General features: G+C 38.9%; 52 protein-coding genes and 1 pseudogene (1 of these 53 running past the window's edge). 45 read left to right on the plus strand and 8 right to left on the minus strand.

Annotation, left to right across the window (positions count from 1 at the left end):
* Nucleotides 1-95: 95 nt before the first annotated feature.
* The gene (strH, locus tag HMPREF1116_RS05870) at nucleotides 96-3,926 is read right to left on the minus strand and encodes an LPXTG-anchored beta-N-acetylhexosaminidase StrH (protein ID WP_000801864.1); all 3,831 of its coding nucleotides are present in this window, start codon (nucleotides 3,924-3,926) and stop codon (nucleotides 96-98) included.
* A 269-nt stretch (nucleotides 3,927-4,195) separates the two neighbouring features.
* Nucleotides 4,196-4,912 carry a GntR family transcriptional regulator gene (locus HMPREF1116_RS05875; protein WP_001007178.1) on the minus strand — a complete coding sequence of 239 codons (717 nt, stop codon included), beginning with the start codon at nucleotides 4,910-4,912 and terminating at the stop codon, nucleotides 4,196-4,198.
* Between the two features lie 325 nt (nucleotides 4,913-5,237).
* On the opposite strand from HMPREF1116_RS05875, the gene HMPREF1116_RS05880 reads away from it, so the two are divergent.
* From HMPREF1116_RS05880 to HMPREF1116_RS12435, 15 genes and pseudogenes are all read left to right on the plus strand, one after another.
* Nucleotides 5,238-7,025: a glycoside hydrolase family 35 protein gene (locus tag HMPREF1116_RS05880; protein ID WP_000196615.1), complete on the plus strand. Its 1,788-nt coding sequence runs from the start codon at nucleotides 5,238-5,240 to the stop codon at nucleotides 7,023-7,025.
* On the plus strand, nucleotides 7,022-7,498 hold the full coding sequence (locus HMPREF1116_RS05885; RefSeq protein WP_000156977.1) for a PTS system mannose/fructose/N-acetylgalactosamine-transporter subunit IIB: 477 nt from the start codon (nucleotides 7,022-7,024) through the stop codon (nucleotides 7,496-7,498). Before HMPREF1116_RS05880 ends, HMPREF1116_RS05885 begins: the two co-directional genes overlap by 4 nt.
* Nucleotides 7,499-7,524: 26 nt before the next feature.
* Complete coding sequence (locus HMPREF1116_RS05890) at nucleotides 7,525-8,430, plus strand: PTS mannose/fructose/sorbose/N-acetylgalactosamine transporter subunit IIC (protein WP_000616985.1); 906 nt, start codon at nucleotides 7,525-7,527, stop codon at nucleotides 8,428-8,430.
* Nucleotides 8,417-9,238, plus strand: coding sequence for a PTS system mannose/fructose/sorbose family transporter subunit IID (locus HMPREF1116_RS05895; RefSeq protein ID WP_000185292.1), 822 nt, complete (start codon nucleotides 8,417-8,419; stop codon nucleotides 9,236-9,238). The genes HMPREF1116_RS05890 and HMPREF1116_RS05895 overlap by 14 nt, the downstream gene beginning before the upstream one ends.
* Before the next feature lie 3 nt (nucleotides 9,239-9,241).
* Nucleotides 9,242-9,649: a PTS sugar transporter subunit IIA gene (locus HMPREF1116_RS05900; RefSeq protein ID WP_000045704.1), complete on the plus strand. Its 408-nt coding sequence runs from the start codon at nucleotides 9,242-9,244 to the stop codon at nucleotides 9,647-9,649.
* 118 nt (nucleotides 9,650-9,767) lie between these two features.
* The gene (locus HMPREF1116_RS05905) at nucleotides 9,768-10,934 is read left to right on the plus strand and encodes an SIS domain-containing protein (protein ID WP_000888261.1); all 1,167 of its coding nucleotides are present in this window, start codon (nucleotides 9,768-9,770) and stop codon (nucleotides 10,932-10,934) included.
* Between the two features lie 10 nt (nucleotides 10,935-10,944).
* Nucleotides 10,945-11,934, plus strand: a complete 990-nt coding sequence (gene lacD, locus HMPREF1116_RS05910) for a tagatose-bisphosphate aldolase (RefSeq protein WP_000041108.1) — start codon at nucleotides 10,945-10,947, stop codon at nucleotides 11,932-11,934.
* A 242-nt stretch (nucleotides 11,935-12,176) separates the two neighbouring features.
* A complete protein-coding gene (locus HMPREF1116_RS05915) occupies nucleotides 12,177-13,013 on the plus strand; it encodes a PRD domain-containing protein (protein ID WP_007555138.1) in 837 nt (278 codons plus the stop codon).
* 35 nt (nucleotides 13,014-13,048) lie between these two features.
* On the plus strand, nucleotides 13,049-13,366 hold the full coding sequence (locus HMPREF1116_RS05920) for a PTS lactose/cellobiose transporter subunit IIA (RefSeq protein WP_001078321.1): 318 nt from the start codon (nucleotides 13,049-13,051) through the stop codon (nucleotides 13,364-13,366).
* Nucleotides 13,366-15,057 carry a lactose-specific PTS transporter subunit EIIC gene (locus HMPREF1116_RS05925; RefSeq protein WP_001037361.1) on the plus strand — a complete coding sequence of 564 codons (1,692 nt, stop codon included), beginning with the start codon at nucleotides 13,366-13,368 and terminating at the stop codon, nucleotides 15,055-15,057. The genes HMPREF1116_RS05920 and HMPREF1116_RS05925 overlap by 1 nt, the downstream gene beginning before the upstream one ends.
* Nucleotides 15,058-15,586: 529 nt before the next feature.
* Nucleotides 15,587-16,993: a 6-phospho-beta-galactosidase gene (gene lacG, locus HMPREF1116_RS05930; RefSeq protein ID WP_025171259.1), complete on the plus strand. Its 1,407-nt coding sequence runs from the start codon at nucleotides 15,587-15,589 to the stop codon at nucleotides 16,991-16,993.
* 42 nt (nucleotides 16,994-17,035) lie between these two features.
* Nucleotides 17,036-17,290, plus strand: coding sequence for a DUF3884 family protein (locus HMPREF1116_RS05935; protein ID WP_000910132.1), 255 nt, complete (start codon nucleotides 17,036-17,038; stop codon nucleotides 17,288-17,290).
* Between the two features lie 306 nt (nucleotides 17,291-17,596).
* Entirely contained in the window at nucleotides 17,597-20,665 is a 3,069-nt protein-coding gene (locus HMPREF1116_RS05940; protein ID WP_000700521.1) for a pneumococcal-type histidine triad protein, read from the plus strand.
* Between the two features lie 284 nt (nucleotides 20,666-20,949).
* Complete coding sequence (locus tag HMPREF1116_RS05945) at nucleotides 20,950-21,897, plus strand: metal ABC transporter solute-binding protein, Zn/Mn family (protein ID WP_000747442.1); 948 nt, start codon at nucleotides 20,950-20,952, stop codon at nucleotides 21,895-21,897.
* Nucleotides 21,887-25,086 (plus strand): annotated as a pseudogene (locus HMPREF1116_RS12435) (pneumococcal-type histidine triad protein). Before HMPREF1116_RS05945 ends, HMPREF1116_RS12435 begins: the two are co-directional and overlap by 11 nt.
* 87 nt (nucleotides 25,087-25,173) lie before the next feature.
* Here the strand turns inward: HMPREF1116_RS12435 and pepT are convergent.
* On the minus strand, nucleotides 25,174-26,397 hold the full coding sequence (pepT, locus tag HMPREF1116_RS05960; protein ID WP_000877020.1) for a peptidase T: 1,224 nt from the start codon (nucleotides 26,395-26,397) through the stop codon (nucleotides 25,174-25,176).
* 154 nt (nucleotides 26,398-26,551) lie between these two features.
* Here pepT and hemH point away from each other — a divergent pair, with 154 nt between their 5' ends.
* Entirely contained in the window at nucleotides 26,552-27,646 is a 1,095-nt protein-coding gene (hemH, locus tag HMPREF1116_RS05965) for a ferrochelatase (RefSeq protein ID WP_000709241.1), read from the plus strand.
* Nucleotides 27,647-27,930: 284 nt separating this feature from the next.
* Here hemH and mnmE read toward each other — a convergent pair whose 3' ends face one another.
* On the minus strand, nucleotides 27,931-29,304 hold the full coding sequence (gene mnmE, locus HMPREF1116_RS05970) for a tRNA uridine-5-carboxymethylaminomethyl(34) synthesis GTPase MnmE (protein ID WP_000632761.1): 1,374 nt from the start codon (nucleotides 29,302-29,304) through the stop codon (nucleotides 27,931-27,933).
* A gap of 114 nt (nucleotides 29,305-29,418) precedes the next feature.
* The gene (locus tag HMPREF1116_RS05975; RefSeq protein WP_001117401.1) at nucleotides 29,419-29,601 is read right to left on the minus strand and encodes a 4-oxalocrotonate tautomerase; all 183 of its coding nucleotides are present in this window, start codon (nucleotides 29,599-29,601) and stop codon (nucleotides 29,419-29,421) included.
* 123 nt (nucleotides 29,602-29,724) lie between these two features.
* Between HMPREF1116_RS05975 and HMPREF1116_RS05980 the strand changes: the two genes are divergently transcribed.
* From HMPREF1116_RS05980 to HMPREF1116_RS06035, 12 genes are all read left to right on the plus strand, one after another.
* Nucleotides 29,725-30,324 (plus strand): thymidine kinase, encoded by a 600-nt coding sequence (locus HMPREF1116_RS05980; protein ID WP_000068114.1) that lies wholly within the window; start codon nucleotides 29,725-29,727, stop codon nucleotides 30,322-30,324.
* Nucleotides 30,314-30,793: a GNAT family N-acetyltransferase gene (locus HMPREF1116_RS05985; RefSeq protein WP_000151344.1), complete on the plus strand. Its 480-nt coding sequence runs from the start codon at nucleotides 30,314-30,316 to the stop codon at nucleotides 30,791-30,793. Before HMPREF1116_RS05980 ends, HMPREF1116_RS05985 begins: the two co-directional genes overlap by 11 nt.
* A gap of 9 nt (nucleotides 30,794-30,802) precedes the next feature.
* Nucleotides 30,803-31,882, plus strand: coding sequence for a peptide chain release factor 1 (gene prfA, locus HMPREF1116_RS05990; protein WP_001028809.1), 1,080 nt, complete (start codon nucleotides 30,803-30,805; stop codon nucleotides 31,880-31,882).
* A complete protein-coding gene (gene prmC / locus HMPREF1116_RS05995) occupies nucleotides 31,882-32,724 on the plus strand; it encodes a peptide chain release factor N(5)-glutamine methyltransferase (RefSeq protein WP_000761853.1) in 843 nt (280 codons plus the stop codon). Before prfA ends, prmC begins: the two co-directional genes overlap by 1 nt.
* The gene (locus HMPREF1116_RS06000) at nucleotides 32,708-33,310 is read left to right on the plus strand and encodes an L-threonylcarbamoyladenylate synthase (protein WP_000970241.1); all 603 of its coding nucleotides are present in this window, start codon (nucleotides 32,708-32,710) and stop codon (nucleotides 33,308-33,310) included. The genes prmC and HMPREF1116_RS06000 overlap by 17 nt, the downstream gene beginning before the upstream one ends.
* Before the next feature lies 1 nt (nucleotide 33,311).
* The gene (locus HMPREF1116_RS06005; RefSeq protein ID WP_000942925.1) at nucleotides 33,312-33,758 is read left to right on the plus strand and encodes a GNAT family N-acetyltransferase; all 447 of its coding nucleotides are present in this window, start codon (nucleotides 33,312-33,314) and stop codon (nucleotides 33,756-33,758) included.
* Entirely contained in the window at nucleotides 33,755-35,011 is a 1,257-nt protein-coding gene (gene glyA, locus HMPREF1116_RS06010) for a serine hydroxymethyltransferase (RefSeq protein ID WP_000575478.1), read from the plus strand. Before HMPREF1116_RS06005 ends, glyA begins: the two co-directional genes overlap by 4 nt.
* A gap of 7 nt (nucleotides 35,012-35,018) precedes the next feature.
* Nucleotides 35,019-35,993 (plus strand): nucleoid-associated protein, encoded by a 975-nt coding sequence (locus tag HMPREF1116_RS06015; protein ID WP_000356097.1) that lies wholly within the window; start codon nucleotides 35,019-35,021, stop codon nucleotides 35,991-35,993.
* Nucleotides 35,993-36,595: a lysozyme family protein gene (locus HMPREF1116_RS06020; protein ID WP_025171262.1), complete on the plus strand. Its 603-nt coding sequence runs from the start codon at nucleotides 35,993-35,995 to the stop codon at nucleotides 36,593-36,595. Before HMPREF1116_RS06015 ends, HMPREF1116_RS06020 begins: the two co-directional genes overlap by 1 nt.
* Nucleotides 36,596-36,677: 82 nt before the next feature.
* Entirely contained in the window at nucleotides 36,678-37,652 is a 975-nt protein-coding gene (locus HMPREF1116_RS06025; protein ID WP_001227374.1) for a DUF1002 domain-containing protein, read from the plus strand.
* A 74-nt stretch (nucleotides 37,653-37,726) separates the two neighbouring features.
* Nucleotides 37,727-39,082: a 23S rRNA (uracil(1939)-C(5))-methyltransferase RlmD gene (gene rlmD / locus HMPREF1116_RS06030; protein ID WP_000914602.1), complete on the plus strand. Its 1,356-nt coding sequence runs from the start codon at nucleotides 37,727-37,729 to the stop codon at nucleotides 39,080-39,082.
* A 145-nt stretch (nucleotides 39,083-39,227) separates the two neighbouring features.
* Nucleotides 39,228-39,977 (plus strand): CPBP family intramembrane glutamic endopeptidase, encoded by a 750-nt coding sequence (locus tag HMPREF1116_RS06035; protein ID WP_000134979.1) that lies wholly within the window; start codon nucleotides 39,228-39,230, stop codon nucleotides 39,975-39,977.
* A 410-nt stretch (nucleotides 39,978-40,387) separates the two neighbouring features.
* On the opposite strand, the gene HMPREF1116_RS06040 is transcribed toward HMPREF1116_RS06035, so the two are convergent.
* Nucleotides 40,388-41,179: a CPBP family intramembrane glutamic endopeptidase gene (locus HMPREF1116_RS06040; protein ID WP_001102348.1), complete on the minus strand. Its 792-nt coding sequence runs from the start codon at nucleotides 41,177-41,179 to the stop codon at nucleotides 40,388-40,390.
* A 4-nt stretch (nucleotides 41,180-41,183) separates the two neighbouring features.
* Nucleotides 41,184-42,071: a helix-turn-helix domain-containing protein gene (locus tag HMPREF1116_RS06045; protein WP_000141631.1), complete on the minus strand. Its 888-nt coding sequence runs from the start codon at nucleotides 42,069-42,071 to the stop codon at nucleotides 41,184-41,186.
* 289 nt (nucleotides 42,072-42,360) lie between these two features.
* Here HMPREF1116_RS06045 and HMPREF1116_RS06050 point away from each other — a divergent pair, with 289 nt between their 5' ends.
* The 10 genes from HMPREF1116_RS06050 to HMPREF1116_RS06095 all read left to right on the plus strand — a co-directional run bounded on the left by HMPREF1116_RS06050 (nucleotide 42,361) and on the right by HMPREF1116_RS06095 (nucleotide 48,868).
* A complete protein-coding gene (locus tag HMPREF1116_RS06050) occupies nucleotides 42,361-43,146 on the plus strand; it encodes an alpha/beta fold hydrolase (protein ID WP_000668472.1) in 786 nt (261 codons plus the stop codon).
* Nucleotides 43,147-43,167: 21 nt separating this feature from the next.
* Nucleotides 43,168-44,001 carry an ADP-ribosylglycohydrolase family protein gene (locus HMPREF1116_RS06055; RefSeq protein ID WP_000900065.1) on the plus strand — a complete coding sequence of 278 codons (834 nt, stop codon included), beginning with the start codon at nucleotides 43,168-43,170 and terminating at the stop codon, nucleotides 43,999-44,001.
* A 59-nt stretch (nucleotides 44,002-44,060) separates the two neighbouring features.
* Nucleotides 44,061-44,297: a hypothetical protein gene (locus HMPREF1116_RS06060; protein ID WP_000402376.1), complete on the plus strand. Its 237-nt coding sequence runs from the start codon at nucleotides 44,061-44,063 to the stop codon at nucleotides 44,295-44,297.
* 265 nt (nucleotides 44,298-44,562) lie between these two features.
* Entirely contained in the window at nucleotides 44,563-44,949 is a 387-nt protein-coding gene (locus HMPREF1116_RS06065; RefSeq protein ID WP_000814174.1) for a hypothetical protein, read from the plus strand.
* Nucleotides 44,950-44,994: 45 nt separating this feature from the next.
* Nucleotides 44,995-45,876, plus strand: coding sequence for a diacylglycerol/lipid kinase family protein (locus HMPREF1116_RS06070; RefSeq protein WP_001033741.1), 882 nt, complete (start codon nucleotides 44,995-44,997; stop codon nucleotides 45,874-45,876).
* 41 nt (nucleotides 45,877-45,917) lie between these two features.
* Entirely contained in the window at nucleotides 45,918-46,439 is a 522-nt protein-coding gene (locus tag HMPREF1116_RS06075) for an RDD family protein (RefSeq protein WP_000161461.1), read from the plus strand.
* A gap of 176 nt (nucleotides 46,440-46,615) precedes the next feature.
* Nucleotides 46,616-47,500, plus strand: coding sequence for a DUF4300 family protein (locus tag HMPREF1116_RS06080; protein WP_000868693.1), 885 nt, complete (start codon nucleotides 46,616-46,618; stop codon nucleotides 47,498-47,500).
* Nucleotides 47,501-47,514: 14 nt separating this feature from the next.
* A complete protein-coding gene (locus HMPREF1116_RS06085; protein ID WP_000454373.1) occupies nucleotides 47,515-47,697 on the plus strand; it encodes a hypothetical protein in 183 nt (60 codons plus the stop codon).
* A gap of 4 nt (nucleotides 47,698-47,701) precedes the next feature.
* Entirely contained in the window at nucleotides 47,702-48,013 is a 312-nt protein-coding gene (locus tag HMPREF1116_RS06090; RefSeq protein WP_000422664.1) for a hypothetical protein, read from the plus strand.
* A gap of 48 nt (nucleotides 48,014-48,061) precedes the next feature.
* Nucleotides 48,062-48,868: a hypothetical protein gene (locus tag HMPREF1116_RS06095; protein ID WP_000963200.1), complete on the plus strand. Its 807-nt coding sequence runs from the start codon at nucleotides 48,062-48,064 to the stop codon at nucleotides 48,866-48,868.
* A gap of 30 nt (nucleotides 48,869-48,898) precedes the next feature.
* Here the strand turns inward: HMPREF1116_RS06095 and HMPREF1116_RS06100 are convergent, their stop codons facing one another.
* On the minus strand, nucleotides 48,899-49,918 hold the full coding sequence (locus HMPREF1116_RS06100; protein WP_000495162.1) for a hypothetical protein: 1,020 nt from the start codon (nucleotides 49,916-49,918) through the stop codon (nucleotides 48,899-48,901).
* A 247-nt stretch (nucleotides 49,919-50,165) separates the two neighbouring features.
* Between HMPREF1116_RS06100 and HMPREF1116_RS06105 the strand changes: the two genes are divergently transcribed.
* The 7 genes from HMPREF1116_RS06105 to aguB form a co-directional block, all read left to right on the plus strand.
* Nucleotides 50,166-51,182 carry a hypothetical protein gene (locus HMPREF1116_RS06105; RefSeq protein WP_000124508.1) on the plus strand — a complete coding sequence of 339 codons (1,017 nt, stop codon included), beginning with the start codon at nucleotides 50,166-50,168 and terminating at the stop codon, nucleotides 51,180-51,182.
* 599 nt (nucleotides 51,183-51,781) lie between these two features.
* Nucleotides 51,782-53,236, plus strand: a complete 1,455-nt coding sequence (locus HMPREF1116_RS06110) for an aminotransferase class I/II-fold pyridoxal phosphate-dependent enzyme (protein ID WP_000934352.1) — start codon at nucleotides 51,782-51,784, stop codon at nucleotides 53,234-53,236.
* Nucleotides 53,237-54,097, plus strand: a complete 861-nt coding sequence (gene speE / locus HMPREF1116_RS06115; RefSeq protein WP_000366716.1) for a polyamine aminopropyltransferase — start codon at nucleotides 53,237-53,239, stop codon at nucleotides 54,095-54,097. It abuts the gene before it with no gap.
* Entirely contained in the window at nucleotides 54,094-55,353 is a 1,260-nt protein-coding gene (locus tag HMPREF1116_RS06120) for a saccharopine dehydrogenase family protein (protein WP_000088788.1), read from the plus strand. Before speE ends, HMPREF1116_RS06120 begins: the two co-directional genes overlap by 4 nt.
* On the plus strand, nucleotides 55,353-56,480 hold the full coding sequence (nspC, locus tag HMPREF1116_RS06125) for a carboxynorspermidine decarboxylase (RefSeq protein WP_000764393.1): 1,128 nt from the start codon (nucleotides 55,353-55,355) through the stop codon (nucleotides 56,478-56,480). The genes HMPREF1116_RS06120 and nspC overlap by 1 nt, the downstream gene beginning before the upstream one ends.
* Nucleotides 56,477-57,562: an agmatine deiminase gene (aguA, locus tag HMPREF1116_RS06130; protein ID WP_000969477.1), complete on the plus strand. Its 1,086-nt coding sequence runs from the start codon at nucleotides 56,477-56,479 to the stop codon at nucleotides 57,560-57,562. Before nspC ends, aguA begins: the two co-directional genes overlap by 4 nt.
* A gap of 9 nt (nucleotides 57,563-57,571) precedes the next feature.
* Nucleotides 57,572-57,671, plus strand: partial view of an N-carbamoylputrescine amidase gene (gene aguB, locus HMPREF1116_RS06135; protein ID WP_001246771.1) — the 5' end (the start) only. It continues 776 nt past the right edge of the window; only the first 100 of its 876 coding nucleotides appear in the window; the start codon lies at nucleotides 57,572-57,574; its stop codon lies off the right edge, out of view.

The following is a 57,671-nucleotide window of genomic DNA, read 5'->3' on the forward strand; positions in this document are numbered from 1 at the left end:
TAAGTCAATTTCATAATAAAAACACCCCAAAAGTTAGATTTTTTCTGTCTAACTTTTGGGATGCAGTTCACTTTTGTCCCGCTTTTTATTTGTGCTTAATCTTTTTTCTTGCTAAGTCCATAAGCTGTGAGAGCAGTCATAAGACCAGTAGCAATCAACCATTCTGAACCTTGGCTTCCTGTTTCAGGAAGTTTATTATCTTTTGCTACAGGAGCTGGGCCTTGAGGAAGAGCTTTGTTTTCCTCAACAGGAACAGTTGCTGGAGCTGGTTCATTTGGAATATCTAATTTTGGTTTTTCTTCAGCGATAGCTGCTTGACCATGTTCATCACCGACATGAGTGACAGGGTTGCCAACTTCGATCACTTGAGCGACTGGTTCTTGAGCTACAACGCTAGTAACCAATGTTTTAACTTCAGATCCATCAGCAGCAGTAGTCACAGAGTAGAAATGGCTACGACGACCGTTGACACCTGCAGTTACTAGACGAGTTTGTCCCTTAGGTAGCGAAGGAGTCTCGCGAGTGATCGTTGTAAATGGAATTTCTTCGTCCTCGATCACAACACGTGGTTTTGCATCTGCAACAGGAGCTTGACCTTTTTCGTCTCCTACATGTGTTGTTAATGTTCCAACTTCGACAACTTGATTGACAGCTTCTTTCGTTACTTGATTTTCAAGAACTGTTTCTGTCTGCTTGCCATTTTCAGTCACAACTGAAAGATACTTAGTACGTTCTCCTTTGACACCAGCAGTGATGACTTTCTCTTGTCCTGCTGGAAGGTTAGGATTTTCTTTCTTAACGATCTCAAACGGAATTTCTTCTGTCTTAACAAGAAGCTCTGGTCGATTTTCAACTGTAGCAGCAGTTTCACTCTCATCGAGGCTTCCTGAGTGAGTGGCAGCTGGTTTAAGACCAAGTCTAGCAGCTTTGAGATTAGCTACAAGTGTATCTAACTCAGCTTGTTTATTACGATTGAGGTTGTAGTTAAGAGCGTCTTTAGCAACCTTGAGAGCGTCGAGACTTTCTGTGCTATATCCTTCTAAGTTTTCAGGGATTTGAGCAAGTTCTTCGCGTAGCGCTTTGTAGTTAGCACGGAAATAGTCCTTGTTGTGGTCTGCAAAAGCAGTCATGAGTTCAAAGATTTCTTCTTCCTTGTATTCTGCGCTTGGTCGATCAGCCCAGATAGCTAACATACTACCAACAGTAGGTAGGTCAACTTCAGGATATTTAGTTGATGCTAGTTGGTTAAATGGAGTTTTTTCAGTATTTTCAATAGCTTTCTTGAGGAAGCCACCACCATCTTCTGGTTTTTGACCGAGAATGTAGTACCAATCTCCATTCGTGTTAAGGAATTTATAGCCTTTGCTTGCTAGGTATTGAGGAGACGCAAGGTTGTAACCCCACCAGCCTTTAGACCAGTAAGAGATGATAACGTCTTTATCAAACTCAACATCATCCTTGTCTTCGTAGTAGAAGCCATCGTTAAAGGCCATTGGTTGAAGACCTTTTTCTTTAGCCATGGCAGCTAGGCTATTAGAGTATTCAGCAAATTTGCCGTAGAGACCATACCACTTGAGGTAGTACCAACCTTGAGCATTGGTAGCGTCATTAGCATACTCATCTGTACCATAGTTAAAGATCTTAGTCTTGCCTGCAAAGAAGTCCATGTACTTACCGATAAGGGCTTTTGTAAAGTTCATTGCTTCTTCGTTTTCAAGGTCCATAGTTGTTTTTGAAACCTTGTCAAAGTTAGCTTGAGGGTTTGCGATGCCTAATTTTTCCATAGCGACAAGCATAGCATCCATGTGACCTGGGCTATTGATAGCTGGGATTAGTCCAATACCTTTGTCCTTAGCATACTGGATAAGCTCAGTGATTTCAGCTTGGTTCAAAGTAGTTCCGTTAGGATCATCGTAGTAAGATTTTGTTCCTTCGATGATGGCCTTTTTCACATCGTCGCTTGCATAAGTCTTGCCGTTTGCTGAGATACTCATATCATCAAGTAGGAAGCGAAGTCCATCGTTTCCAAGGAGCAAGTGAAGGTCAGAGTAACCGAGTTCGCTGGCTTTATCTACGATACGTTTAAGTTGGTCGAGCGTGAAGTATTTACGTCCAGCATCGATAGAGATAACCTTGTTCTTAGCTAGTTTTTCAACTTCACGTTTAGCATCTTCTTCTTTTTGAGCTTCTGGAGTGAAGGTCAAGTTGCTAACAGCTTCTTGGAGTTTTGCGATCGCTTGATCAATAGTATCTTGTTGAGCACGGCTGAGGTTGCTATCGAGAGAACGGATGGCTTTTTCAGCTTCTTTAACGGCTGCAATACTTTCTTCTGTGTAGCGAGTAAGGTCTGTTGGAACTTCTTTCAGAGCTTGTTCAGCAGACTCGTAATCAGCAGCGAAGTATTCAGCATTTGAGTTTGCGAATTGACGCATGAGTTTGAAGAGACGAGATGGAGAGTAGCGAGCAGATGGAGTATCAGCCCAAGCCGCTACCATACCACCGATAATAGGAACGTCAGCTCCTTCAGTTTTTGGAACAGAAGTAATCGGTGTACTCTTAATACCGTTCAATCCTTGATCAAGGTTGTACCAACCTTGCCCGTCAGCATTACGGCCGAGAACGTAGTACCAAGCATCGTTAGTATTGAGGATTTCGTGTCCTTTTTCAGCTAGTAATTTAGAAGAAGCGACATCGTAACCGCCCCAGCCACCAGTCCACATAGAGACGATGATGTCCTTGTCAAAGGTACCAAAACTTGTATCGCTATTATAGTAGATACCGTCATTGAAGGCCATAGGTTTTAGACCGTGAGATTTGACGATACGAGCTAGGTCATTAGCATAGGCGATGAATTTGTCATAGCCCTTGTCTGGGAATCCATCTTCTGGATACCATTTATAGGCTTGAAGAACGCTCCATCCTTTAGCATCCGTAGCATCGTTAGCGTACTCATCCAAACCGATGTTGAAGATTTCAGATTTACCAGCAAAGTAGCCTGCATACTTATCAATCAAAGCTTTTGTGAAGGCAACTGCTTTTTCATTGTCAAGGTCGACAGTACGTGCTGATTCTTTACCAAAATAGTTAAAGTTAGGCTTTTCAATACCCAGTTCTTTCATGGCATTGAGGATAGCATCCATGTGACCAGGACTGTTAACAGATGGGATAAGGCCGATACCTTTATCCTTAGCATAGTTAATCAAGTCGGTCATTTGACTTTCAGTTAGATGATTGCCGTTTGGATCGTTGTAGTAGGCGTTTGTTCCATTTTCAACAGCGCGTTTGACATCGTCGCTCGCATAAGTCTTGTCTCCTACAGTTAGGGACATATCATCTAGCATAAAGCGCAAGCCGTCATTTCCGACTAGGAGATGAAGATCAGTATAGCCATAGTGTTTGGCTTTGTCGATGATTTCTTTCAGTTGTTCAGGAGAGAAATATTTACGCCCTGCATCGATTGAAACGATTTTCTTTTTAGCTAGTTTTTCATTGACTTGAGCTGCTTTCTCTGTAGCGACTACAGGAGCTTCAACTTTAGCAACTTCTTTGTTTTCTGCCTTTTCTGGTTCTGGCTGCTTAGCTTCTTCAGTTACTTCTGGTTTTGCTGGAGTTTCTTCGGTTGTAACAGTTTTTTCTACAATAGGTGCAGGAGTAGCTTCAACTTTTGGTGCTTCAGTGTTTGTTACAGGTGTCACTGGAGCTGCAGGAGCTACGGCTTCTGGTGTAGGACTAGTTTCAAGTTTTTCTTCGCTGGCCTGTGGAGACGACTCTTCTGCGGCTTGGATAGTAGGTTGATTCTCTGTTGCAGTAGGTACGACTCCATCAGCGGCAACAGCTTGTGCATGAAAGGCAAAGCCGATCAAGACAGAAGCTGCTCCGATTGCGTATTTACGAATAGAGAAACGCTGTTTATTTTCTGGTTTCATTAAATAACCTCCTAATTTATTGTTTTGGTAGCGTTTTCACAAACTAATTCCATTGTATTATCTGAATCTAGTAAAGTCAAGTATTTTAATAAAATACCTATAAAAAATATAAGAAGTTATTTAATTTGAACTGCTTTTCAATTTTTGCTCTGTTTTTAGTAAAATTTCTCCAAATTATAGTTTAAAGTCATTTGATATTTCCTACTAAAAGCTGGCGTGCTATAATGAAAAACAGAAAAGCCTGAAACAATTGTCTCAGACTTTTAAGTTTAGTGATCGCGATCACATGAGATAAATTTAATCTTATAGAAATCAGAACGTTTGTAAGTTTCAATGTATTCCAACACTTGGCCGGTTGACTCAAGTTTAGTTGTCTTGGTTTGGAGAACAGTTGGGAATTGAGCGTCGATTCCTAGGATAGAAGCAGCATGTTCTGGAGTTGGAAATATAATTTCATTGATTTCTTCAAAATGCTCGTCATTCATGTGAATGTGGTAGTCCAATTTGAAACGATTATAGATAGAACTATAGTATTCAAGATTTGGATAGTTTGCATTGATGTATTGTTCAGGGATATAAGATGTGTGGTAGATATAAGTAACACCGTTAGATTCACGGATACGTTCGATTTTGTAATAAAATTGATCGCCACGCAATCCCAATTTTTCTAAGTAGTTAAGATCGTTACCGCGTTCAATGGAAAGAACAGTGACTTTATCGTCCTTGGTTTCAAAAATTTCTACATCAGAAAATTCTACGAGTTTGTGCTTGCGAGCGCGAGCCACAAAGGTTCCCTTTCCTTGTTGGCGGACAATATAACCGTCTTTAGCAAGGTCGTTTAAGGCGCGAACAACAGTGATCGAACTTACGTCATACATTGCAATCAATTCTGCTTCAGTGTAGAACTTGTCGCCACTTGCAAATTGACCTGAAATGATTTTGTTTTTCAATTCATCTTTGATATATTGATACTTTGGAATTGCCATATTTTTACCTCATTTTTTCCTTCTCCATCTTCGATTTTACCATAAATAGTTTGAAAATGATAGTAAATAATGTAAAAAAATAAAATAATATTCTAAGTGATTGACTTACATATTATTTACGGTTATAAACTCATACATTTATGCTATCTAGATCGAAAATATTTAAGAAAAAAATTTTTTTACAAGAATTTTAGAAAACAATTCAGTAAAAAAAAGAAAAATTTTAAATAATTTTCGAAAAATCTATTGACAAGATGGATTCATTAGTTTATCATTTAATATAACAACAAATGAAAGCGCAAACGGAAAAGTATGGGGTGGTAAAATGACAAGGTTTAAAATTGAGGATGATTTTTACCTAGATGGGGAACCATTCAAAATTTTATCTGGTGCCATTCATTATTTTAGAATTCCTGAAGAAGACTGGTATCATTCATTGTACAATCTCAAGGCTTTAGGTTTTAACACTGTTGAAACATATGTCGCTTGGAATTTACATGAACCAACTGAGGGAAACTTCAATTTTGAAGGCAATCTTGATATTGAAAAATTTCTTCAGACAGCTCAGGACTTAGGCTTGTATGCTATTGTTCGGCCATCTCCCTTTATCTGTGCAGAGTGGGAATTCGGTGGTTTACCAGCATGGCTTTTAAATAAAGACATGCGAATCCGTTCCTCTGATCCAGCCTTTATAGAAATGGTAGGACGCTACTATGATCATTTACTTCCACGTTTTGTTCCAAGATTGTTGGATAATGGTGGTAACATCCTCATGATGCAGGTTGAAAATGAGTACGGTTCATACGGTGAGGACAAAACCTACTTGCGTGAGATTCGTCGATTGATGGAAGAACGTTCAGTGACTTGTCCGCTCTTTACATCTGATGGTCCGTGGCGAGCAACTCTGAAAGCTGGTACCTTGATTGAAGATGATCTCTTTGTGACAGGGAACTTTGGTTCAAAAGCTAACTTTAACTTCTCGCAAATGCAAGAGTTCTTTGATGAGTATGGCAAGAAATGGCCACTCATGTGTATGGAATTCTGGGATGGATGGTTTAACCGATGGAAAGAACCAGTCATTACGCGTGAGCCAGAGGAGTTAGCAGAAGCCGTACATGAGGTACTGGAGCAAGGCTCTATCAACCTTTACATGTTCCACGGTGGAACCAACTTTGGTTTTATGAATGGTTGTTCAGCTCGAGGAACTATTGATTTACCACAAGTAACATCTTATGATTATGACGCTCTCCTTAATGAAGCTGGGAATCCAACTGCTAAATACATGGCAGTTAAGAAAATGATGGAGACTTACTATCCTGAGTATCCACAATTAGAACCGCTTTACAAAGAGAGCATGGAAGTTGAAAACATTCCACTGGTCGAGAAAGTTTCTCTATTTGAAACCTTGGATAGCCTAACAAGTCCAACTAAAAGTCTCTATCCTAAGAAAATGGAAGAGTTGGGACAAAGCTACGGTTATCTACTCTATCGTACAGAAGCTAGTTGGGATGCAGAAGAAGAACGTATCCGTATCATTGACGGTCGAGACAGAGCTCAGCTATTTGTAGATGGTAAATGGGTCGCAACTCAATACCAGACAGAAATTGGTGAGGACATCTTCTATCAAGGAGAAAAGAAAGCGCTCTCTCGATTTGATGTCTTGGTAGAAAATATGGGGCGTGTCAATTACGGGCATAAGTTCCTAGCAGATACACAACGAAAAGGGATTCGTACAGGTGTCTGCAAAGACCTACACTTCATGCTGAACTGGGAACACTATTCGCTTCCACTAGATAATCCTGAAAAGATTGATTTCTCAAAAGGATGGACAGAAGGACAACCTGCTTTTTACGCCTATGACTTTGAAGTTGAGGCTCCGAAGGACACCTACTTAGAACTATCTGAGTTTGGTAAAGGGATTGCCTATGTCAATGGTCATCATCTCGGACGTTTCTGGAATGTCGGTCCAACCTTATCGCTTTATATTCCGCACAGCTATCTCAAGGAAGGTGCTAACCGCATCATTATCTTTGAAACTGAAGGGGAATATAGAGATCACATATACTTAACTCGTAAACCTACACTAAAACATATAAAGGGGGAAAATTTATGACAATTGTAGGATGCCGTATTGATGGACGTTTGATCCACGGACAAGTAGCAAACCTTTGGTCTGCTAAACTGAATGTTTCACGTATCATGGTCGTTGACAATGAAGTTGTTAACAACGATGTTGAAAAGAGCGGATTGAAACTTGCAACACCACCAGGTGTAAAACTTAGTATTTTGCCAGTTGAAAAAGCTGCAGCCAATATCCTTGCTGGAAAATATGATAGCCAACGTTTGTTTATCGTTGCTCGTAAACCAGACCGCTTCCTTGGATTAGTGGAAGCAGGGGTACCGCTTGAAGCAGTCAATGTTGGTAATATGTCTCAAACACCAGAAACACGTTCTATCACACGTTCAATCAACGTTGTAGATAAAGACGTAGAAGATTTCCACAAATTGGCGGAAAAAGGTGTTAAACTTACTGCTCAAATGGTTCCAAATGATCCAGTTTCAGACTTTTTGAGCTTATTAAAATAGGAAAAAATTTTTAGGAGGTCATTGTTATGATACAATGGTGGCAAATTTTACTTCTCACTTTGTACTCAGCTTATCAAATCTGTGATGAGTTGACTATCGTTTCTTCTGCAGGTTCCCCTGTATTCGCTGGTTTCATTACTGGTTTGATCATGGGAGATTTGACAACTGGTTTGTTTATCGGTGGTAGCTTGCAGTTGTTCGTACTTGGGGTAGGTACCTTTGGTGGTGCTTCTCGTATCGACGCAACTTCTGGTGCGGTTCTTGCGACTGCTTTCTCAGTTTCACAAGGTATCGAAACTGACCTTGCGATCACTACAATCGCTGTACCAGTAGCGGCACTTTTGACTTACTTCGACGTACTTGGTCGTATGACTACTACATTCTTCGCACACCGTATTGATGCTGCGATCGAACGCTTTGACTATAAAGCTATCGAACGTAACTACCTTCTTGGTGCGCTTCCATGGGCTGCTTCTCGTGCCCTTCCAGTATTCTTCGCGCTTGCTTTCGGTGGAGAATTCGTACAAGGTGTTGTAAACCTTGTTAAAGAATACCAATGGGTTGCAGACGGTTTGACTCTTGCAGGTCGTATGCTTCCAGGTCTTGGATTCGCTATCTTGCTTCGTTACCTTCCAGTTAAACGTAACCTTCACTACCTTGCTATGGGATTCGGTTTGACAGCTATGTTGACTGTACTTTACTCATATGTAACAGGTCTTGGTGGAGCAGTTGCTGGTATCATTGGCACTCTTCCTGCTGACGTTGCTGAAAAAATTGGCTTTGCAAACAACTTCAAAGGATTGTCTATGATCGGTATCTCTATCGTGGGTATCTTCCTTGCAGTTGTTCACTTCAAGAACAGCCAAAAAGTTGCTGTAGCAGCACCTTCTACACCATCAGAAAGTGGGGAAATTGAAGATGACGAATTCTAATTACAAATTAACAAAAGAAGATTTTAATCAAATTAACAAACGTAGCTTGTTCACTTTCCAATTGGGATGGAACTACGAGCGTATGCAAGCATCAGGTTACCTTTACATGATCTTGCCACAATTGCGTAAAATGTATGGAGATGGAACTCCTGAGTTGAAAGAAATGATGAAAGTTCATACTCAATTCTTCAACACTTCACCATTCTTCCACACAATCATCGCTGGTTTTGACCTTGCTATGGAAGAAAAAGATGGCGTTGGCTCAAAAGATGCGGTTAACGGTATCAAGACAGGTTTGATGGGACCATTCGCTCCTCTTGGAGATACTATCTTTGGTTCACTGGTACCTGCTATCATGGGATCTATCGCTGCAACAATGGCTATCGCTGGTCAACCTTGGGGTATCTTCCTTTGGATCGCAGTTGCAGTAGCGTATGACATCTTCCGTTGGAAACAATTGGAATTTGCCTACAAAGAAGGGGTTAACCTTATCAACAACATGCAAAGCACTTTGACAGCTTTGATTGAAGCTGCATCTGTTCTTGGTGTATTCATGATGGGTGCTCTTGTAGCAACAATGATCAACTTTGAAATTTCATACAAATTGCCAATCGGTGAGAAAATGATTGACTTCCAAGATATCTTGAACTCAATCTTCCCACGCTTGCTTCCAGCAATCTTCACAGCATTCATCTTCTGGTTGCTTGGTAAGAAAGGTATGAACTCAACTAAAGCAATCGGTATTATCATTGCTCTTGCTGTTGGACTTTCATTCATCGGTAAATTCTTACTTGGAATGGGCGCATAATTTATGAGTAAATCATTGATTTTAGTGAGCCATGGACGTTTCTGTGAAGAACTTAAAGGTAGCACAGAAATGATTATGGGTCCACAAGAAAATATTCATGCAGTTGCTCTTCTTCCAGAAGATGGACCAGAAGATTTCACTGCAAAATTTGAAGTTGCTGTCGAAGGTTTGGATGATTTCCTAGTCTTTGCTGACCTCCTTGGTGGAACACCATGTAATGTGGTGAGCCGTCTGATTATGGAAGGTCGTGACATTGAACTTTATGCAGGAATGAATCTTCCAATGGTTATCGAGTTTATCAATGCGAGCCTAACCGGTGCTGATGCAGATTATAAGAGTCGTGCTTCAGAAAGCATTGTCAAAGTTAATGATTTATTGGCTGGCTTTGACGATGACGATGAAGATGAATAAGGTGTAATAACAGAAATACTGTTAGAACATATTTCATAGAATATAAATGGGAATGGGGCTTACTCCCATTCCCATATTTTAAATAAAAAACAATATAATAATAGATTAGAGGAACTCAATGCTAGATTACACAAAAGAAGAATTGCTTGAGTTGGGGGCAGAAATCACAACTCGCGAAATTTACCAACAACCAGACGTTTGGAAAGAAGCTTTTGAAGCTTATCAAGCACGACGAGATGAAATTGCAGCCTTTTTACAAGGAATTGCTGACAAACATGACTACATCAAGGTTATCCTGACTGGTGCTGGAACTTCTGCTTATGTAGGTGATACTCTCGTTCCTTACTTCAAGGAAGTTTATGATGAACGTAAATGGAATTTTAATGCTATTGCGACAACTGATATCGTAGCAAACCCACAAACTTATTTGAAAAAAGATGTGGCGACTGTTTTGGTATCATTCGCGCGTAGCGGGAACTCACCTGAGAGTGTGGCAACAGTTGACTTGGCCAAGTCATTGGTTGATGAACTTTATCAAGTGACTATTACTTGTGCTGCTGAAGGAAAATTGGCTCTCCAAGCGCATGGTGATGACCACAACCTCTTGTTGCTACAACCAGCTGCTTCTAACGATGCTGGCTTTGCTATGACTTCAAGCTTCACTTCAATGATGTTGACAGCACTTTTGGTATTTGATCCAACAGAATTTGCAGTTAAAGCTGAACGTTTTGAAGTGCTTTCTAGTCTTGCTCGTAAAGTTCTTGACAATGTGGCAGATGTGAAAGAGTTGGTTGACCTAGACTTTAACCGAGTGATTTACTTAGGTGCAGGTCCATTCTTCGGACTTGCTCATGAGGCACAACTGAAAATTTTGGAATTGACTGCAGGTCAGGTTGCCACAATGTATGAAAGTCCAGTCGGCTTCCGTCACGGCCCAAAATCTCTTATCAATGAAGATACTATAGTTTTAGTTTTTGGTACTACAACGGACTATACTCGTAAGTATGACTTAGACTTGGTTCGTGAAGTTGCAGGGGACCAAATCGCTCGTCGCGTTGTTCTCTTGAGTGACCAAGCCTTTGGCCTTGAAAATGTTAAGGAAGTAGCGCTTGGCTGCGGTGGCGTTTTGAATGATGTTTACCGTGTCTTCCCTTATATCGTTTACGGTCAGTTATTTGCTCTCTTGACTTCGCTTAAGGTTGGAAATAGACCAGATACACCATCACCTACAGGTACAGTAAACCGCGTCGTTCAAGGTGTCATTATTCACGAGTTTGAAAAATAAGGAAGAATCTATGAGTAAATTAACATTAAGCCCAAATAAACGTGCATGTTTGGAAAAACTCTCTGATGAGAATGGTATCATCTCAGCTCTTGCCTTTGACCAACGTGGTGCTTTGAAACGCCTTATGGCTCAATACCAAACAGAAGAGCCAACAGTAGCTCAAATGGAAGAACTTAAAGTCTTGGTAGCAGATGAATTGACAAAATACGCTTCATCTATGCTTCTTGACCCTGAATACGGACTTCCTGCAACAAAAGCTCTTGATCCAAATGCAGGTCTTCTCCTTGCTTATGAAAAAACAGGATACGATACAACAAGTACAAAACGCTTGCCTGACTGCTTGGATGTTTGGTCTGCAAAACGTATCAAGGAACAAGGTGCAGATGCTGTGAAGTTCTTGCTTTACTATGACGTAGATAGCTCTGACGAACTCAACCAACAAAAACAAGCCTACATTGAACGTATCGGTTCTGAGTGTGTGGCAGAAGATATTCCATTCTTCCTTGAAATCCTTGCTTACGATGAAAAAATTGCTGATGCAGGTTCTGCTGAATACGCTAAAGTAAAACCACATAAAGTTATCGGTGCTATGAAAGTCTTCTCAGACCCATGTTTCAACATCGATGTCTTGAAAGTAGAAGTTCCAGTTAACGTGAAATACGTTGAAGGCTTTGGTGATGGAGAAATCGTTCATACACGTGAAGAAGCAGCTGCTTTCTTCAAAGCTCAAGACGAAGCTACTAATCTTCCATACATCTACTTGAGTGCAGGTGTATCCGCTAAACTCTTCCAAGAAACTCTTGTCTTTGCCCACGAATCAGGCGCAAACTTCAATGGAGTTCTTTGTGGACGTGCTACATGGGCAGGATCAGTTGAAGCTTATATCAAAGATGGTGAAGCAGCAGCTCGCGAATGGCTTCGTACAACAGGATTTGAAAACATCGATGAACTTAACAAGGTTCTTAAAACAACAGCTACTTCATGGACTGAACGTGTGTAAACTTCCCCCTTTATGTCCAAAAACCTAGTAAAAAAACTTTAAAACATTTTAAAAAAAAGTTGTATGTAAAGGTTTACAAAAAATCATTCTTGTGATATACTAAAGTCACAAGTTAATACAAAGTGAGTGTTACTAAGTAATATTAGGCATGATCACAGATGACTCAGAGGTATATTTTCTGAGTTCATTTGTGGTCATTTTTTATGCTCACAAAACTTAAATAATAGGGCAAGGAGGTTGCCATGTATCGGATATTAAATCCAATGAATAACAATGTTTCTCTCGTGCGTAATAGTAAGGGAGAGGAGTTGATCGTAATTGGTAAGGGTATTTCGTTCGGTAAGAAGAAGGGAGATTTGATTTCTGAGGATCAGGTTGAAAAAGTTTTCCGGATGAAAACAGAAGAGTCGCGAGAAAATTTTATAGCTCTTCTCAAGGATGTACCGCTTGATTTTATTACGGTCACTTATGAGATAATTGATAATCTTTCTAAAAAATATCAATATCCTGTCCAAGAGTATCTCTACGTCACTCTGACAGACCATATCTATTGTTCTTATCAGGCTATTAGTCAAGGACGCTATAAGGATAGTAACTTGCCTGATATTTCTGCCAAGTATCCCATCGCTTTTCAAATTGCACAAGAAGCTTTTGAAATTTATCGTCAAAAACTGACAGAAAATTTTCCTGAAGACGAGATCATTCGTATCGCTTATCACTTCATCAATGCAGAAGGTGAAAATGAAGTCGAAGTAGTTGAGTCGATTGATAAGAGAAAAGAAATTTTAAAAAGTGTTGAAAATGTTCTAAGAAGCTATGGTATTCAGAGAACACCAGATAATAATAATTTCTATGACCGCTTTATGATTCATCTCAATTATTTCTTGGATTATCTGGATCGTAGTCGCGATGATAATCAATCCTTGCTCGATATGGAAGAACATATAAAGAATACCTATCCAGAAGCATTCGAGATTGGTAGCAAAATTTATGAAGTCATTGCTCAGGAAACTGGTCTTGACCTTTACAAGAGTGAACGAGTTTATCTTGTTCTACACATCCAACGTTTATTATCATAACGCTTTACTAAAAAATATATAAGGAGAATTCTATCATGAATAGAGAAGAAGTAACATTGTTAGGTTTTGAAATCGTTGCCTATGCAGGTGATGCTCGTTCAAAATTATTGGAAGCTTTGAAGGCCGCTGAAGCTGGTGATTTTGCGAAAGCGGATAGCTTAGTTGAGGAAGCCGGTAGCTGTATCGCTGAAGCACACCACGCGCAAACGAGTCTTTTAACCAAGGAAGCTGCAGGTGATGATTTGGCTTATAGCGTGACCATGATGCATGGCCAAGATCATTTGATGACAACTATTTTGCTAAAAGATTTGATGCACCATTTAATCGAACTTTATAAAAGAGGAACTAAATAATGAATAAGTTAATTGCCTATATCGAGAAAGGGAAGCCTTTCTTTGAAAAACTATCTCGAAATATCTATCTTCGTGCTATTCGGGATGGATTTATCGCAGGAATGCCAGTCATTCTCTTCTCAAGTATTTTTATCTTGATTGCTTTTGTTCCAAACTCTTGGGGCTTTAAATGGTCTGATGAAGTAGTAGCACTTTTGATGAAACCTTACAGCTACTCTATGGGGATTCTAGCACTTTTGGTAGCTGGAACCACTGCTAAATCTTTAACAGACTCAGTTAACCGTAGTATGGAGAAAACCAATCAAATCAACTATATGTCAACGCTCTTAGCAGCTATTGTTGGTTTGCTGATGTTAGCAGCTGATCCAATCGAGGGTGGCTTTGCAACTGGTTTTCTTGGAACAAAAGGTTTGCTTTCTGCCTTTCTTGCAGCATTTGTAACTGTAGCTATCTATAAGGTTTGTGTCAAGAACAACGTTACTATTCGCATGCCTGACGAAGTTCCACCCAATATCTCACAAGTCTTTAAAGACGTTATTCCGTTTACGCTTTCAGTAGTTTCGCTTTATGCTCTTGACTTGCTCGCTCGTCACTTTGTTGGTGCAAGTGTAGCAGAATCAATCGGTAAATTCTTTGCACCATTATTCTCTGCAGCTGATGGCTATCTTGGTATTACAATTATCTTTGGTGCATTTGCCTTCTTCTGGTTTGTCGGTATTCACGGCCCATCTATCGTTGAACCTGCGATTGCAGCGATTACTTATGCAAATGCCGAAGTCAACTTGAACCTTCTTCAACAAGGTATGCACGCTGATAAAATCCTTACATCTGGTACACAAATGTTTATCGTCACTATGGGTGGTACAGGAGCAACTCTTGTAGTTCCATTCATGTTTATGTGGTTGTGTAAGTCTAAGCGTAATCGTGCCATCGGACGTGCTTCAGTAGTTCCAACCTTCTTCGGCGTAAATGAACCAATCTTGTTCGGTGCACCACTTGTTTTGAACCCAATCTTCTTTATTCCATTTATCTTCGCACCTATTGCAAACGTATGGATCTTTAAGTTCTTTATCGAAACTCTAGGCATGAACTCATTTACTGCCAACCTTCCATGGACTACGCCTGGGCCTCTAGGTATTGTTCTTGGTACAAACTTCCAGTTCTTGTCATTTGCTCTTGCAGCATTGTTAATCGTAGTGGATATTGCAATCTACTATCCATTCCTTAAAGTTTATGACGAACAAATTCTTGAAGAAGAACGTTCTGGTAAAGCCAACGATGAATTAAAAGAAAAAGTAGCAGCAAACTTTAATACTGCTAAAGCTGATGCTATCCTTGAAAAAGCTGGAGTAGAATCAGCACAAAATACAATTACAGAAGAAACCAACGTACTCGTTCTCTGTGCAGGTGGTGGAACAAGTGGACTTCTTGCAAATGCTTTGAATAAAGCTGCTGAAGAATACAATGTTCCTGTGAAGGCCGCTGCTGGTGGTTACGGTGCTCACCGTGAAATGTTGCCAGAATTTGACCTTGTTATCCTTGCTCCTCAAGTAGCATCAAACTATGAGGACATGAAGGCTGAAACAGATAAACTTGGAATCAAATTGGCTAAGACTGAAGGAGCTCAATACATCAAGTTGACTCGTGATGGTAAAAGTGCTCTTGCATTTGTTCAAGCGCAATTCGATTGACGATAGGGACTGTAAAACAGTCTCCTATCATCACGGAAATCGCTATGGCGAATTTCCTAATCGCTTTGTTAATTCGTCGGTAAAAAAATATCGTTTTTACCTCCTCATGTCACAATTCGACTAACCTTAGGGACTGTAAAACAGTCTCCTAACATCACGGAAATCGCTATGGCGAATTTCCTAATCGCCTTGTTAATTCGTCGGTAAAAAAATATCGTTTTTACCTCCTCATGTCACAATTCGACCAACCTTAGGGACTGTGAAACAGTCTCCTATCATCATGGAAATCGCTATGGCGAATTTCCTAATCGCCTTGTTAATTCTTCGGTAAAAAATATCGTTTTTACCTCCTCATGTCACAATTCGACTGACCTTGAGGACTGTAAAAGAGTCTCCGGATTATATATTAGTTTTCCCCCTTTATGTCACTATTTGGTGACTTTGTACAAGAAGTGAGACGGAGATGGATAGCTCACTAGCTCCTCTCCGCTCGCTTTTCATTTTATCCAATCAAGAAATAGGTGAAAAAATGACAAAAACACTTCCTAAAGATTTTATTTTCGGTGGCGCAACAGCAGCTTATCAAGCAGAAGGAGCTACGCATACAGATGGTAAAGGTCCTGTTGCCTGGGACAAATACCTAGCAGATAACTATTGGTACACAGCTGAACCAGCGAGTGATTTCTACCATAAATATCCAGTAGACTTAAAGTTGGCTGAGGAATATGGGGTAAACGGTATCCGTATTTCTATTGCTTGGTCACGTATTTTTCCAACTGGTTATGGTGAAGTCAATCCAAAAGGGGTAGAATTCTATCATAAGTTATTTGCTGAATGTCATAAACGTCATGTAGAACCATTCGTAACTCTTCACCACTTTGATACTCCTGAAGCTCTTCACTCAAATGGAGACTTCTTGAATCGTGAAAATATCGAACACTTTGTAGACTATGCTGCCTTCTGTTTTGAAGAATTCCCAGAAGTAAACTACTGGACAACATTTAATGAAATTGGTCCAATCGGTGACGGTCAATACTTGGTCGGCAAGTTTCCTCCAGGTATTCAGTATGACCTTGCCAAAGTCTTCCAATCCCACCACAATATGATGGTGTCTCATGCTCGTGCTGTGAAATTGTACAAAGACAAAGGCTACAAAGGTGAAATCGGGGTTGTTCACGCCCTTCCAACTAAGTATCCATTGGATCCTAAAAATCCTGCAGACGTTCGTGCTGCTGAGTTGGAAGATATCATCCATAACAAATTTATCTTGGATGCTACATACCTTGGACACTATTCAGATGCAACAATGGAAGGTGTAAACCACATCTTATCAGTAAATGGTGGTAGCTTGGATCTTCGTGACGAAGACTTTGCAGCACTTGAAGCAGCTAAAGATTTGAACGACTTCCTTGGAATTAACTACTACATGAGTGACTGGATGGAAGCCTTTGATGGTGAAACTGAGATCATCCACAATGGTAAGGGGGAAAAAGGAAGCTCTAAATACCAAATCAAAGGTGTTGGTCGTCGTGTAGCTCCTGATTATGTACCTCGCACTGACTGGGACTGGATCATTTATCCTCAAGGGCTATATGATCAGATCATGCGTGTGAAGGAGGATTATCCAAACTATAAGAAAATCTACATCACTGAAAACGGACTTGGATACAAAGATGAATTTGTGGACAACACTGTTTACGATGATGGCCGTATCGATTATGTGAAACAACATTTGGAAGTATTGTCTGATGCGATTGCCGATGGTGCAAACGTCAAAGGATACTTCATCTGGTCATTGATGGACGTCTTCTCATGGTCTAATGGTTATGAAAAACGTTACGGACTCTTCTATGTGGACTTTGAAACACAAGAACGCTATCCAAAGAAATCAGCTCACTGGTACAAAAAACTAGCTGAGAGCCAAGTGATTGAATAGTACAACTAGTTATTAGGTATAGAATTTAAGCGAGGAAAGTTTATGCTCAAAGATTTTATCAAATCAATCTATGAAAAAGTTTATATTATTAACTTTGATCATTGCTCTCATGTACCATCTTTGACCAAGGAGCAACTTGCAAGTCTTGGAAAATGGTATGTCTCGACAGGTAAGGAGTGGATTTGTCATTCAGACTATGAATTTGAAGAATTTCAAAAGCTATTTTTAAATTTTGTCAACGCAGAAGATAAGGATAACATTTCCTTTGTTTCGGATTTTATGCCATTTCAACACTAAAATATTATAAAGAGGAATCTATCTCATACTAGGGGATATTCCTCTTTTTTATCTAGATTTTACCTGAAAGTCAAAAAAATTCTTGACAGATTTATGTGATAGGAGTAAACTATTAACTAGTTAAATAACTGGTTAATTATATAGAGAACTAACTCACTCGCTCAAATCTTGTTTGAAATATAGAAAATAGGAGAGTTTTAAAAGTGATTTCGTTTTTCAGTTATATGCTTAACCAGTTAACGAAGTTCTTTAGGAAAAAGTGTAGTTCTTTATTTAACGAATAAATGAAATAGGAAGTGTGTTTAGATGAAAATCAATAAAAAATATGTTTTTGGTTCGGTAGCTCTTTTAGCATTAAGCCTTTCAAGTTATGAACTGGGGCGTTTCCAAGCGGTACAGACTAGCAAAGAGCCTAATCGTGTGGCTTATATAGAAGGGAATCAGGCTAGTACTAAGTCTGAAAATCTGACGCCAGATGAAGTTAGTCGGCGAGAGGGGATCAATGCTGAACAAATTGTTGTTAAAATTACTGATCAAGGTTATGTGACCTCTCATGGAGATCATTATCATTACTATAATGGCAAGGTTCCTTATGACGCTATCATCAGTGAAGAACTGCTGATGAAAGATCCGAATTATCAGTTGAAGGATTCAGACATTGTCAATGAAATCAAGGGTGGCTATGTGATTAAGGTAGACGGGAAATACTATGTTTACCTTAAGGATGCGGCTCATGCGGACAATATTCGTACAAAAGAAGAGATTAAACGTCAGAAGCAGGAACATAGTAGTAATCATGGGGGTGGTTCTAACGATCAAGCAGTAGTTGCAGCCAGAGCTCAAGGACGCTATACAACAGATGATGGGTATATCTTTAATGCCTCTGATATCATAGAAGATACAGGTGATGCTTATATTGTTCCTCATGGCGATCACTTCCACTATATTCCGAAGAGTGATTTGTCTGCCAGTGAATTAGCTGCTGCTCAAGCCTTCTTATCTGGTAAAGGTAGTCAATTAAGTACCGTTGAATATCGTTCAAGCAGAGGAGAAACAAGATCTAGTGTGAGAACTAGTCCATCTGAAACTCCTCAAAATCCTGCAACAGCTCCGGAGAGTCAAAATGAGGATTTAGCTAGTCTCCTTCAAGAATTGTACGCTTTGCCACTTAGCCAACGTCATGTGGAGTCTGATGGATTAGTATTTGACCCAGCACAGATTACAAAACGTACTGCAAATGGTGTGGCAGTTCCTCACGGGGATCATTTCCATTTCATTCCGTATTCGCAAATGTCTGCTTTGGAAGAAAAATTGGCTCGAAATCTGCCAATTGGAGGTCAGCCAATTCAAAGTCATGCTAATAATTCGAAACCAAGCAGTTCTGAGAAACCAAGTTCAACCATTAAACCAAACTTTAATCTCAATACGCCGGCACCGAATCGAGGAACTGGAGGAGCCTATACAACGGATGATGGGTATGTCTTTAGTCCGACAGATGTGATTGAAGATACAGGAGACGCTTTTGTTGTACCGCACGGCAATCATTTCCACTATATCCCTAAGAGTGATTTGTCAGCAGGAGAATTGGCTGCTGCCCAAGCTTATTGGAATGGTAAACAAGGCGCACATTCCTCTACAAGTTCAAGTAAACCAAGTAGTGATAATTCTAAGCCAGCTCAACCAAGTTTGACAGAGACTCCAAATCTGACTGTCACACCAACTTATCATCAAAATCAAGTGGAAGACATTCCGACACTCTTACGTGAATTGTATTCCAAACCTTTATCAGAACGACATGTAGAATCGGATGGTCTAGTCTTTGATCCGGCACAAATCATCAAACGTACAGCTAACGGTGTCGCAGTGCCTCACGGAGACCATTATCACTTTATCCCTTATTCACAAATGTCTGATTTAGAGCAGAAGATTGCAAGAATGATTCCGTTAAAAGGGCAAAATGCATTAAACGAAATTGTTACAGATATTAAACCTTTAGCATCAAAAGAAGTAGTTCATAAGTTCTTAGGACAACCAATCAAAGCTTATGGAAAAGGTTTAGATGGTAAACCTTATGATACGAGTGATGGATACATATTTACCAAAGAATCCATCGATTCTGTTGATAAATCAGGTGTTATTGCCAAACACGGAGATCATTTCCATTATATGGGATATGGTGAATTAGAACAATTCGAATTGGATGAAGTTGCTAAATGGATTCAAGAAACTGGTAAAAATCCAGATGACATCGTTTCTTTAGTTCACTCAGATGAGAAGGAAAGACCAAAGTTTGATTATAAAAAAGTAACTAATAAAATTTCTAGAAATAGTAAAGTTGGTTATATAATTAATGAAGGTGGTAAAGATTATTTTTATTCACGTGAAGAACTCGATCTTACTCAAATAGCTTTTTCTGAGCAAGAACTAATGCTTAAAGATAAAGATAATTATCGTTATGATATTGTAGAAACAGAAATTAAACCAAGATTAGCTGTTGATGTATCTAGCTTGCCTATGCATGCAGCCAATACTACGTATGATACTGGAACTTCTTTCATTATTCCGCATATCGATCACATTCACGTCGTACCTTATTCTTGGTTAAATAGTGAGCAAATAGCAACTATAAAATATGTAATGCAACATCCTGATGTGCGTCCTGAAGTTTGGTCAAAACCAGGTCATGATGATGCTGGATCTGTTATTGCTAATGTAACGCCTCTTGAAAATCGTGCCGGAATGCAGAATTGGCAAATTATCCATTCTGCTGAAGAAGTTCAGAAAGCTCTTGCAGAAGGTCGATTTGCAACTCCAGATGGTTATATTTTTGATCCGAAAGATGTATTGGCAAAAGAAACTTTTGTATGGGAAGACAATTCATTTAGTATTCCAAGAGCGGGAGGTGGTTCATTGAGAAGTATCACTAAATCCGACTTGTCAGAAGTAGAATGGAAAGAAGCACAAGACTTAATAGCAAAAAGAATAAAAGATAAAGAATCCAAAACTGAAACGTCTACACATCCTAATAAAGAATTAAAACCTGATTCAAACAATACTGAAAGTAGTGATAAGAATAATACTGCTGTAGATAAAAATGAGGAGCAACCGAAGAAAAATACAGGGGAGAATGAGACTGGTACAACCAACGAAATTCCTTCAGAAAATAAAGAGAATGCCAAAGAAGAAAATGACGATGATTTACCAGACTATGGGTTAGATAAAGTAACTTTAAATGAACATATAGAAAAGTTAGCGAAAATTGCCCAAATTGATCCTAAGTTTCTAATCTTTCAACCAAATGGGGTTCAGTTTTACAATAAAAACGGTGAATTAGTGATGTATGACATTAAGACACTAAAACAAATAAAACCTTAAAAGATTTTTATTAGTTATAATCTATTCGAAAGGATATTATTCGATTTTTGATTGAATAATGTCCTTTTCTTTGTTAAACACTGAAATTAGCTGTCTTAAAAAATGAATCAAGGAGTTCTAAAACAATTAAAAGTCAAATAATAAAATGACCAGTGAGAACTGATAATGAAATCTAGTTCTCACTTTTTTCATGAAAATCTATAAAAAATATTGACATTTTAAATTTTTAGGAGTAAAATGTTTACTAGTTAATTAAATGGTTAAATACTAGTTAAGGAGTTGTTATGAAAAAAAGAACTATCCTATGGCTCATGCTGGCCTTCTTTGCTCTCGTTTTAGGAGCTTGTGGACAAAAATCTAGTCAAGATAATAGCAGTGAAGCTAAGGGAATGAAGATTGTGACTAGCTTTTATCCTGTCTATGCTATGGTCAAAGAAGTTTCAGGTAATCTAAATGATGTTCGGATGATTCAGTCTAGTTCTGGTATCCATTCCTTTGAACCTTCTGCAAATGATATTGCAGCCATCTATGATGCCGATGTTTTTGTTTATCATTCTCATACATTAGAGTCATGGGCGGGAAGTTTGGATCCGAGCCTACAAAAGTCCAAGGTAAAGGTGTTGGAAGCATCAGAAGGTATGACCTTGGAGCGCGTGCCTGGGTTAGAAGATATGCAGGCTGGAGATGGCATTGATGAGAAGACCTTGTACGATCCTCACACGTGGTTAGATCCTGAAAAGGTTGCAGAAGAAGCACAGATAATTGCTGATAAGTTATCTGAATTAGACAGTGTCAACAAGGATACCTATCAGAAAAATGCACAGAACCTTAGTGCCAAGGCTCATGACTTAACTAAGAAATACCAACCCATCTTTGAAAAAGCTAATCAAAAGACATTTGTGACTCAACACACAGCCTTTTCATATTTGGCAAAACGATTTGGACTCAATCAGCTTGGGATTGCAGGAATATCTCCTGATCAAGAACCAAGCCCAAGACAATTGACTGAAATCCAGGAATTTGTAAAGACTTATAAGGTCAAAACCATCTTTACAGAGAGTAACGCTTCATCAAAGGTAGCTGATACACTTGTCAAATCAACAGGTGTGAGTCTGAAAACCCTCAATCCTTTAGAGGCAGACCCACAAAATGACAAGTCCTACTTAGAAAACCTAGAAGAAAATATGGCTATCTTAGCTGAAGAATTGAAACGAGGAGATTATGAAGATTAATAAAAAATATTTAGCAGGATCTGCAGTGGTCCTTGCTTTAAGTGTCTGCGTTTATGCTTTAAATCAACATCAAGCACCTGAGAAAAAAGATGACAATCGTGTTTCCTATGTTGACGGTAAAGGATCTGAAGCTAAGAAGAATGAATCTCTGACACCAGACCAAGTTAGCAAGAAGGAAGGAATAGAAGCTGAACAGATTGTTACCAAGATCACTGATCAAGGTTATGTGACGTCCCACGGCGACCATTTCCATTACTATAATGGTAAGGTGCCTTATGATGCTATCTTTAGCGAAGAACTGGTCATGAAAGATCCGAACTATCAGTTGCGTGATCAAGATATTGTCAATGAGATTAAAGGTGGCTATATCATCAAAGTGGACGGCAAATACTATGTCTATCTAAAGGATGCTAGCCATGCTGATAATGTCCGTACCAAAGAACAAATCGAGCAGCAAAAACAAGAACACACATCAGATAGTGGTAGTGCAAGTGAGGAAGTTCTTGCTGCCAGAGCACAAGGTCGATATACAACGGATGATGGTTATGTCTTTAATGCTGCAGATATTATTGAAGATACAGGGGATGCTTATATCGTTCCTCACGGTGGGCATTATCACTACGTTCCAAAGAGTGCCCTATCTTCAAGTGAATTAGCAGCAGCTCAAGCCTATCTAGCTGGAAGAGGAAGTCAACCAAGCCTAACGGATTATAAACCAAATCCAAGTGTTACACCAAGTTCTCAAGCCGATAGCCCAGCAACAAGCATCCCAGTAGATCAAGAGGATAGCCTCCAAAGTCTTCTTGCTCAGTTATATGCTTTACCAGTTAGTCAACGCTATCAAGAATCTGATGGTTTGGTATTTGACCCAGCTAAAATTACCAGTCGAACACCATCAGGAGTTGCGATTCCACACGGCAATCACTACCATTTCATTCCTTATAGTAGTATGTCTGCTTTGGAGCAAAAAATTGCTCGTTTGATACCACTTGGAGGTGCCCTAACACTAACAAAGCCGTTAGAAAATCAAAATAAACCAACAGTTCAGCGTGACCATGAAAATGTAACTCATAAGAACCATCATGAGGATGAACATGATCATGGCTTTGCAGCTGAGCGTGTGATTAGAGAAGATGAGCAAGGTTTTGTAGTTTCACATGGGGACCATGCCCACTATTTCTTAAAAAAGATTTGTCAGCAGACAGATTAAGGCAGCGCAAGAGCATTTGCATGGTCATGGCCGAACAGAAGTTCCAGATAATCTAACACTCTAAAGAGAATGAAGCGAAACACGAGCATCATGAGGATGAACATGATCATGGTTTGCCTGAGCGGTGATTAGGAGATGAGCAAGGTTTTGTGGTTTCACATGGAGACCATGCCCACTATTTCTTTAAGAAAGATTTATCAGCAGAGCAGATAAAGGCAGCGCAAGCGCATTTGCATGGTCACCATCAGGCAGAACCTGTTAAACCTCTTGCCAAGACTGTAGAAAGTTTCTCTCGAGATGCCAGTGATGAAGAAAAGATGGCTTATATCTCTAAAACCTATGGTGTTCCGCTTGAAGCTATCCGAATTTCAAATGGATTCTTTGTATTTGGAAATCCAGACCAGGCTTACGACCCAACTCACATTCACCCTTATGCAGTTCGAAAAGAGCACGTTCGTATTCCGCTTCAAACAGGCGATGCAGAACTTGATTTCCTAAACGAACTCTATACAACTGCTTTACGTGATGGTGTTTCTCCTTATAGCTTACAGGTTGAAAATGGTAGCTTTGTTATCCCTCATGGAGACCACAACCATTACATCAAGGTTCAAACTAAAGGTTATGAAGTTGCTTTGAAAAACAAAATACCTGCCTTGCAATCTAACTACCAACCAGGAGCCTTTGATGAAGCTACTGTTCAAAATAAGGTTGATCAACTTCTAGCAGAAAGTCGCGAAGTTTACAAGGATAAACCAATTTCACAAAGACAAATTGAGCTTGCCTTGGGACAATTCTCTGAAAATATGAAGAAGCTCTCAACCAACTCAACAGCTGGTTATCTGGCTGCTTTAGATCTCTTTGACAAGCAGTATATCCACGTTGACTCTAGTGTAAAACCAACAGAAATCAGTCCTTTAGACAAGAAATATCAAGCTTTAGTAGATAAGATTAATACCTTGGATACGGATGCTTATGGACTTCCTAAAAAGGATCTCTTGGCTCAACTCCAAGAAAATAAATTGGCTCAAGATGAGGCTGGTTTAGATGCAGTTGAAGCTAAACTAGAAGCTCTTCAGGATTTTAATGATCGTACTGGTGTTACGACAGTCGAATACATTAAGTATTTCTATCAACATCTGTCAGATGGTCGTTTGAATGATACTCTTAGAAATAAGGTTGCCAACTTAACTTGGACCCTTTATCAGTCACAATCCTTCCTTAAAGCGACTGACTTAAACAAACTCTTCCCTGAAATCTATCAAACAAAATTAGAGGTAGAAGAAGCAGTGAAGAATGAATCAGTTGCTCATAAACCTTCTGAAACGATCCTAGATACTGAAAAAGTGGATGGTCACAGTGCTAAAACGGCAGTCTATGAATTTTTGAAAGGTTTGTATGATGATATTAAGCCTGAGGAACAAAGCAATCATGTTCGAAAAGGTCAAGTAGAAGAATTCTTAACAAAAGCTGAAGAGTTAGTGGCTCAAGTTAAAGAAGAGGGAGTTAAAGCTTCACTTGCTGATGAAGTGAAAAATCTAAAAGCTGCTCTAGATAAAGAGGACGCAGACCTTGATGAATTAAACACGCAAGTCCAAGACCTTCTGAAGCGTATTTCACAAACCATTCAGAATGAACGTGAGAATGCCAACCAAGACCCAGAAGTTTTAGTTCTTTATCAAAAACTTTATAATGGTGTCATTGCCCTTCATACTTATTTAGAAATGAATAATGGTTCTGATGCGGACTTTGAAAAAGTAGATGCCTTGTTTGATAAATTATCAGCTGCAAGCAAAGACAAGCAAGCTCTTCTAGCTCTTGCTCAAGAAATTGTCTCCTTAAACCAAGAATTTCAATCCAAAGTGAAGCCAGCTGAAGCTAGCACTGAAACAGCCAATAAAGAAACAAATGATAAACAAGCTGAGTCAACCTTAACTCCTGCAACTACATCTCCAGAAACAAGAGAAAAAGTAGCAGAATAACAAAATGTTCAGTCAGCTACCGTGTCAAAAGTAGGATAAAGTAGGCTACTGATAAAAAAAGAGGTCGGGAATTTTTTCCCGATCTCTTTAGTCTTTATAAGCTACAATTCCGATGATTGTATCAACAGCACGTTCCATTGTTTGTAGACTAACGTATTCAAAACGTCCGTGCATATTTTCTCCACCAGCGAAGATATTTGGTGTAGGAATTCCCATAAAGGAAATTTTAGAACCGTCTGTTCCTCCACGGATAGGCTCGATAATTGGTGCAATATCAAGACTTTCCATTACTGCTTTAGCGATGGTGATTGGAGTCATATCTTTTTCGATGACTTCCTTCATGTTGTAGTACTGGTCTGTCAAAGTCAAGGTTACACGATCACTACCAAGTTCTTGGTTCATCTTATCAGCAATAGCTTGCATGGCATCTTTACGCGCTTCGAAGTTTTCTTTTTCGAAGTCACGAATGATGTAGCTGGCACGCGCTTCCTCAACAGTTCCTGTTACATCCATGAGATGGTAGAAACCTTGGTAACCATCTGTTAATTCTGGGCGGTCACCAGCTGGGAGTTGGTTGTGGAAGTCGATTGCCATCTGAAGAGCATTGACCATTTGCCCTTTAGCAGTTCCTGGGTGAACATTACGACCTTGGAAGTGAAGTTCTGCACCTGCAGCGGAGAAGGTTTCGTATTGAAGTTCACCAAGAGGTCCGCCGTCAACTGTATAAGCGAAGTCAACATTGAAATCCTCTGCATCAAATTTATTGGCACCAACACCGATTTCTTCATCAGGTCCGAAGCCAACACGGATTTCACAGTGTTTAATCTCAGGATGAGCAGTCAAGTATTCGATAGCTGTCATGATTTCCGCGATACCTGATTTGTCGTCAGCACCGAGCAAAGTAGTTCCATCAGTAGTGATCAAGGTTTGGCCAGGATATTTCTCTAAGCTCTTGAAATCCGCTGGATCTAGTTTGAAACCAGAGTTCCCAAGCTCGATAACGCCACCATCATAATTTTCAATAACTTGCGGGTTAACACCTTCAGCATTAAAATCAGCTGTATCCATGTGGGAGATAAAGCCGATCTTACGAGTTAAACTTGGGTCGTTGGCTGGTAGAGTACCAATCGCAAAACCGTTTGGTAGGTAGTAAACATTTTGTAAACCAACACGTTTCATCTCAGGGATGAGGACATTGGTTGCGAAGTCTACTTGACTTTGGGTACTTGGTGTAGTGGTTGAATGTTCGTCAGAACGAGTATTGACTTTGACATAAGTCAAAAAACGCTCCAACAATGTTGGATATTTCATCGTAACTCCTTTTTTCCTTCTTTTAAAACCATTGTATCATAGAAAGAAGAGAAAAACAAAAGTCAGAAGGGAGGTAACATTCTTATGTTAGCGTTTACTTATGGCTGTTTTAGTGATACAATAAAAAAGATAAAAATATCACAAGGATGCAGAGATGAAAAAAGCGATTTTAATGATGACATTTGGTTCCCCAGAAGAGATTACCTTTGAAGGAGTAGCCGACTTTTTTACCAACATTCGTCGTGGAGTTCGACCTCAAGATCACGAGATTCAAACACTTTATGATAATTATGTTCGAATTGGAGGAACTCCACTACAAAAAATTACCCGTGAAGAAGTTGCCTTAGTAGAAGCTAGATTGGGAAATGAATATAGTGTCTATTTTGCCAATAAATTTTCAACCCCTTTTATTCCAGATATAATTCGGCAAATGGAAGCAGATGGAATTGAAAAGTGTATTTGCTTGATTTTGGAGCCACACTATTCCTTTTACTCTGTCATGGGGTACGAAAAGTTTCTGGAAAGTAAACAAATTCAGTTATTAGTTATTAAGGACTGGTATCAGGAAGAAGCCCTCTTAAACTATTGGACAGATGAAATTGCTAAGATTTTAAAAGAAAAGGTGAAACAGGATAGCTTTAAAGTCATCTTTTCTGCCCACAGTGTGCCCATTTTTGCCTTGGATTTTGGTGATCCCTATATCGACCAGATTTTCGAAAATAGCAAGTTAATTGCTGAGAAATTAGGCTTGAAACCAGAGCAATATACCAACACTTGGCAGAGCGAAAGTGATATTGGTATTCCTTGGATTAAGCCAGATGTCCTGGAATATCTTAGAGAACAGGAAGAACATCCAAGCCATTATATTTTTGTGCCTATTAGTTTTATTAGTGAGCACATTGAAGTTTTGTTTGACAACGATGTGGAATGTCATGACTTGTGTCAGGAATTGGAGGTGAACTACCATCGTCCACCAATGCCAAATACAGATTCTCGTTTGATTGATGCCTTGGTCAATATTATCCGAGCTAACGAACATAAAGAATTTAGAGAATTCCTCCCAGAAGAAGAGACCTTTGATGAATTAGTCCCTTCGGATGAAACTAAGAATATTTTAGATGAATCACAAGACTTACAAATGCCAGAATTTGTAAAAAAATTAATTGAGAAAAAAGGTCGTGAAAATGTCAAGATGCCTTATTTAATCAAAAAAATGCTTGAAAAAGCAGGTAAATTACCCAAAGACTAAGTGAAAATAGAAAAGAACTGGTAAGATTTGTTTCAAGTATTTGCTTGGCAGGATATAACTTAGAGGTGAAAGAAAAGGCGGTGGGACAGAAATCGATAGACAAAGTCTTGATTTCGTAGTCCCAGCCCCGCGAGGATGATTAGGAGCTTTTTGGAGTCTAAAAGACGAACAAAAAGTTCAATCAGCTACCGCGTCAAATTATGATTGATAATAAAAAGTGAGGTCGGGATCTTTTTGTCCCAACCTCTTTTTAGGTGACTAGCATTTTTTGACCTAGTTTTTTCTTATTTACCCAAACAAAATTGGCTGAACAACTGTGTAATGAGTTCATCTGGAGCAGCATCCCCAGTGATTTCTCCAAGAATTTCCCAAGTGCGGGTTAAATCAACTTGAAGCAAATCAACAGGCATTCCTAGTTCGAGGCCTTCGTTAACAGCTTGTAGGCTTTCAACCGCCTTTTCAATTAATGAAATATGGCGAGCATTGGACAAGTAAGTAGCATCTTGTTCGACCAAGCCTGCGTTTTCAAAGAAGAGATTGTTAATCCGTTCTTCAATCTTATCAATGTTTTGATTTTTGAGGACCGAAATACGGATGACATCTTCAGGAAGTTCGGTAGTTTCAATAGCCTCAGGTAGGTCAGTTTTGTTAAGTAGGATGATACGGTTGGTATCTTGGCTGATTTCAAGAAGTTGTCGGTCTTGGGCAGTTAGAGGTTCGCTGGCGTTTAAGACAAGTAGTACCAAGTCAGCTTCCTTGAGGGCTTTTTTGGAGCGCTCAACCCCGATCTGCTCGACGATATCATCCGTCTCACGAATACCTGCAGTATCAATCAATTTGAGTGGAACACCATTAATGTTGACGTATTCTTCGATGACATCTCGGGTAGTCCCTGCAATATCTGTAACGATAGCCTTGTCCTCACGCAAGAGGTTGTTGAGTAGGCTGGATTTCCCAACGTTGGGACGACCAATGATAGCTGTTGAAATCCCTTCACGTAGGATTTTACCGCGACGAGCTGTTCTAAGGAGATTGGTTAGTAATTGCTCAAACTCCAAGGTCTTTTCACGGACAACAGCAGTAGTGGCTTCTTCAACATCGTCGTACTCAGGATAGTCGATATTAACCTCTACTTGTGCCAGTGTATTAAGAATTTCCTGGCGAGTATTGTTAATAAGATCAGACAAGGATCCGTCTAGTTGCTTGACCGCAATATTCATGGCTTTGTCTGTCTTGGCGCGAATAATATCCATGACAGCTTCAGCCTGAGTCAAGTCGACACGACCGTTGAGGAAAGCACGTTTAGTAAACTCACCTGGCTCTGCCAACCGAGCACCTTCACGGATAGCAAGTTGCAGGATTTCATTAGTTACTGCAATTCCACCGTGAGTGTTAATCTCGATAATATCCTCACGAGTAAAGGTCTTTGGAGACTTCATAGCTCCAACCATAACCTCATCCATAATCTTGCCTGTCTGTGGGTCAACGATGTGGCCGTAGTTTAGCGTATGGCTTGCAACCTTAGTCAAGTCCTTACCTTTAAAGATTTTCTGGGCGATAGTAAAACTATCCGTACCGCTTAAACGAACAATCCCAATAGCCCCTTCACCAAGCGGTGTCGAGATTGCTGCGATGGTATCAAATTCACGTGTAATCATTTCATTTCCTTTTTACAATTTATATACAAATATCACTTAAAATTGTAACAAAATCTAGCTATTTATTCAACGAATGCCACTTATAAAGAAAAGCCTAAGCAGATTGCTTAAGCTTTATTTAGTGCGCATTTCACCTTGTGGGAAATAAGTTCCTTCAGGCATATCGTTAATAATAACGTGAACAGCTGACTGAGGTGCTCCTGTGTTACGAACAACAGCTTCTGTAACTTCCTTAGCTAGGGCTTTCTTTTGCTCTAGCGTGCGTCCTTCAAATAAATCAATGCGTACAAATGGCATAATTGCGTCCTCCACTAGTTATTTGATTTCTTCTATTTTACCACATTTTGCCATTTAAAGCTTTGAGAAATTATGGTATACTAGAATGTAGCAAAAATTTAGAAATGGACGTGAAATAGAAGCATGGCACAGTTGTATTATCGTTATGGGACCATGAACTCTGGAAAAACCATCGAGATTCTCAAGGTAGCCTATAACTATGAGGAGCAAGGAAAAGGAGTTGTGATTATGACTTCAGCTCTGGATACACGTGACGGTGTTGGCTATGTTTCAAGTCGCATTGGAATGAAAAGACCAGCAATTGCTATTGACGAAACAACAGATATCTTTGGATTTATCCGAGATTTACCTGAAAAACCTTACTGTGTACTTGTCGATGAAGCCCAGTTTTTAAAACGTCACCATGTTTACGACTTGGCCCGTGTTGTCGATGAGCTAGACATCCCTGTTATGGCATTTGGTTTAAAAAATGACTTTCGCAATGAGCTGTTTGAAGGTTCTAAACACCTCTTGCTCTTAGCAGATAAGATTGATGAAATCAAGACCATCTGTCAGTATTGTAAGAAAAAAGCGACTATGGTCTTGCGTACGCAGGACGGACTGCCAGTCTATGATGGTGAACAAATCCAGATTGGTGGAAATGAAACCTATATCTCAGTTTGCCGTAAGCATTATTTTGCTCCAATGATATCATCTAATAAGGAGCAAAACTATGACAATTGAACTAAGAGATGTTACAATGGGAAATTATTTTGATGTTTTGAATTTGGATGTCAAGGAATATCAAAAACAATTCATTGCAACCAACGCAATTAGTTTAGCTGAAGCATATGTCTATACTAAAAATGGAGATTTTGTAGCTCCATTGGCAATTTATGATAATGATGCAATTATAGGTTTTGTGATGATAGCTTATGATAAAAAGATCGGAATTAGTAGTGGAAATTATTTACTATTTCGTTTTATGATTGATAAGAATTTTCAAAATCAAGGATATTTTAAACCAATTATGGATAAAGTGCTGGACTATGTTCGGACAGCGCCAGCAGGTTTAGGCAATAAACTTTGGTTGTCTTATGAACCAGAAAATGAACATGCAAGATCTTGTTACCTCAGTTATGGATTTAAAGAAACTGGGGAAATATTTGAGAACGAAGTAGTAGCAATCTGTGATTTAACAATTGAGAAATAAGGAGAAAGAATGAATATCTATGATCAACTACAAGCTGTAGAAGACCGTTATGAAGAGTTGGGAGAATTGCTTAGTGACCCAGATGTGGTCTCTGATACCAAGCGTTTCATGGAGCTTTCAAAAGAGGAAGCTTCTACTCGTGATACGGTAACAGCTTACCGTGAATACAAACAGGTCCTTCAAAACATTATTGATGCCGAAGAGATGATAAAGGAATCAGGCGGAGATGCGGACTTGGAAGAAATGGCGAAGCAAGAACTCAAGGATGCTAAGGCTGAAAAAGAAGAGTATGAAGAAAAACTGAAAATCTTGCTTCTTCCAAAAGATCCAAACGATGACAAGAATATCATCCTTGAAATTCGTGGAGCAGCTGGTGGTGATGAAGCGGCACTTTTTGCTGGTGACCTTCTAACAATGTACCAAAAGTATGCTGAAGCCCAAGGTTGGCGCTTTGAAGTCATGGAAGCATCTATGAACGGTGTCGGCGGCTTTAAAGAAGTGGTTGCTATGGTATCAGGTCTGTCAGTTTACTCTAAACTCAAGTACGAATCAGGTGCCCACCGTGTGCAACGTGTCCCTGTGACTGAGAGCCAAGGTCGTGTACATACCTCTACAGCAACAGTTCTCGTCATGCCTGAGGTTGAAGAAGTAGAATATGACATTGATCCTAAAGACCTTCGTGTGGATATCTACCACGCTTCTGGTGCTGGTGGACAGAACGTAAACAAGGTCGCGACTGCCGTTCGTATCGTCCACTTACCGACCAACATCAAGGTTGAAATGCAGGAAGAACGTACACAGCAGAAAAACCGTGAGAAGGCTATGAAGATTATTCGTGCGCGTGTTGCGGACCACTTTGCACAGATTGCTCAAGACGAACAAGACGCAGAGCGTAAGTCTACTATCGGTACTGGTGACCGTTCAGAGCGTATCCGTACTTACAACTTCCCACAAAACCGTGTGACGGACCATCGTATCGGCTTGACTTTGCAAAAGCTTGATACAATTCTTGCTGGTAAATTAGACGAAGTAGTGGATGCCTTGGTCCTTTACGACCAAACACAAAAATTGGAAGAACTAAACAAATAATGAAATTAGCTCAAATTTTTAAAGATTTTGAGGAAAAGTTGATAGTACAAGGAGAGGAAGCAGAAAGCCTCTCCTTTGTCTATCGTAGCCTAAAAAATCTATCTTTTACAGACTTCGTCTTTGCTCTTCAGCAAGAAGTCACTGATGAAGATTACAAAATTGTAGAGGATATTTACAAAAAACTGACAAATCACATACCTGCCCAATACATTATCGGTCATGCTGAATTTTTTGGGATGCAGTTAAAAGTCGATGAGCGAGTTTTGATTCCTCGACCAGAGACAGAAGAGTTGGTGGAGCTCGTTCTTGCTGAAAATCCTAAGGAAAATCTCAAGGTACTAGATATCGGAACAGGAAGCGGAGCCATCGCCCTTGCTTTAGCGAAAAATAGACCAGATTGGTCGGTCGCAGCTGCGGATATTTCACAGGATTCCCTAGAACTTGCAACAGAGAATGCTAACGCTCAAAATCTAAATCTAAATCTCTCTTTTATCAAATCTGACTGTTTCTCCGAAATTTCTTCAAAATATGATATAATTGTATCCAATCCACCATACATTTCTCGAGCAGATGAGGTAGAAGTTGGTTTGAATGTTCTGCATTCAGAACCACATTTGGCACTTTTTGCCGATGAGGATGGCCTAGCTATCTACCGTAGAATTGCGGAAGACTCCAAGGATTATCTAAATGATGGTGGTAAGATTTATCTTGAAATTGGCTACAAACAAGGTCAAAGTGTACCCGCTCTCTTTATGGAAAATCTTCCTGAGAAACGAGTTCGTACTCTGAAAGACCAATTTGGCCAAGATAGGATGGTTGTCATTGATGATGGAGAAAATTAAGCAAGAGTTGGAAAAAGGTGGAGCTGTAGTTTTGCCAACTGAGACAGTTTATGGCCTTTTTGCGAAAGCTTTGGATGAGAAGGCTGTTGACCATGTTTATCAGCTCAAACGTCGCCCTAGAGATAAGGCTCTCAATCTCAATGTTGCTAGTTTAGACGATATCTTGAACTTTTCCAAGAACCATCCACCTTGTTTACAACAACTTGTTGAAAGTTTTCTTCCTGGTCCATTGACCATTATCCTAGAAGCTAATGACAAGGTTCCTTGCTGGGTCAATTCAGACTTAACGACTGTTGGATTTCGCATGCCCAGTCATCCTGTTACTCTAGAATTGATTCGTGAGTTTGGTCCCTTAATTGGCCCGTCTGCAAATATTTCAGGACATACAAGTGGTGTTAGCTTTAAAGAAATTTTAAAAGACTTCGGACAAGAGGTTCTGGGACTTGAAGACGATGCATTTTTAACAGGTCAGGATTCAACTATTTTAGACCTTTCTGGTGATAAGGTGAAAATTCTACGTCAAGGAGCGATTACTCGAGAAGATATCCTTGCCAAGATACCAGTAATTCCTTTTGAGGAGGTATGATATGCTACGTGATTTGAAAGCGACAGATGTCGAAACAATTTGTGTCATTAACAAAGAAGCACTAGGTTATGCTTTTAGTCCAGAGGAAACGGCTAGTCAACTAGCTAAGTTGTCACAAGACTCCCATCACTTCCTACTAGGTTTTGAGGATTCAATCAGCCATAACTTACTTGGTTATGTGCATGCTGAGGTTTATGAATCCCTTTATTCAAAACCAGGTTTTAATATCCTAGCTTTAGCTGTTTTACCTCAAACACAAGGTAAAGGAATCGGTAAAACGTTGCTTGAAGGATTAGAACAGGAAGCAGAAAAACGTGGCTATAAGTTTATACGTTTAAACTCTGCAGACCATCGTACAGGTGCGCATGCATTTTATGAAAGATTTGGTTATACCTGCGATAAAATGCAGAAACGGTTCATTAAATTAATAAAAGGAGAAGACCTATGATTTTTGACAAAGATGATTTTAAAGCCTATGACGCGGATCTTTGGAATGCCATTGCCAAAGAAGAGGAACGCCAACAAAATAATATTGAATTAATCGCTTCAGAGAACGTAGTCTCTAAGGCTGTTATGGCTGCTCAAGGGTCTATCTTGACTAATAAATACGCCGAAGGTTATCCAGGACGTCGTTATTACGGTGGTACAGATGTAGTAGATGTTATCGAAACTCTTGCTATTGAACGTGCGAAAGAAATCTTTGGTGCTAAATTTGCCAATGTCCAACCTCACTCAGGAAGTCAAGCTAACTGTGCAGCATACATGGCCTTGATCGAACCAGGTGATACTGTTATGGGTATGGATTTAGCTGCGGGTGGGCACTTGACTCACGGAGCTCCTGTTAGCTTCTCAGGTCAAACCTACAACTTTGTTTCATACAGCGTTGATCCTGAAACAGAACTCTTGGACTTCGATGCCATCTTGAAACAAGCTCAAGAAGTAAAACCAAAACTAATTGTTGCTGGTGCTTCAGCCTATTCTCACATTATTGACTTCTCTAAATTCCGTGAAATTGCAGATGCTGTCGGTGCTAAGCTCATGGTCGACATGGCTCACATTGCTGGTTTGGTTGCTGCTGGTCTTCATCCAAGTCCAGTACCATACGCCCATATCACTACAACAACGACCCACAAAACCCTTCGTGGTCCGCGTGGTGGTTTGATTTTGACTAACGACGAAGAGCTGGCTAAGAAAATTAATTCAGCTATTTTCCCGGGTATCCAAGGTGGTCCTTTAGAGCATGTTGTTGCTGCTAAGGCTGTTGCCTTCAAAGAGGTATTGGACCCAGCCTTCAAGGAATATGCAGCAAATGTTATTAAGAACAGCAAGGCTATGGCAGAAGTCTTCTTGCAAGACCCTGATTTCCGTATTATCTCTGGCGGTACTGAAAATCACCTCTTCCTTGTTGACGTGACTAAGGTTGTAGAAAACGGAAAAGTTGCTCAAAACTTGCTAGATGAGGTCAATATTACCCTAAATAAAAACTCAATCCCTTACGAAACTTTGTCACCATTTAAGACAAGTGGTATTCGTATCGGAGCAGCAGCAACAACTGCACGTGGTTTTGGTGAAGAAGAAAGTCGTAAAGTGGCTGAGCTGATCATTAAAGCCCTTAAAAATGCAGAAAATGAAGCTATTTTAGATGAAGTAAGAAGCGAAGTCAAAGTCTTGACAGATGCCTTCCCATTATACGAGGACTAAAATTTTTATGGACATTTATATTAAGAAAGCTATTATCCATCAGTTCAGCCCGGATGACACAGAGTTGTTTCTAGCGGATAAATTTCTCAATATCACTCCAAAAATCGAGGAATACCTACGCAAGAAAATCGAACGTGTGTATTCGGATGAAGCTAAGACTGGGATTTTCGAAGCAGAAAATCCCTTCTTCAATCATATTACAGATGATTTGTTGGAGACATCGGTGACGCTGGCTAATCTCTGGAAAGAGGAATTCAGCATTTCTGAAAATCTCAAGACCAATGACTTGATTTTTGTGCAATTTTCCAAAGAAGGAGTAGAGCATTTTGCCTTCCTACGCATTGCCCTGCGTGAGACCTTGACTCACCTTGGAGGAGAAGTTGATAATCCAATCAAGCTGACTCAGAATAACCTGCCTGGATTTGGTACAGGGGCTGACGAGGCCTTGGTGGTCAATCTTCAAAGCCGAAAATATCACCTGATTGAGAAACGAATCAAGTATAACGGGACTTTTTTGAACTATTTTTCTGAGAATCTGATACAGGCTCAGCCCAAAATTTCACCTAAGAAGTCAATCAAGGAACTGGAAAAAACAGCTCAGAGAATTGCTGAAACATTTAATACAGATGATTTTCAATTTCAATCTAAGGTCAAGTCTGCTATTTTTAACAACCTTGAAGAAAGCAATGAGTTGTCTCCTGAAAAATTGGCAAATGACCTTTTTGACAACAATCTTACTGCACGTCTTAGCTTTATTGACCAAGTCAAGGAAGCAGTGCCAGAGCCAGTTCAGTTTGATGAAATCGATGCAAGTCGCCAATTAAAGAAATTTGAAAACCAAAAGCTTTCTCTGTCAAATGGGATTGAGTTAATCGTACCCAATAATATTTACCAAGATGCTGAGTCGGTCGAATTTATCCAAAATGATAATGGTACCTACTCTATCTTAATCAAAAACATCGAGGATATACAAAGCAAATAATGTTTAAAATTATAAGAAGGGTCTTGGTGCTTGTTCTTATCTTATTTACTGGTTATAAACTTTTTCATATGTATCGGGATGTAAAGCAGGTCATGACCTATCAATCCTTGGTACGAGAGGTTTTAAGTGAGCAAGATACGCCAGCAAATGAAGAACTAGTCCTGGCCATGATTTATACTGAAACCAAAGGTAAAGAAAGCGACGTGATGCAGTCAAGCGAGTCTGCTAGCGGAACTACAAATACGATTTCTGACAATAGGAGTAGTATTCGTCAGGGAATTCAAACCTTGACAGAGAATCTATATTTAGCTCAAGAAAAGGGTGTAGATGTTTGGACTGCTGTACAGGCCTATAACTTTGGGCCTGCTTATATTGATTTTATCGCCCAAAATGGGAAAGAAAATACCCTTGCCCTAGCCAAGCAATATTCGAGAGATACCGTTGCACCGACACTAGGAAATACAACTGGAAAAACCTATCGATATGTCAATCCAATTTCCATCTTTCAAGGGGGAGAACTCTATGTGGATGGAGGGAACTATTATTACTCTAGACAGGTTCAACTAAATCTCTACATTATTAAATTTTTTAATCTATTTTAAGCACTTAGAAAATTCTAGGTGCTTTTATAAGCTTTCTTTAAGGCTAATTTACTATCCTAGATAGGAAAAGGAGGAACGTCTCATGCGAAAGAAATTCTTTCTGACTAGTGCTGCAGTTCTTTTAGCAGTTGCAACTTTGCAAAGCGCTCAAGCAGCCACTGATGTTCAAAAAGTAATTGATGAAACTTATGTTCAACCTGAGTACGTCTTGGGTTCTTCGTTAACAGAAGATCAAAAAAATCAAACATTAAAAAAACTCGGCTATAACGCCTCTACAGATACCAAAGAACTGAAGACTATGACGCCAGATGTCTACTCAAAGATTATGAACGTCGCCAATGACTCTAGTCTCCAGCTCTATTCGTCTGCAAAAATTCAAAAATTAGGTGAAAAATCTCCACTTGAAGTGAAGATTGAAACCCCTGAAAATATCACTAAAGTGACCCAAGACATGTACCGTAATGCGGCCGTTACCTTGGGTGTTGAGCACGCGCGCATCACCGTAGCTGCACCAATCCCTGTAACAGGTGAAAGTGCCCTAGCTGGTATCTACTACTCATTAGAAGCTAATGGTGTTCAACTTCCTCAAGAAAATAAAGACCTAGCTCAGGAAGAACTAAAAGCTTTGTCAGACATCAACGATGAAAACAAGGACAAATCAGGCTATGATGCCAATAAACTCAATGTAGCCCTTGCCGATATCAAATCTGCTATCGCTAAAGCCAAAGAGTCTAAGGGTGAGCTTACTGAAGATGATGTTCGTAAGATTGTTGAAGATACATTGAAAAATTATAAGCTGGATCAGGTTATAACAGGAAACCAGATCAATGTCATCATCAACTTTGCCTTTAATCTTTCTAAGAGCGATATTTTGAATAACGAAGACTTTACAAAGACTCTAAAGGATCTGAAACAAAGTATCGTTGCGCAAGCAGGAGATAGTTTTAGCAATATCGACCTTAACTTTGATGCTAATAAAGCTATTCAAGACGGTGGGAATATCCTCAGTGCTATTTGGCAAGCAATTGTAAACTTTTTCAAGAGTTTTGGTGCTTAGGCTAATTCATGGTATAATAGATGGTAACAGAACAGTTGCCGTCTTTTTTTGTTGGCTGATAGAAAGTGAAACATATGTTAAAGAAAAATGATATTGTAGAAGTAGAGATTGTCGATTTGACACATGAAGGAGCAGGTGTTGCCAAGGTAGATGGCTTGGTCTTTTTTGTAGAGAATGCTCTACCGACTGAGAAGATCCTTATGCGTGTCCTTAAAGTCAACAAGAAGATTGGCTTTGGTAAAGTCGAGGAATACCTTACGCAATCACCACATCGCAACCTAGACTTAGATTTGGCATACTTACGTTCAGGTATTGCCGACCTAGGTCATCTAGCTTATCCAGAGCAACTCAAGTTCAAAAACAAGCAAGTAAAAGACAGCCTCTATAAAATTGCAGGAATCAGGGATGTAGAGGTTGCTGATACTCTTGGTATGGAACATCCGGTCAAGTACCGTAACAAGGCTCAAGTCCCTGTTCGTCGTGTTAATGGTGTTCTAGAAACTGGTTTCTTCCGTAAGAATTCTCATGACCTTATGCCATTGGAAGATTTTTACATTCAGGATCCAGTCATTGATCAAGTTATTGTGGCTTTGCGAGATTTGCTCCGTCGATATGACTTAAAGCCTTATGATGAGAAGGAACAGTCAGGCTTGATTCGTAACCTTGTTGTGCGTCGTGGATATCATTCAGGACAAATCATGGTTATTTTGGTGACAACTCGTCCTAAAGTTTTCAGAGTTGAACAGGTGATTGAACAACTGATCAAGCAATTTCCAGAAATTGTGTCAGTCATGCAGAATATCAATGACCAAAACACCAATGCGATTTTCGGGAAAGAATGGCGTACACTTTATGGTCAAGACTACATTACCGACCAAATGTTGGGCAATGATTTCCAAATCTCTGGACCAGCCTTTTACCAGGTCAATACCGAAATGGCAGAGAAGCTTTATCAAACAGCCATTGACTTTGCGGAGTTAAGAGCAGAGGATGTGGTCATTGATGCCTACTCAGGAATTGGGACCATTGGACTATCTGTCGCTAAACATGTCAAGGAAGTTTATGGCGTAGAGGTTATCTCAGAAGCAGTAGAGAATAGCCAGAAGAATGCTGCCTTAAACAATATCACCAATGCCCACTATGTCTGCGATACAGCTGAAAATGCCATGAAGAATTGGCTCAAGGAAGGCATCCAACCAACTGCTATCCTAGTCGACCCACCACGCAAGGGGTTGACCGAAAGCTTTATCAAAGCCAGCGCCCAAACAGAAGCTGATCGCATCGCTTATATCTCTTGTAATGTAGCAACCATGGCTCGAGATATCAAACTCTATCAAGAGCTAGGCTATGAATTGAAGAAAGTCCAGCCGGTTGATCTTTTCCCGCAGACGCATCATGTTGAGTGTGTTGGATTACTTGAAAAAGCGTAAAAACCTTCTAACAAAAGGGATACTGAAAAGCCTTGAATGTAACGCTTTTTGTGTTTTTATGATAGAATATAGGTAGTTATAATCAAGACCAACTAATAAGCAGTAACAAATATTACATTTAAAATAATCAAGATATGGAGATGAAATGACAGAAATTGATAAAAGGAATTTAAAAAATTATCTTTATATTACATTTGGAATTACTTATATAACATGGGGGCTTCTCGCCATAATTACGCAATCTCATATTTTGGGATTAGAAACGATTATAGGGAGATCATTACATATAGTAGGTGCACTTGGTCCAGCTATTGCAAGTGGCTTTTATTTGAAAAGGAATAATATAAAATTTCAACATTTTGTATTTAGTAAGAAAGAAAATAGTAGTATTTATTTCATTATTCATTTGTTAGCAATTTTGATACTATTTTCAGTATCTTCCTTAGAATTAAATGGAGTATCAATTTATCTGATGCCATTATTCTTTATACAACTAATTTTTTTTGGTGGTGGACATGAAGAATTAGGATGGAGAGGAATATTACAACCATTACTTGATAAAAAATATACTTATTGGCAATCTAATTTGATTGTCGGTTCAATCTGGGGAATTTGGCATCTGCCTTTATGGTTTATAGTTGGAGAAAGTCATCAAGGATTTCCTTTCATTTTATTTTTTATATATACATTATTTTTAAGTTTTGTTTTAGGGCTTCTTTACCGTCAAACGAAATCTGTGGGATACTGTATATTATTTCATTCGTTCGCAAATTTGTTAAATCTCTATTTTGTGTTAAAAATTAATCTTATTTTTATTATCATTTTTATTACTTATTTAATTTATACAATATTAGCGGGTAATAGAATTAGTAAGGAAAAGGATTTTAAATCTTAGAATGGATGTTGTTTCTTTTGGAAGAAGTGATCGACTTTCCGTTCCACAGTATTAATTCAAAATCATTGTAATTGGACTTACGTGGTTATGGATAAAGATTGGTGTCCTTTTTGTTATGGAATTGAGTCAGGAAAATGAATTTGAGGTCGATGAGTTTTCATTAAATTTTAGTTATGAGAATGAATTATGTGTTCTTTTAGATTGGATTAGATTAGTGGTTCTCATGGCAAAGGAATAAAATTAATACTGATATCATATTAGAAGTTATTTTTCTATTTTTAAAGCAGTTAACCAATTGGTTAGCTGCTCTTATTTTGTGACTTGGAATTCGCTGTGTTGAGGTATATCAAATTACTGGTTTGTAAAACGATATTGTCTTTGTACTCAAAATAGAAACAGCTTAACTATAGTTAGTGATAGTATTTAAAATTAGATCTATTTCGTATATGCATTGCAATCGGAGTGATGAGTAGGTATAGCAAGGTCAAAATGATAAAAAATCCGATATCAGCATCCAAAAATACATAAACAATATTAAAGCCAAAATGCATGAAAATAGTATAAATCAAATTGTTATATTTCTCCAAAATAATATTCATTAAAATCGTAATGGATGTAATTACAACTATGTTAGCAATAATATATGGAATCGCACGCCAATCCGTGAATTTTGAATCTACAACCCACAGAAGTGTATGCCAGAAACACCAGACTAGGCCTTGGTAAATAGAGGATTTTAAAAAATGATACTTTTTATTAAATTCTTCTCTCATATAACCACGCCAACCTAATTCTTCACCAGTCGGACCTGATGTAAATGATAAGAATATACTTAGTGGCAATGATACTGTTCCTAGATTGATGTAGGAGAACATTGTTTTTTGGGTCATAAGTGAGTAAATGAAGAGTGATAATATACTGAGCCCAAATGTAATACCAAATGAAGATAGGAGTGGGAGTAGCGAAACTTTAGCAGAGAAACACCGCTTAAGAAAAGTAGTTATTTTTTCATCAGTCCGGAAATATTTCCATCCAAATAAAAGGAGGTATGAAGGAGACCATGCGACGATATTTCGTACTATCCACATAACAACAGGTGGGACTTTAAACAATAGACTTGCGGGGGCTGCTACAAAAATAATGAGGGCCCAAACAAGGATATAAGAACTGAGGATGTATCTTTTTAAATAATTTACATTCATTTAGTTACCCTCTTTCTTTAACTGTATAGACAACAAGTTCACTATTGATACCATTTAGTTCAATTAAATTATCAGAATCTGATGAATCAAAGCGTTCAGTGTTTTGTCCATCTTTTTCAAAATAAATGTGTGTTCCAATACCTTTCGAAACAGCGGTAAATATACTATTTTCTGGGATACAAATTCGTGATGTGGCTGATATTTGATTAATGGAAAGATCACCGTTTAGATAATTACAAAACACTTCCATATCAAGATTACAGTTGATTTTCACTTTACCTGAAATGTCTTCCAGAGTAATACGAGGCGTCTTAATGTCAAGCTCGATATTATCGCATTGTAGAGAATGAATCTCTATAGATTCTGCATTAACCGCACATTCAATGTGGCTAATATAGGAAGTTGGGATTTGCACAAAAATACTAACAGTTTTTTTAGCTGTTGCTTCAGTTACACCATTATAACGTTTTACGTCTACGTCAATTCTTTTTCTACTATCATCGATTTTTACTTTGAAATCATTTTGAAGTGTAGAAAGAAGGTTAGAAACCAGACAAACTCGAATTTTTTCGCCGTTATATCCGGAAAGAATAAATTTTTCTGCACCTCCAAATTTCATATCATAGCTCTTAGTTTTATCGATATCGTACTCTGTGATACTTTCGAAAAGATATTCGCTAGTTTTGGAAGTATTTTTTTCATTGCAGAATAGTTCGTCGATAGAAATGTTAAATAGGTTGGCAATTGCTATAATATTTTCTATATCTGGAATTCCAGCACCTGTTTCCCATTTTGTTACGGCTTGTCTTGAAACACCAATTTTTTCTGCTAAAAGTTCCTGAGACATTCCTATTTGTTTCCGTATTGTTTTTAATTTTTCAGCAAATGTCATGTTATATGACCTCCTCTATATATTTTATAATGTAAATTGTCATATATTTGCATATGACTGAATTTAGTATAGTATAAACGATTATCAAGGCACAAGCAATTAGACGTTGCATTCTCATTATTTTTGCTACTTTACGTTGCATTTGTTGTTTTGATGTTGATTTTTAGTGTTATTCTAGTTATTTTATCATTGTTTGTTATATAATGAAGTAAGTACGTTAATTACACGTTGAGAACGTTTTATTACTCAACTAAGTATTACTAGAAGTCCTACAGTAAGGAGTTTAAATATGAAATTCCATGAATTTGGTGATAAGAGTTTGCCTTCTATCTTGCTGATACATGGCGGTGGCAGTTCTTGGTGGAATTATCTTCGTCAAGCACGGATCTTGTCGGAGGAGTATCGTGTCATTCTACCCACCTTGAATGGCCACGGCGAAGAATATCAACTTGATTATGTTTCTACTGAAGATTCTGCTTTGGAGATTCTAGACTATATCAAAGCAAACTGTGGTGGGAAATTGTTTGCAATCGGTGGTGTTTCACTTGGTGGTCAAATTGCTATGGAGCTTTTGTCGATAGACAGAGATATAGCTGAGAAAGCCATCATAGATGGAAGCCTCTGTATTCCTCAACCAAGGTTGGCTAAAATCAGCATCTTTCTAGTGCCTCTATTTGGTAAACTGTTGTTCGGTAAATTCTCTTGCAAACTTCAATTAAGAATGATGAACAAAATTTATCCTAAACTGGCTTATCCAGAGGAAATAAAAGCTTATTATTTGGAGGATTTGCCAAGGACACCTATCAAAACATTGGTGAGCATTTACAAAACCTATATGGGACGTTACAAGCTGAAGGAGACGATTTCTGCTAGCAAGACTCAGGTTCTTTATATTTATGGTGAAAAAGAATTGAACTGTGTGAAAGCTTCGGCGAAATTATTTCAGCAGCTACATCCAAATACAATTTTGTATGAAGCAAAGGGGTATAATCATGGTTATCTATCAGCTTACCTACCTCAAGAATGGATTGATTTGGTTGAGCCGTTTTTAAAGAGTGATCCATTGGAAATCTGATATGCTGTAAGGAGGAATCTTATGCTAGGAGCAATAGTAGGAGACATTGTAGGTTCTATTTATGAATGGAACAATATTAAAACGAAGGATTTTCCCTTGTTTAGGGACGATTGTTTTTTCACAGATGATACGGTGATGACTTGTGCTGTGGCGGAAGCGATAATAAATGGCGGACAGAAGGATGACTTCATCGATGCCATGAAGAAGTACGGCAGAATGTATCCCGATGCAGGTTACGGTGCAAGATTTGGTAATTGGGTTGATGGCGACGATCGAGAACCTTATAATAGCTTTGGCAATGGCTCAGCAATGCGTGTTTCTCCATGTGCCTGGGCCATGGATTGTAGTTTCTGTGCACGAACGGGAGCCTGGCCGTCCAGAAGATCTCTCGCACGACTTTCTGCAGAGGTGACGCATAACCATCCAGAAGGAATTAAAGGAGCTATGGCCACAGCGGATGCAATCTATATGTGCCGTTATTTCTTCGGTGGTGATGGTAGCGATAACCCTGCGGATATTAAAAGACGCGTTAAGGAACATATTGAGAAAGAGTATGGATATGACCTTTCTAAAACGTTAGATGAAATTCGTCCTACTTATCGTTTTAATGAAACTTGCCAGAATACGGTGCCTCAAGCTATCATTGCCTTTCTTGAAAGTACAGACTTCGAAGATGCTATCAGAAATGCAATTTCTCTCGGTGGAGATAGTGATACTCTCGCTGCGATAACAGGAAGTATAGCTGAAGCTGCTTATGGTATACCTGATTGGATTAAGGAAAAGGCCTATACCTATTTAGATGAGCCCTTAAAAGAGGTCCTCAGTCGCTGGGAAGAGTACATTTCAGTAAACTAATAGTGCATAGAGAAAGGATTTCCCTATGGGATTTTTTGATAGATTTAAAAGGAGAAAAAATGGAAATCGGGAAAACCTATCTAGTAAAAAAAGATATTTTCAGTTTTAAAAAAGATGAACTTTGGACTTTAGTCGACAAGGGTTATCAGGCTTATTTTGGTGAACATAATTTCGTATTTGTCAATGATGAGAAAGTGAAGGTATTTGCAGTTTTGCAAGACGGTTCAGAAGAAGATATGCATATTTATCATCATCTGGATGACTATTTTGAAGAAGTTACTCAGGAAAATTTCTAAAGAAGGTGAGCTGCAAATTGAAAAAGCTTGTTTTTAATTAAACTTAGACCTAATCTATCAAATTTAAGGAAAGTAAATTCATGTTGGGATAGACGTCCTTACAAAGGCTATTCCGATTATCAAAAAGACTTAGACTGAAACTAGGTTGAAAGCCATCTGGTTCAGTCTTTTTTTCTATTTATGTAGTATAATATAGGGTGTAGGGATTCTATTTTTTAATAGGATTTTTCCAAGAACGAAAATTCATCTAGAAAGAGGAAAAAACATGAAACAATCACTTAAATTTTTAAGAGAAAAAATTACCGATAAGATGCCCTTAGAGGATATGGTAGCCATCTTTGAAGACTTGTGTAGTGTTCCTATTGAGGATGAGATGATTTTATTTGAAACAGGGACATTTACAGCTATATCTGATAAGCCCTTGTTTCAACTATCCTTAGTAAGGCAAGCTCCAAATGAAGATGAAGAGTTTTATCAAGTTCACCTCGATATTTTCTATGAAGCATGTCAAGAGAATGAAATATTTCATGAATCGATTTGGGATGAAGATTTAGAGGAAAATATCTTTGATTACATTAGAGCTTCAGAGGTGTTTGCCTATGCTAAAGAACAGGAATACCAAGCGGTCAAAATTTATCTGGAAGAAACTTGACAAGGCTAGTTAAAGTACGGAAATCTAATGACAGGAGATTGATATATGAATAAAATAATGGTGATTATTAATCCAACATCTGGTGGCGAAAAAGCCTTGGATTATAAAGTCAAACTCGAGAATAAAGCCTTAGATTATTTTGAGCATGTTGAGACCAGATTCACTGAGAAAGCTCTTGATGCGACAAACTTTTCAGAAGAAGCTTCTAGGGAGAAGTATGATGCTGTCCTTGTTTTTGGTGGGGATGGGACTGTCAATGAAGCCATCTCCGGTATTGCTGAAAAAGACTACATTCCTAAACTTGCGATTATCCCAGGAGGAACTGGAAACCTCATCACGAAACTATTAGAAATCAATCAAGATATTGATGGTGCCATTGACGAGCTTGATTTTAGTTCTACGAATAAGATTGACATTGGCAAATCAAACGGTAATTATTTTGGTTATATCTTTAGCATTGGTTCAATACCAGAAGCCATTCATAACGTTGGGATAGAAGATAAAACAAAGTTTGGTATGCTAGCCTATGCTATTAACACCATGAACTCTGTCGTTACTGATCAAACATTTAACATTAGAGTTGAGACAGAAAATGGAAATTATATTGGCCCAGCCAGCCATGTCTTGGTTCTCCTTACCAATTATTTCGCTGACAAAAAAATCTTTAACGAAAATAAGGATGGCTATGCCAATATTTTGATTCTAAAAGATGCCTCAATCCTTACTAAATTGTCAGTTATCCCTGATTTATTAAAAGGTGATGTTGTCGTAAATGAGAATATCGAGTATATAAAAGCTCGTCATATAAAAATTTCTTCAGATATTGCATTAGAAACGGATGTTGATGGTGACAAATCGGATGACCTACCAGTGGAAATTAAGGTCCTAGGTCAGCATATCGAGGTCTATTCTCAACCGAAAGAATAATAAACTTTTGACAAGAATAGTGGATAATAAAGGAGGCGATGATGACGAAGATTTTAGCAATTAATTCTATTTCGTTAAAAAAAAGAATGATTGAATTACTATTTGATTATCTTTTCATTCTAGCTTATTTAGCACTTCTGTTTTTAGGTTCTATGCTTTTTTACACTATTTTTTTTAATGGTATTCCAGAGTTTACAGAAATTCAGTCGCAGTGTCTTGTATTTTTTACCTCTGTTTTGCCAATCATTCTACTTTTTACATTCTTTGATTATACAAAAAATGGGAGTTTCGGGAAGGCGAAAGCAGGACTTCAATTGGTTTACAAGAAAAAAACAGTGCAAGCTAGCTTGCTTAGAAACACCATTAAATTTTTTCCTTGGCAAATAGGTCATATGGGCACGATACATGGTTTCTATAGTGAGTTTGATTCCTTATCTATTATTCTCTCGTTTCTAGCTACTCTCCTCGCAGTTGCCCTACTTGCAATGATGGTTTTCAGGAAAGACAAACGACATCTAGGTGACCTGCTAGCTCATACACAGGTACAGCTAAAAGGTGACTAAAATTAAATTTTTCATAGATATTTCACTTATTAGGGAGCGTGCCATGTGCCAGCTTCCTTTTTAATGATTTAAAATCTACTTTACTTAGCAAAATGCTTGGACTTAAAATAAATTTGAACTATAATATAAGAGAAGCTTATCGACCTGAAAAATCTTAGTTAAAAAGGAAACATTTTATGAAAGTATCTAAAAAAATCAGATTAATGAGCTGCTGTGTTTTAGCTATCTTTACTTTAGCTGCCTGTGTTACAAACCAAAACCAATCTACGGAAAAACAGAATAGTTCAACTACTAAGGTGGCTAGCTCAGGTAAAGAAAGCTACAAAGGAACCTATAGCAATCTTAATAACAAGGAAAGCGAAGAAGAAGTTCGAAAAGCCTTGGCTGCACATTTGGATAAAGATAGTGTCGATGCATTTTTCAACCTTGTAAATGATTACAACGCAACTGTCGGTTCAGTAGGCTTGACTGGAGATTTTTCTACATTTACCAAAACAGACTATGATGTTGAAAAGATAAGCAATCTTTGGACGCCTAAAAAGGGTGATTTTGTCGGTACTAACTGTCGTATTAACAGTTATTGTTTATTAAAAAATTCTATCGAAATTCCTAAATTAGAGAAAGATGATTCTCTCTTGTTTGTCGATAATGATGCCATTGACAAAGGTAAGGTCTTTGATGCAGAAGACAAGGATGCTTTTGATATTTTATTCTCAAGAGTCAAGACCGAAGCAACGACTGATGTCAAAGTTCATGCTGCAAAGATGGAAAAATTCCTTTCTCAATTCAAGTTTAATGAAAATGCAAGAATGCTGTCCGTAGTCGTCCATGATGACTTGGATGGGCAATCCCTCTTTATTGGCCATGTCGGGATCCTTGTGCCAAGCGAGGATGGCTATCTCTTTGTTGAAAAATTAACCTTTGAGGAGCCTTATCAAGCCATCAAATTTGCGACCAAGGAAGATTGTTACAAATATCTAGATACAAAATACGAAAACTATACAGGTGAAGGTTTAGCGAAACCCTTTATTATGGATAATGATAAGTGGGTTCAATTCTAAAGGATGGTAATGAAATGGAAGTAGTACTGGCATTCATAATTTTTGTCTTAATCGGAGTATGGGCTGTTTGGGTTATCAAGGGAAACCAGCAGAGACCAAGAAGAAATGAACGATTTATTGGGTATATCAATCGATACGATGAAGATGGTGATCCTTACCAAGCAGAGGTTTGGGAAGTGACAGAAGATGAGGAGTAGACATATGGAATTACAAGATTTTACAGAAAAAGAACAAGAAATGATTAAAAAGGGACTAACATTCTCTAAGCTTAACGATAAGGAAACTGCCGATAAGATTATCGCCTTAATTCCTGAAGATATGATTAAACGAATTCCATTTTTTGTTAGAAAACATGCCATTACACGTACAGTCAAGAGAATTTCACTTGAGTATCCAGAATTGTATGCTGTAGCTGAACAAGAAGGCCAACTTCCTGAAAAGGAAGCTCAAGAATTGCAACAAATTCTTACAGATATTTTCCAAGAAAAAATGAACAAGCATAAGATTAAATAAGTTTTGAGATTTAGAAATAAGATGTCGATTGAACATTAGGAGTTGAGAATGGCTATTGATGGCGTTAAAATCATTGACAGTGATCAAGGTTATGACATTTACAATGAAGTAGTCGGTCGCTATAGAGACGGTGAACATGTAGCGAATATCATCAAGGATATTCTCGATGCGGAAAAAGATTACTGTCAAACAGACTTTTTTACAGAAATTTATTGGACAGCTCTTGCCTACTCACTGTGGAAGATTGGTCACCTGACAGACGACATCAGAGATAAAACCTTAGAGCTTATAAAAAAAGGGGCTGATCCATTTTGGTTGGAAATAGAACCAAAGGCTTTGAAGCAAAGGCAAAAGGTCTTGGAAAAACTTGCTCTCCAGCTGCAAACTAAAAATCCTAGGCCTCTAAAGGTCCCTAAAGCCAAAACTAAACGCAAACCTTATTTTGAAGAAGGGGATATCCTTGCTGTTAAGTTCCAAGATGAGTATGGTCTTGTCTTTGTATCTATGGTTGAGCAGAGTCCTAGAAAGCTTGAGTATCATCTAGCTTGCACGCGCCTCTTACAAACAAAAAAGCCCTCCATCGATGATTTTTTGACCAGTCAAATCTCCTGTAAGATGGACAATACAAAGTTTGCTCTAGTTACAGATTGCTGGTTCAATCACAAAGATTTAGGGCAATTATTAGAAAATATTGAAAAAATTGGACAGGTGAAACTTAGACCTTTTAGTCTTTGGATGCTAGCACCTGCCCAAAATTTAGAAGATATTTATGAAGAAATCACTAGAGATAAAGGTTCCTCTGGCCTTAGATTCATCGAAACCTATAAACTTGTCGAAGATATTTTTCCAGTTTAATGCTTATGTGATAAAGGGGGAAATGGTCAATCATTCCCACATGCTGTGCTGGGCTCTAACACCATAGCTATCTAGGGAACCATCTGAATTAAACTTAGCTTCAATCCGATACCTTTTCCAGAGGTCGTAATCTGCTGTTTGAATGGTCAGAATGAAGTTGGCATCGGTGTCAGATACATTATAATCAGCTGGATTGACTTCAAAGATATCGATTAATTTTCGTGTTTGAAAATCTTGGAGTTTGAGGTTTGCTAGCTTGACATGATTGATGGAAATATTTTCTAGTTGATTGTTATCCTTAGGTGTTCTGTAATAGGTGACGACGCAGTTTTTGAGTTGATCAGTATCTTTACCAGTGGGAGTAAGGCTCATAAAGCCATAGGACTGATTATCCCGCTTGACTTCAAGAAGCTGACCGTAGTAGAAGTGGTCGTTCTTGGGATTTGTGATGGAAGTCTCTGGACTTTTATCTTCAAAGTTAAAGCCTTGGTCCAAAAGTTCGGAAGCCTTGGTCTCCCCGATAATGACAGTGGTATCTTGAATGGTTACTGGAACAGGTTGAGCTGGAAGGCCACTCATCATGATGCAAAACATAAAAACATAACTCGTTAAAAAAGCTGTCCCGACAAAAGCGTTGGTTGATGCATAGACATGACTGTTATGAAAGTTTTTGCTTATTGCCAGTACAACAAATTTACCAATACTTTTTAAAACCATACTAACAAGTACGATAAAAAATTGTTTTTTCAAACATTCATAAATGGCTTGAGGAAAGCTATTACCATGATAGTAGAAACCAGCCAATACGAGTAGATTTACGATTAAATAGATCAGCAAGAACCAATGAATCTCTTTAAGGGCATTAGCATCAGTGATTTCTTCATAGTCGACGTGAATTCTTCCTTGAACAGCTTGGCCAAGTTTATAAATCCATTTGGGAATGTCTTTGCCTTTTTTAACCGCAACTACAAGTCTAATATAGAGATAGATGCTAAAGGACAAGGATAGAAAGAAAAGAGCATAAAAACTTAAAATAATACTAGTGAACATGACTACTTCCCCCTATTAACATTCAATAAAACAATTTCTTAGCTCCATTATAGCATTTTCTATAGAAATAGAGCTAAAAATATCAGCAAAATCCTTAAAGATAAAAAGATGGGAATCATTGACATTCATGCTTTACCGATTGTGGTCATAGAAGGCGGCCCCTTCTTCTTGCTGGTTTTATTGATTGGGAATTGGGTACTAAAGAGAAAGATAAGATTTGAGAGAGAACATAAAGGAGTAGAGAGCCATGGCTAGAACGGCGATAATAGGTACTTTAATAGTTTTTGCAATCTTTAATCTGCTACTTGGTCTGGGGTTTTATCTCTTTCTAAAAAAGAGGAAAGAGAATGGGCAGTCATTATACGAAACGCCTGTAAACCAACAAACTCGAACTGAAAAGCTGGGTCTAGGTGAGATTTTGGTCTACCTGTCCCTGATTGCCATCGCGGGGATTTTTGCTTTTCAAACCTTAAATAGAGGTGGTGTTGGGAATTCTATTTTAGCCAAAATGATTCTCTTACCTGCACTAATGGCTCTTTTCAATGCAAGAAAACGAACTGGGAAGTCTATGCTTGCCCTCCTTATAACCTTTATGGTCTTTCTGGTAGGAGTCATGTTTAATCTCACGATTGGTTTGCCACCTCAAGCACCGATTTTGCAAATTAATGAAAGTAAAATCGCTTTAGCAGAAACAAAAGCAAGTGATCTGATGGAAGCTGGATTTGATATCTATGCAAGACAAGGTGATGGTGGTAGCGACTACGAATACCTCCTGACAGATGGTAATTTCCAAAAGTATTCAGGAGATAAATCAGTTACTATCGAAAAAGGCTTCAGACTTGATAGCAATGCTGTTCCTTACGCTCCCTATCTCCTGGCAAAAGATGGCATAGTACTGGGCAGTATTTCCTTTTACGGTGCTGAGGACCAGAATGAGGCTTTAGAAGATTCCAAGGTTATTCAGGTTCGATTTAACAAGGAAAGTATTGAAGAAGCAAAGAAACATTCTATCACTTTCAAGTTAGATGAACTTGACTTGACTACTCGACTGGATGTTTCTCTTGTTCAAGAAACTTTTAAAAAGCATCTATGGTCAATTCCCCCATCACATACAAGTGATGTTACTCAATTGTGGTATGGATTAAAGTGGTCCAGCAACAGTGACTCTCTATTTTGGAATGAGTATTATAGTCTCATCCGTCTAGATGAAAATTATTTGATGATTGATTTTGAACTAGCTGTTCAAGTAGCACGAGATGACTAGATAGGATTTTGAATAGTTGATTATGCTTATGATTCATTAAAGAAACTAATCTATTTAGTTTCTTTTTTTGTTTTTTGATTTAAATTTAAAACGATTTCCATTTTTAAGTTAAAGCAATTTCACGAACAAAAAAATGAATTTATTAAAAAAAGTTTCTAAAAATACTTTACAAGTATCTGAAAACATGATATAGTAATGAAGCTTAGAAAATGAGATGATGTTTTCTAGCAAATATAAACCCGAGTAAAAAATGCCTACGGACAGGCAGGGTTGAATGCCGAAGCGTGGTTGAAAAGCCACATTATTGATAGGGTTAAAAGCCTACTTTTATAAGTTGATGTTAGGACACTTGTCCTAATTCGTATAGATTTGTTAGTGTGGTGAAAGCACACGTCATCTTGTGAAACGATCAATAAAGTACGTAATATTTGCTACTAGAGAGTTAGGAAACATCAGGAACAGACATACTCAAAAGAAACAAACATAAACACGTCAGTAGATTGTAGAGCAGGTGCCAACCTGCTCTTTTTTCATAAGTATCCTTTAGAGCCTTACATGGTTAAGGTGTAAAAAATATGATAAAGGAGTATGTCTTTATAATGTTAAATCAAAACCAAGCTCCCATCTATGAGGGGTTGGTCAAGTTACGAAAGAAAAGAATTGTACCATTTGACGTACCTGGTCATAAGCGTGGCCGTGGTAACCCAGAATTAGTGGAACTTTTAGGGGAAAAATGTGTAGGTATAGATGTTAACTCTATGAAGCCCTTGGACAATCTGGGGCATCCCATTTCGATTATTCGAGAAGCTGAAGAGCTAGCAGCAGAAGCTTTTGGTGCGGCTCATGCCTTTTTAATGATTGGGGGAACAACTTCATCCGTGCAGACCATGATTCTCTCCACCTGTAAAGCAGGAGATAAAATCATCCTTCCCCGAAACGTTCATAAGTCAGCTATTAATGCACTCGTTTTATGTGGCGCCATTCCCATTTATATCGAGATGAGTGTGGATCCAAAAATCGGTATCGCACTGGGACTTGAAAATGACCGTGTAGCACAAGCTATTCAGGAACATCCAGATGCCAAGGCTATCCTAATCAACAATCCAACTTACTATGGAATTTGTTCAGACCTTAAGGGTCTAACAGAGATGGCTCACGCTGCAGGAATGAAAGTCTTAGTTGACGAGGCGCACGGTGCTCATCTGCACTTTACAGATAAACTTCCTCTATCCGCTATGGATGCAGGAGCAGATATGTCAGCTGTATCCATGCATAAGTCCGGTGGTAGCTTGACTCAAAGTTCCCTTCTTTTAGTTGGCGATCAGATGAATCCTGAGTACGTACGTCAGATTATTAATCTGTCACAGTCAACATCAGCATCTTACTTGCTGATGTCGAGTCTTGATGTTTCACGTCGAAACTTAGCCCTTCGTGGTAAAGAGTCCTTTGAAAAGGTCATTGAGTTGTCCGAATATGCTAGACGAGAAATCAATGCCATCGGTGGCTACTACGCCTACTCAAAAGAACTAGTAGATGGTGTCTCAGTTTGTGATTTTGATGTAACCAAGCTGTCAGTTTACACACAAGGTATTGGTCTAACAGGGATTGAAGTTTATGATCTCTTACGGGATGAATATGACATTCAGATTGAGTTTGGCGATATTGGGAATATCTTGGCCTACATTTCGATTGGTGACCGTATCCAAGACATTGAACGCTTGGTCGGTGCTCTAGCTGATATCAAGAGACTCTACTCGAGAGATGGGAAAGACTTGATTGCTGGAGAATATATCCAGCCTGAGTTAGTGCTTTCTCCTCAGGAAGCCTTCTACTCAGAGAGAAGAAGTTTAACCCTGGACGAGTCTGTTGGCCAGGTCTGTGGTGAATTCGTCATGTGCTATCCTCCAGGTATTCCAATCCTAGCGCCAGGTGAACGGATTACACGAGAAATTGTTGATTATATCCAATTTGCCAAAGAACGTGGTTGTTCCCTCCAAGGAACGGAAGATCCAGAGGTCAATCACATCAATGTTATTGAGAGAAAGGAGAACTAAATGGATTTATGGTTTTCTGAAGTTCATACTCCAGATGTGAAATTGTCTCTGAGAACAGCCAAACAACTCTACGCTGGTAAAAGTGAATGGCAGGATATCGAAGTTTTAGACACGCCTGCTTTTGGGAAGATATTGATTTTAAATGGGCATGTCTTGTTTTCAGATGCAGATGACTTTGTCTACAATGAAATGACAGTTCATGTTCCAATGGCTGTCCATCCTAATCCTAAGAAAGTCTTGGTTATTGGGGGTGGCGACGGTGGTGTTGCCCAGGTATTAACCCTCTATCCAGAATTGGAACAAATCGATATCGTGGAACCGGATGAGATGTTGGTTGAGGTCTGTCGAGAGTATTTTCCAGACTTTGCTGCAGGGCTAGATGATCCTCGCGTTACCATTTACTACCAAAATGGGCTTCGCTTTTTACGAAACTGCGAAGATGATTACGACATTATCATCAATGATGCGACTGATCCATTTGGACATACAGAAGGTCTTTTTACAAAGGAATTTTACGGCAATAGTTACAGAGCCTTGAAAGAAGACGGTATTATGATCTACCAGCATGGTAGTCCTTTCTTTGACGAAGATGAGTCGGCTTGTCGAAGCATGCATCGTAAGGTCAATCAAGCCTTTCCAATCAGCCGAGTTTATCAGGCACATATCCCTACCAGTCCGGCTGGCTATTGGTTATTTGGATTTGCATCGAAAAAATATCACCCTGTCAAAGATTTTGATAAGGAAGGCTGGAAAAAGCGCCAGCTATTCACAGAATACTATACTGCAAACTTACACGTTGGTGCCTTTATGTTGCCAAAATACGTTGAAGACATTTTAGAAGAAGAGGAAAGAAAAAAATGAGTCGTTTATTAGTTATCGGATGTGGGGGCGTTGCCCAAGTTGCTATTTCAAAGATTTGCCAAGACAGCGAAACTTTTACAGAAATTATGATTGCTAGCCGTACAAAGTCAAAATGTGATGACTTGAAAGCTAAATTAGAGGGCAAAACAAGTACTAAAATTGAAACAGCTGCTCTTGATGCTGATAATGTCGAAGAAGTCATTGCATTGATTGAAAGCTACAAGCCAGAAGCCGTTTTGAACGTAGCTCTACCGTACCAAGATTTGACAATTATGGATGCTTGCTTGGCAACGGGAGTTCACTATATCGACACAGCCAACTATGAGGCAGAGGATACAGAAGACCCTGAATGGCGTGCGATTTATGAGAAACGTTGTAAGGAGCTTGGATTTACTGCTTATTTTGATTACTCATGGCAATGGGCTTACCAAGAAAAATTCAAAGAAGCAGGCTTGACAGCTCTACTTGGATCTGGTTTTGACCCAGGGGTAACCAGCGTCTTTTCAGCGTATGCTTTGAAACACTACTTTGATGAAATCCACTATATCGACATTTTAGACTGTAATGGTGGTGACCACGGTTATCCATTTGCGACCAACTTTAATCCAGAAATCAACCTCCGTGAGGTTTCTGCACCAGGTTCTTACTGGGAAGATGGAAAATGGGTAGAAGTTGAAGCAATGTCTATCAAACGTGAATATGATTTCCCTCAGGTTGGTCAAAAAGACATGTATCTTCTTCACCATGAAGAAATTGAATCACTGGCTAAAAATATCCCAGGAGTTAAACGTATTCGTTTCTTCATGACTTTTGGTCAATCTTATCTAACCCACATGAAATGCTTGGAAAACGTTGGGCTCCTTCGTACAGATGCTATTAACTTTAACGGACAAGAAATCGTACCTATCCAATTCTTGAAAGCCTTGCTTCCAGATCCTGCAAGCCTTGGCCCACGCACTGTTGGTAAAACTAATATCGGCTGTATCTTTACAGGTGTTAAAGATGGTGTTGAAAAGACTATCTACATCTACAATGTTTGCGACCATCAGGAATGCTACGCAGAAGTTGGATCACAAGCCATTTCTTATACAACAGGTGTTCCAGCCATGATTGGGACAAAATTAGTGATGGATGGTACATGGAAACAGCCTGGAGTTTATAACCTTGAAGAGTTGGATCCAGACCCATTCATGGAAGATTTAAATAAATACGGCTTGCCATGGGTTGTGGTTGAAAATCCACAAATGGTGGACTGATGAAGTTAGAACAAGTACCAACACCTTCTTATATCATTGACTTAGGAAAATTAGAAGAGAATTGCCGCATTCTGCAAGAGATTCAGGAAAAAGCCGGTTGTAAGGTGTTGCTAGCTCAAAAGGCTTATTCCCTCTATAAAACCTATCCCTTGATTAGCCAGTATCTGTCAGGTACGACAGCTAGTGGACTTTATGAAGCGAAGTTAGCTAGGGAAGAATTTCCGGGGGAAGTCCATGTATTTGCGCCTGCTTTCAAGGAATCTGATATGGAAGAGTTGCTTCAAATATCTAATCATATTGTCTTTAACTCAGAGAGACAACTACGAAAATATGGTGAAACTTGTCGTGAAGCTGGTATCGGTGTTGGTCTACGCCTCAATCCTCAGTGTTCTACTCAGGGAGATCACGCGCTCTATGACCCTTGTGCACCAGGATCTCGTTTTGGAGTGACTTCAGACAAGATACCTAGTGATTTGCTGGACTTGGTTGACGGGCTTCATTTTCATACTCTTTGTGAGCAGGGGGCAGATGATTTAGAGACAACCTTGAAAGCAGTAGAAGAGCAGTTTGGGCCTTATTTGCATGAGGTCAAATGGCTCAATATGGGCGGTGGACATCACATTACAAGAGATGACTATGATGTGGACTTGCTGATTTCCGAAATCAAGCGTATCCGAAATACTTACAATCTTGAAGTCTATATCGAACCAGGAGAAGCCATTGCACTTAATGCTGGTTATTTAGCTACTGAGGTATTAGACATCGTTGAAAATGGGATTGAGACCTTAGTGTTAGATGCTTCAGCAAGCTGCCATATGCCAGATGTTCTAGAGATGCCTTATCGCCCCCCATTGAGAGACGGTTTTGAAGCGCAAGAAAAATCCTATACTTATAGACTTTCTTCCAATACTTGTCTAACAGGAGATATCATTGGAGACTATAGTTTTGAAAATCCAGTTGAGATCGGAGATAGACTTTACTTTGAAGATATGGCAATCTACTCCTTTGTCAAAAATAATACCTTTAACGGGATTGGGCTTCCAAGTTTGTATGTGATGGATAAAGAGGGTGAATGCTGTTTAGTCAAAGCCTTCGGCTATCAAGACTTTAAGGAGAGATTATCATGATGGACAGTCCAAAAAAATTAGGCTATCGTATGCCAGCAGAGTATGAACCCCATCATGGTACTCTCATGATATGGCCAACACGACCAGGATCTTGGCCTTTTCAAGGCAAGGCTGCTAAAAAAGCTTTTAGCCAGATTATCAAAACCATTGACCAAGGGGAAACAGTCTACCTTTTGGTGGAGCAGGACTATCTATCTGAAGCCCAATCCTACCTAGGCGATAGTGTTGTTTATCTAGATATTCCTACCAATGATGCCTGGGCGCGTGATACGGGTCCGACTATTCTCGTCAACGATAAAAAGGAAAAGTTGGCGGTAGATTGGTCTTTCAATGCCTGGGGTGGTGCTGTGGATGGTCTCTACCAAGACTATGAAGCAGATGACCAAGTCGCTAGTCGCTTTGCAGAAGTTTTAGAGATACCTGTTTACGATGCCAAACCTTTTGTACTGGAAGGCGGAGCTATTCACAGTGACGGTCAAGGAACGATTCTTGTGACTGAAAGTTGCCTTCTCAGTCCGGGTCGCAATCCTCATATGACAAAAGAAGAGATTGAAAATACCTTACTAGAGAGTCTTGGTGCTGAAAAAGTCATCTGGCTTCCTTATGGTATTTATCAGGATGAAACCAACGAACACGTCGACAATGTAGCAGCCTTTATTGGTCCAGCGGAGATTGTTTTAGCTTGGACAGATGATCAGGGTGATCCCCAGTATCACATGTCAGCAGCTGACCTTGCCCTTTTAGAGAAGGAAACAGATGCAAAAGGCCGGAGTTTCACTATTCATAAACTTCCGATTCCAGCTATCCATCAAGTAGTGACGGAAGAAGATTTGCCGGGCTATTCATATGAAGAAGGTGAAGAAGAGCGTTATGTAGGAGAACGTTTAGCAGCATCCTATGTGAACTTCTATATTGCCAATAAGTCTGTCTTGGTGCCACAATTTCAGGACGAAAACGACCAAGTGGCCTTAGATATTCTCAGTCAGTGCTTCCCAGACCGTGAAGTCGTAGGAATCCTAGCTAGAGATATTCTTTTAGGGGGTGGGAATATCCACTGTATTACCCAACAAATTCCAGAATAGGAGAAAAAGATGAGAAATGTAACGGTTGCAGCCATTCAGATGCAATGCGCTAAGGATGTGGAAACCAATATCCAAACAGCAGAGCGTTTAGTACGTCGGGCTGCAGAAC

Origin of the sequence: Streptococcus sp. SK140, from assembly GCF_000259525.1 — a bacterium.
Taxonomy (GTDB): Bacteria; Bacillota; Bacilli; order Lactobacillales; family Streptococcaceae; genus Streptococcus.

Excerpts from the sequence above, each read along its gene's own strand:
- strH (WP_000801864.1), bottom strand. The coding sequence starts at position 3,926 with ATGAAACCAGAAAATAAACAGCGTTTCTCTATTCGTAAATACGCAATC.
- HMPREF1116_RS05875 (WP_001007178.1), bottom strand. The coding sequence starts at position 4,912 with ATGGCAATTCCAAAGTATCAATATATCAAAGATGAATTGAAAAACAAA.
- HMPREF1116_RS05880 (WP_000196615.1), top strand. The coding sequence starts at position 5,238 with ATGACAAGGTTTAAAATTGAGGATGATTTTTACCTAGATGGGGAACCA.
- HMPREF1116_RS05885 (WP_000156977.1), top strand. The coding sequence starts at position 7,022 with ATGACAATTGTAGGATGCCGTATTGATGGACGTTTGATCCACGGACAA.
- HMPREF1116_RS05890 (WP_000616985.1), top strand. The coding sequence starts at position 7,525 with ATGATACAATGGTGGCAAATTTTACTTCTCACTTTGTACTCAGCTTAT.
- HMPREF1116_RS05895 (WP_000185292.1), top strand. The coding sequence starts at position 8,417 with ATGACGAATTCTAATTACAAATTAACAAAAGAAGATTTTAATCAAATT.
- HMPREF1116_RS05900 (WP_000045704.1), top strand. The coding sequence starts at position 9,242 with ATGAGTAAATCATTGATTTTAGTGAGCCATGGACGTTTCTGTGAAGAA.
- HMPREF1116_RS05905 (WP_000888261.1), top strand. The coding sequence starts at position 9,768 with ATGCTAGATTACACAAAAGAAGAATTGCTTGAGTTGGGGGCAGAAATC.
- lacD (WP_000041108.1), top strand. The coding sequence starts at position 10,945 with ATGAGTAAATTAACATTAAGCCCAAATAAACGTGCATGTTTGGAAAAA.
- HMPREF1116_RS05915 (WP_007555138.1), top strand. The coding sequence starts at position 12,177 with ATGTATCGGATATTAAATCCAATGAATAACAATGTTTCTCTCGTGCGT.
- HMPREF1116_RS05920 (WP_001078321.1), top strand. The coding sequence starts at position 13,049 with ATGAATAGAGAAGAAGTAACATTGTTAGGTTTTGAAATCGTTGCCTAT.
- HMPREF1116_RS05925 (WP_001037361.1), top strand. The coding sequence starts at position 13,366 with ATGAATAAGTTAATTGCCTATATCGAGAAAGGGAAGCCTTTCTTTGAA.
- lacG (WP_025171259.1), top strand. The coding sequence starts at position 15,587 with ATGACAAAAACACTTCCTAAAGATTTTATTTTCGGTGGCGCAACAGCA.
- HMPREF1116_RS05935 (WP_000910132.1), top strand. The coding sequence starts at position 17,036 with ATGCTCAAAGATTTTATCAAATCAATCTATGAAAAAGTTTATATTATT.
- HMPREF1116_RS05940 (WP_000700521.1), top strand. The coding sequence starts at position 17,597 with ATGAAAATCAATAAAAAATATGTTTTTGGTTCGGTAGCTCTTTTAGCA.
- HMPREF1116_RS05945 (WP_000747442.1), top strand. The coding sequence starts at position 20,950 with ATGAAAAAAAGAACTATCCTATGGCTCATGCTGGCCTTCTTTGCTCTC.
- pepT (WP_000877020.1), bottom strand. The coding sequence starts at position 26,397 with ATGAAATATCCAACATTGTTGGAGCGTTTTTTGACTTATGTCAAAGTC.
- hemH (WP_000709241.1), top strand. The coding sequence starts at position 26,552 with ATGAAAAAAGCGATTTTAATGATGACATTTGGTTCCCCAGAAGAGATT.
- mnmE (WP_000632761.1), bottom strand. The coding sequence starts at position 29,304 with ATGATTACACGTGAATTTGATACCATCGCAGCAATCTCGACACCGCTT.
- HMPREF1116_RS05975 (WP_001117401.1), bottom strand. The coding sequence starts at position 29,601 with ATGCCATTTGTACGCATTGATTTATTTGAAGGACGCACGCTAGAGCAA.
- HMPREF1116_RS05980 (WP_000068114.1), top strand. The coding sequence starts at position 29,725 with ATGGCACAGTTGTATTATCGTTATGGGACCATGAACTCTGGAAAAACC.
- HMPREF1116_RS05985 (WP_000151344.1), top strand. The coding sequence starts at position 30,314 with ATGACAATTGAACTAAGAGATGTTACAATGGGAAATTATTTTGATGTT.
- prfA (WP_001028809.1), top strand. The coding sequence starts at position 30,803 with ATGAATATCTATGATCAACTACAAGCTGTAGAAGACCGTTATGAAGAG.
- prmC (WP_000761853.1), top strand. The coding sequence starts at position 31,882 with ATGAAATTAGCTCAAATTTTTAAAGATTTTGAGGAAAAGTTGATAGTA.
- HMPREF1116_RS06000 (WP_000970241.1), top strand. The coding sequence starts at position 32,708 with ATGATGGAGAAAATTAAGCAAGAGTTGGAAAAAGGTGGAGCTGTAGTT.
- HMPREF1116_RS06005 (WP_000942925.1), top strand. The coding sequence starts at position 33,312 with ATGCTACGTGATTTGAAAGCGACAGATGTCGAAACAATTTGTGTCATT.
- glyA (WP_000575478.1), top strand. The coding sequence starts at position 33,755 with ATGATTTTTGACAAAGATGATTTTAAAGCCTATGACGCGGATCTTTGG.
- HMPREF1116_RS06015 (WP_000356097.1), top strand. The coding sequence starts at position 35,019 with ATGGACATTTATATTAAGAAAGCTATTATCCATCAGTTCAGCCCGGAT.
- HMPREF1116_RS06020 (WP_025171262.1), top strand. The coding sequence starts at position 35,993 with ATGTTTAAAATTATAAGAAGGGTCTTGGTGCTTGTTCTTATCTTATTT.
- HMPREF1116_RS06025 (WP_001227374.1), top strand. The coding sequence starts at position 36,678 with ATGCGAAAGAAATTCTTTCTGACTAGTGCTGCAGTTCTTTTAGCAGTT.
- rlmD (WP_000914602.1), top strand. The coding sequence starts at position 37,727 with ATGTTAAAGAAAAATGATATTGTAGAAGTAGAGATTGTCGATTTGACA.
- HMPREF1116_RS06035 (WP_000134979.1), top strand. The coding sequence starts at position 39,228 with ATGACAGAAATTGATAAAAGGAATTTAAAAAATTATCTTTATATTACA.
- HMPREF1116_RS06040 (WP_001102348.1), bottom strand. The coding sequence starts at position 41,179 with ATGAATGTAAATTATTTAAAAAGATACATCCTCAGTTCTTATATCCTT.
- HMPREF1116_RS06045 (WP_000141631.1), bottom strand. The coding sequence starts at position 42,071 with ATGACATTTGCTGAAAAATTAAAAACAATACGGAAACAAATAGGAATG.
- HMPREF1116_RS06050 (WP_000668472.1), top strand. The coding sequence starts at position 42,361 with ATGAAATTCCATGAATTTGGTGATAAGAGTTTGCCTTCTATCTTGCTG.
- HMPREF1116_RS06055 (WP_000900065.1), top strand. The coding sequence starts at position 43,168 with ATGCTAGGAGCAATAGTAGGAGACATTGTAGGTTCTATTTATGAATGG.
- HMPREF1116_RS06060 (WP_000402376.1), top strand. The coding sequence starts at position 44,061 with ATGGAAATCGGGAAAACCTATCTAGTAAAAAAAGATATTTTCAGTTTT.
- HMPREF1116_RS06065 (WP_000814174.1), top strand. The coding sequence starts at position 44,563 with ATGAAACAATCACTTAAATTTTTAAGAGAAAAAATTACCGATAAGATG.
- HMPREF1116_RS06070 (WP_001033741.1), top strand. The coding sequence starts at position 44,995 with ATGAATAAAATAATGGTGATTATTAATCCAACATCTGGTGGCGAAAAA.
- HMPREF1116_RS06075 (WP_000161461.1), top strand. The coding sequence starts at position 45,918 with ATGACGAAGATTTTAGCAATTAATTCTATTTCGTTAAAAAAAAGAATG.
- HMPREF1116_RS06080 (WP_000868693.1), top strand. The coding sequence starts at position 46,616 with ATGAAAGTATCTAAAAAAATCAGATTAATGAGCTGCTGTGTTTTAGCT.
- HMPREF1116_RS06085 (WP_000454373.1), top strand. The coding sequence starts at position 47,515 with ATGGAAGTAGTACTGGCATTCATAATTTTTGTCTTAATCGGAGTATGG.
- HMPREF1116_RS06090 (WP_000422664.1), top strand. The coding sequence starts at position 47,702 with ATGGAATTACAAGATTTTACAGAAAAAGAACAAGAAATGATTAAAAAG.
- HMPREF1116_RS06095 (WP_000963200.1), top strand. The coding sequence starts at position 48,062 with ATGGCTATTGATGGCGTTAAAATCATTGACAGTGATCAAGGTTATGAC.
- HMPREF1116_RS06100 (WP_000495162.1), bottom strand. The coding sequence starts at position 49,918 with ATGTTCACTAGTATTATTTTAAGTTTTTATGCTCTTTTCTTTCTATCC.
- HMPREF1116_RS06105 (WP_000124508.1), top strand. The coding sequence starts at position 50,166 with ATGGCTAGAACGGCGATAATAGGTACTTTAATAGTTTTTGCAATCTTT.
- HMPREF1116_RS06110 (WP_000934352.1), top strand. The coding sequence starts at position 51,782 with ATGTTAAATCAAAACCAAGCTCCCATCTATGAGGGGTTGGTCAAGTTA.
- speE (WP_000366716.1), top strand. The coding sequence starts at position 53,237 with ATGGATTTATGGTTTTCTGAAGTTCATACTCCAGATGTGAAATTGTCT.
- HMPREF1116_RS06120 (WP_000088788.1), top strand. The coding sequence starts at position 54,094 with ATGAGTCGTTTATTAGTTATCGGATGTGGGGGCGTTGCCCAAGTTGCT.
- nspC (WP_000764393.1), top strand. The coding sequence starts at position 55,353 with ATGAAGTTAGAACAAGTACCAACACCTTCTTATATCATTGACTTAGGA.
- aguA (WP_000969477.1), top strand. The coding sequence starts at position 56,477 with ATGATGGACAGTCCAAAAAAATTAGGCTATCGTATGCCAGCAGAGTAT.